This is a genomic window from uncultured Parabacteroides sp. (assembly GCF_902493135.1).
GTDB lineage: Bacteria > Bacteroidota > Bacteroidia > Bacteroidales > Tannerellaceae > Parabacteroides.
Genome location: NZ_CABUOD010000011.1, coordinates 57,672 through 115,342 on the forward strand (window position 1 = coordinate 57,672; position 57,671 = coordinate 115,342).

Genomic DNA, 57,671 nt, shown 5'->3' on the forward strand with positions numbered 1-57,671 from the left:
TGGCCGCTGCTTTGTTGCCGGGTCCAGCCGGCAGCGAGTCCCAGGGTCGGCGAATAGCTGCCCTGTTGTATGCGCAGATTGGCTTTTGCCATAGCGATACGGTCTGCTGCCATCAGTACGGAGTAATTTTGCTTTACGGCTACTTCTATCAGCGAGTCCAGTGTGGGATCGTTGAAGTTTTTCCACCACTGGTCGTCTACCGGTAATGTCTGTTGAAAATCACTGTCGTTTTCCTGCCACGCTTCCGGTAATGCGTGATCCAGGTATTTGTGCTCTTTCTGTGCAGGCAACGTTATCGGCAAGGACAGGCAAAGCACAGCATAACACCATGTACGTATATGCATAACTTTTTTGTTTAGATTTAGCCATTAAAGAACAGACTTGCCGTATAATTGTTTGCCTCTTTTTATTTCTTTCTGTTTATTTTAATAGGTGGGATGCTTTGCTGCTTCGTTCCCTCCGTTCGCTGTCGCGTCTGAAACTCGCTTCGCTTGGGACAGCAGACGCTCCGTTCGCTCGCTGCGGTCTCTGCGCTTGACGCTCACCAGCTTAGGCAGGAGATAGAGCCTGACGGCAAAAGAGAGGCTGAGGGGGCTTCGGGGATTGCCTAATTCCCCTCAAGGCTCTTTTTCAGTTTCCGATAGACATATATGAATGCCGGGACGAGGAACAGGTCGGCTGCTATCCAGGCGGTCGGATCGCCATAGCAAACGGCCAAGAATCCGAATACCGGGACGGCATAGATACTGACCAGCGTGCGTGCGATCATTTCGGAAACTCCGGAAAGCATCGCCAGATTGGTGTACCCTGCGCCTTGTATGGTATAGCGCAGGATGCAGAGCAGTCCTAAGATCGGGAAGAAATAGCAGGAAACATGGAGGAAAAGCACCGTGTTCCCAAGTATTTCCGTTTCCGAAGCGTCGACGAACAACAGCGATATCTTGTCGGAGACCGACATCAGGATCGTAAATGTGAAGACGGCGTAGACCATCATCATCAGCGAGCTGGCCTTGATGCCCTGCCAGATGCGTTCGGGCTTTCCGGCTCCGTAGTTTTGTCCCGTATAGGTCGCCATCGCTATGCCTAAGCTCTCGAAGGCGCAGATAAAGAACATCTTGATTCGCATGGCGGCTGTGAAAGCGGCTACGCAAGCCGTTCCCAAGGCGTTATTGGCACTTTGGAGCAGGATGCTGCCGATCGCCGTAATGGAGAATTGAAGTCCCATAGGTACTCCGATATACAAAAGGTTTTTAGCCAGTGGAAAGCGGAATTTCCGGTCGTCGGCCGTCCCTTTCAGAATGGGGAAATGCTTGTACATATAGAAATAGCACAAAAGCGCCGACACGCCTTGCGAGACGACGGTGGCGATGCCGGCCCCTAACACGCCCCAGCCCAACACGAGGATGCAGAACAGGTCGAGCACGATGTTCAGCACGGTCGAGAACAGCAGGAACCAGAAAGGCGTTTTGCTGTCGCCGAGTGCGCGTATGATGCTGGACAGCAAGTTATAGAAGAACGTGCAGGGTACTCCTATAAACGTTACGAGCAGATAATAGTAAGCTCCGTGGAAAATAGTTTCCGGCGTCTGCATATTTCGCAGGATATCGGCGCAATATAGGCTGGTCAGAACCGCAATGACGACCGACATCAGGGTGGCCAGCTGTAAACTGACCGTCACGTACCGCCGCATTGTCTTGTAGTCCCTTGCCCCGAATTTCTGTGCCACCGGGATCCCGAACCCGCAACAGCACCCGTTGCAAAACCCTAAGATCAGAAACACGACGGAAGTGCTTGCCCCGATCGCCGCCAGATCATTGATCCCTAAGAATTTCCCGACGATGGCGGCATCGACAAGCGAGTAGGTTTGTTGCAATATATTTCCCAGCAACAGGGGAAAAGTGAAACTGAGAATAAGCGGCAGGGGAGCCCCTGCCGTCATTTCTTTGGTAGTAGTTGCCATAAATGTGATACCTAAACAATCCGGGGCGTTATTCCCCTTTCTCGATCTGTTCCTGTACGATCGCATCCACGACAGCGACAGTCGTCAGGTTCAGGATGTCGCGCGTAGAGCTTTCCACGTCGGTGAAGTGGATCGGCTTGTTCAAGCCCATCTGGATCGGGCCGATCGTTTCGCTGATGCCGAGAGTGTCGAGCAACTTGTAGGCACTGTTGGCGGAACTCAGGTTCGGGAAGATCAGCGTGTTGACATCCTTGCCTTTCAGTTTGTTGAACGGATACATCTCGTCGCGCAGCTTCTTGTCCAGAGCGAAGTTGACCTGCATTTCGCCGTCTACCATCATCTCCGGATAGCGCTTGTGCAGATAGTCGATCGCATCGTGGACTTTCAGCGGGCTGCCCTGCTTGTCGGAACCGAAGTTGGAGTATGACAACATCGCCATGACCGGTTCATGCGCGAAGAACTTCACGGCATCCTGGGTCAGGCGGGCGATATCGATCAATACTTCCGTCGACGGGTGGCGGTTGATCAGCGTGTCGGCGATGAAGAACGTGCCTTTCTTGCAAGTCAGGATATTCAGGGCGCCGAAATGCGTGTAAGACGGACGGATGCCGATGATCTGCTCAGCCATCTTGGTCACTTCGGAGTAGCGGCTGTAAACGCCTGTCACGAAAGCGTCGGCATCGCCTGTCGCGACCATCATCATACCGAAGGCGTTGCGGTCGACCATCTTTTCGCAAGCTTCCGAATAGGTGACACCTTCGCGGGCTTTCTTATCGGACAGGATCTTGGCATACCGGTGGCGGCGTTCCGTCTCGCGGTCGTGGCGAAGGTTGACGATTTCGATCCCTTCGAGGCTGATGTTTCCTTCCGCCGCGATCTTTGCCAGGCGTTCTTCGTTGCCTAAGAGGATAGGGATGCAGATACCTTCGGCTTTTGCTTCGGCAGCGGCTTTCAGCATATTGACATGGTTGGCTTCGGCAAATACCACCCGTTTCGGATTGGCCTTGGCCATATCGGTGAACGAGCGGAGCAGCTTGTTGTCATATCCCATCATTTCGCGCAAGTGGTTGGCATAACCTTCCCAGTCGGTGATCGTCCGGCGGGATACGCCCGATTCGATGGCTGCTTTGGCAACGGCACAGGAAACACGGGTCAGGAGGCGCGGGTCGAGCGCTTTCGGCAGGATGTAATCGCGTCCGAAAGTCGTCCGTTTCAGTTTGTAGGCTGCGTTCACCACGTCGGGAACCGGTTCTTTGGCAAGTCCGGCGATCGCGTAGACGGCCGCCAATTTCATCTCTTCGTTGATCGCTTTGGCATGCGTGTCCAATGCGCCGCGGAAGATATAAGGGAATCCCAATACATTGTTGATCTGGTTCGGATAGTCGGAACGGCCTGTGGCGAAAATGATATCGTCGCGTGAAGCCATTGCATCGGCATACGAGATTTCCGGATTCGGGTTGGCCAAAGCGAACACGATCGGGTTCGTGTTCATGGAGCGGACCATCTCCTTTGTCAGCACATTGGCGACCGATAATCCCAAGAACACGTCGGCTCCGACGACGGCTTCCGCCAATGTCTTGATGTCGCGGTCGGTGGCGAAGAATTTCTTGGATTCGTTCAGGTCCGTGCGATGCGTGGAGATAACGCCCTTGCTGTCGCACATGATGATGTTTTCCTTCTTTGCCCCCAACATTATATATAGTTTCGTGCAAGAGATGGAAGCGGCTCCGGCGCCGTTCACCACGATCTTCACGTCCTCGATCTTCTTCCCGGCGATCTCCAGCGCGTTGATCAAGCCTGCACCGGAGATAATGGCGGTCCCGTGCTGGTCGTCATGCATGACCGGAATATCCAGTTCTTCTTTCAGGCGTGTCTCGATCTTGAAACATTCGGGAGCTTTGATATCTTCGAGGTTGATGCCGCCGAAAGTGGGGGCGATGGCCTTTACGGTCTCGATAAACTTGTCGGGGTCTTTCTCGTTCACTTCGATGTCGAACACGTCGATACCGGCAAATATCTTGAACAACAGTCCTTTCCCTTCCATCACCGGTTTGCCGGCCAACGGGCCGATATCTCCTAATCCCAATACGGCTGTGCCGTTTGAAATGACCGCTACCAGGTTTCCTTTAGAAGTATATTTGTAAGCATCCAACGGATTCTTTTCAATTTCCAGGCAGGGTTCGGCAACGCCGGGCGAATAAGCCAGCGACAAATCCATCTGGGTACTATAGGGCTTGGTGGGAACGACTTCTATCTTTCCCGGCTTGCCTTGCGCATGATAGCGGAGTGCTTCTTCTTTCGTGATCTTAGCCATAGACTGTATAGTTTTTAATTTGTTGTTTTGTCTTTCGAAAATTGCGCACAAAAGTAACAAATTATTATGAATATGGCATCAAACGCTTACATTTAGTTGCTTGAATTTTGTGTATTTGCAGGTTTCGGCTATTTGTGTTATCTTCGTACCCTCGATTTGACAAGGACGGAATGTGAAACAGACGATCGCGAAATATATGAAATGGTTGCTGCCTGCACTTTTTATAGTGTACTACAGCAGCGTTTCTTTGTTTATGCACGTCCATGTCGAGCATGGCACGACGATAGTCCATTCGCACCCGTTCAGGAAGGCGGCAGACGGTACTTACCACCGTCACTCGTCTCTTGCGGAAATCCAGCTGTTCCATTTGCTGACGACTGTCCATGTGGAGGATGGGGCGATCCATTCGCTGCTTCTGCAATTTTATGCTACACCGAATTATAAGATAATCGAAAATCCGGTCTTTCCGGATCATCTGCTCCCTGTCTTGGGGAAACTGTTCCTTCGCGCTCCTCCCTTTGTCTGATCAAGATAGCATCTGCCGTTGGTAGGGAATCAAAAAAGTTTCACCTTTTGCGAGAGGGTGAAACAAAAGTTTCAGTTTGTTCCGTGCCGGTGAAAATTTATTTTCACTTGCGGGAAACTTTATTTTCACCGGCGTGAAACAAAAGTTCCATGCAAAGGAAACTGTTATTGCCTGCAAGCCTTTCTTGCGGCGGATGCACAGCCATGTGAATTTTTATGCAAGTCTTTATTTTATCAGAACAAACGAAATGAATAAGATTATTATACTTATACTATGCCTGTGCTGTGCCTTTACGGTCGCGCGGGCGGAGGAGGGTCCTGCCTTGAATCCATCGGACGCGAACATTGTCGGTCATGTGGTGGACCGGAAAACCGGCGAACATTTGTCTTTCATTACCATCTTCTTGAAAGGAACGACTATCGGGACTTCGACCGATGCCACGGGCCATTATTATCTGAAGAACCTGCCGGAAGGGAAGTTCACGGTCGTGATGAAGACGATGGGCTATAAAACCATCGAGACACCCGTAACGCTGAAAAAAGGGAAGACGCTGGAAATCAATTTCGAGGCGGAAGAAGAAGCCTTGTCTTTGGATGGAGTCGTGGTTTCGGCCAACCGGAACGAGACGACCCGGCGTATGGCTCCGTCGCTTGTGAACGTGCTGGATTCGAAAATGTTCGAGACGACGCATGCCACTTCGCTTGCCGACGGGCTGAACTTCCAGCCGGGCGTGCGGGTGGAAAACAATTGCCAGAACTGCGGTTTCCAGCAGGTGCGTATCAACGGGCTGGAAGGTCCGTACACGCAGATACTGGTGGACAGCCGTCCCATATTCAGTGCGCTGACGGGCGTGTACGGCCTCGAACAGATTCCGGCCAATATGATCGAGCGTGTCGAGATCATGCGCGGCGGCGGTTCCGCCCTTTTCGGTTCGTCGGCAATTGCGGGCACGATCAATATCATTACGAAAGAGCCTTTGCGCAACTCGGCCCAGATCGCCCATTCGCTGACGATGATCGGAGGAAGCCGCCCGGACAATAATACGACCTTGAATGCTTCCTTGGTGACGGACGACCACAAGGCCGGCGTCTATCTTTTCGGGCAGAGCCGCCATCGTTCGGCTTACGATCATGACGGGGACGGCTTTTCCGAACTTGGGCAGTTGGAAGCCCGGACGGTCGGTTTCCGTTCCTATCTGAAGACGAGCACCTATTCCAAACTGGGTTTCGAATACCATAATATAAGCGAGTACCGTCGTGGCGGCGACCAGATCCACCGGCCGCCTCATGAAGCGTGGGTGGCGGAACAGACGGACCACAGCATCAATGGCGGCGGCCTGAAGTTCGACCTGTTCTCCAAAGATTATAAACATCGCCTGAACGTCTATACTTCCGCGCAGCATACGAACCGGAAGAGTTATTACGGGACCAACCGGAATCCGGATGCGTACGGGCATACGACGGACATGACGGTTGTCGCCGGTTCGCAGTATTCCTATTCGGCCGATAAATGCTTGTTCATGCCGGCGGAGTTTACCGGCGGCATGGAATATAACTTCGACGAGCTGAAGGACGAGATGCTGGGGTATAACCGTATCGTGGACCAGACGGTCCATATCGGTAGTCTGTTCCTGCAGAACGAGTGGAAGAATGAGAAATGGAGTTTCCTGGTCGGCGGTCGTTTCGACAAGCATAACCTGATCGATCATCTGATCTTCAGTCCGCGTGCGAATGTCCGTTTCAATCCGACCGAAGACATCAATCTCCGTTTGTCCTATTCGAGCGGTTTCCGTGCCCCGCAGGCATTTGACGAGGACCTGCATGTGGCGGCCGTCGGTGGCGAAGTGGCGATCATCCGGCTTGCCGAGGACCTGAAAGAGGAGAAGTCCAGGAGCATCAGCGCTTCGGCGGATTTCTATCATCGTTTCGGTCCGGTCCAGTTGAACTTGTTGGTGGAAGGTTTCTATACGGATCTGAACGATGTGTTCTTCCTGCAAGAGAAAGGGCATGACGATCAGGGCAACCTGATTATGGAACGGCGCAATAAGGACGGCGCCCGCGTGATGGGGGTCAATTTGGAAGGAAAGATGGCGTATGCCTGGCTGCAACTTCAGGCGGGCGCCACCATCCAGCGCAGCCGTTACAAGGAGGCAGTGACCTGGAGCGAGACGAACCCGGATCTGCCGGCACAGAAAAAGATGTTCCGTACGCCGGATGTGTACGGTTATTTTACTTCCACCTTTACACCGGTCAAACGTCTGGCCGTTTCACTGACGGGGACCTATACGGGAACCATGTTGGTGCAACACCTGGCCGGCTATATTCCGGAGGACCGGGAGGTGCAGACGCCTGATTTCTTTGATCTGAACATGAAGGTCGCGTACGACTTCCCTTTGTATAAGTCGGTGACTTTGCAGTTGAACGCCGGCGTGCAAAACATATTCGAGGCTTATCAGAGCGATTTCGATCAGGGCAAGGACCGCGACTCCAAATATATCTACGGTCCCGGAACTCCGCGCAGTTATTTTGTGGGGTGTAAAATCAGCTATTAAGCCGTGGAAAAGGAAAGAAGGTGTGTCAAAATATAAAATAGAGCGCAGATGACACAGATTCAACAGATAACCGCAGATTTTTATTTTATTGATTTGCAATAATCAATCTGTGTGAATCAGTCTCATCTGTGTTATCTGTGCTCTAATATACAGATTAATGACACACCCCCTTTTTTTATTTCAATCGTTTGTCGATGTCTTCCGGGTTTTGGCTGTTTGGCCAGATATCGGCAATGTAGATTGTGTCTTTCTCTACATAATAGATAATCTTATGATTGCGGTGTTCAACGAAGGAACGATAGTTTTTCTTGTATGCCTTAAGTTCTGGTTCCTCTTTTCCCATATAAGGATTCTGTTCCAATAAAGCAACTACATCATTAATGCCTTGCACAAATTTACTTGCGGCAGAAAATCCCATTTTCTTTTTGTACCAGAGTGTAATGCTTTTATATTTTGCTAAGGCTTTGCGTTTCCAGTGTGTTTTCATTTGAGCCATTCTAATGACATTTTTTTCACATCTTCATGCTTATAATAAACTGGATCAGCTTCGGAGACTTTTAATCTTTCCATTTTCTCTTCATGCGTATAAGGGCGCATTGCATCCTCAATTTCTTCATCACTGATGAGATCGACATCTTTAAGATTCTTTTTCTCGATTTTAACTTGATGATGATCGTGGATAACCCTTTTGACATACTTTTTTACCCTGGCAAAGCTTTCATTGTCAAGGCTGGCAATTTGGTTGAACAGTTCGAGCCGTTCTCCTTGCAAATTCAATGTATTCATGTTTTTACTTATTTTGGTTTTTGTAATATTCGCAAATGTAGTTCTTTTCCGGCAGGAAAGAAATTATTTCATGGGAAATTGGCCGGTGGGACCGTTAAAGCGCAAAGATAGTAGTACGGTGGCTGGTCAACTGTACTCGGTGGGGTGTTGCCCCCTCGAAGCCGGTGCAGTCGTGCCGGCTTCGGTAAAGTTGTTGGCGATTCCCATACCACCCGTACCTCTTATCACCCCAAGTTGCGATCGAGCGTTCTGGCTTTTATAGACTTTTATTGATCTCGTCGATGTAATTAAGGATCTCATCCCTTCCTTCTTTCTTCTCGGAGGAGGAGAGGAGGATGGGAGGAAGTTCTTCCCATGATTCCAATAACTTCGCTTGGTAGGCTTTCAGGTTCTCCTGCAAGCGCCCTCTGCTGATTTTGTCGATCTTAATGAAGATGAGGGAAAAGGGGATTCCGTTTTCTCCAAGCCATTCCATAAATTCCAAGTCGATCTTTTGCGGTTCGTGACGGCAGTCGATCAGGACAAACAAGTTCGTGAGCTGTTCACGTTCCAGGATATAGTCTTCGATGATCCGCTGGATATTTTCGCGTCCCTCTTTTCCCCGCTGGGCGAAACCATAGCCGGGGAGATCGACCAGATACCATTGCCCGTTGATAAGGAAATGATTGATAAGCATCGTCTTTCCCGGTTTCTGGGAGGTCATGGCAAGCCCCTTTTTGCCGGTCAGCATATTGATAAGGGAGGATTTGCCAACATTGCTTCGCCCGATAAAAGCGTATTCCGGCAGATCACCTGCGGGACATTTCTTTACGTTTGTGTTACTGATAACAAATTCTGCGCTTTTGATTTCCATTCTATCTGTTGTTTATTGATTTATACTCTTCAAACCGAATCCGGGCCTAAAGATAATTGAAATTTCCCATTTTTAATCGAACAAAGCCATAATCCCCAGAAAGTAATAGCTCCGTTCAGCATCAACATCTCGTAGCCGAAAACATATCCCGTATGCCGTTTCACCAAATAATCGGTCAGGAAACAGATCAAAGGGGACAGGATGCATATATAAGGAACAAATTTGTCACGGGGAAGTTTTTTCGTAAATAACCCGAACACAAAGAGGCCGAGCAGCGGACCGTATGTATAGGACGCGATCATGTAAATAGCATCGATCACACTCCGGCTATTGATGGCCTTGAACGCGAGTATGATGATGGCAAACAGGACGGAGATCATTAAATGGACCGCCAGGCGGGTACGTTTGGCGGATTGTGCCTTTTCTTTTTCGACCCCTAAAATATCGATGCAGAAAGAGGTCGTAAGGGCTGTCAAGGCGGAATCGGCACTGCTGAATGCCGCCGCGATGATGCCGATCGTGAAGAAGAGCAGGATCGAATGTCCCAATATGCCGGAGGTACAGAACATCGGGAGAATATCGTCGCTCAACGCGGGCAGTTCGATATGCTGCTGCGAGGCAAGCGTCAGCAGAAGGACGCCAAGCGAAAGAAACAGGAAATTGACCGGTGTGAAGGCAAAGCCATAGGTGTACATATTCTTTTGGGCGTCTTTCAGACTCTTGCAGGAAAGGTTTTTCTGCATCATGTCCTGATCGAGGCCGGTCATTACGATGGTGATGAAGATTCCGCTGAAGAACTGTTTCACGAAATGTTGCGTGCCGTGCCAGTCGCCGAACTCGAAGATGCGGAAGTGCGGACTGGCCTGCAAAGTCTGTACCATGCCTGCAAAATCCAGTTGCATCTTGTCTTTCACCTGCCAGATAATGACGACCAGCATGGCGACCAGGCATAATGCTTGCAGCGTGTCTGTCCAGATGATGGTTTTGATGCCGCTCCGATAGGTGTAGAGCCAGACCAGGAAAATACTGATAACGACCGTTACGGCGAACGGTATGTCCCAAGCGCTGAATACATAATGTTGCAGGATCAGCACGACCAAATAGAGCCGTGCCGCCGCCCCTACGATCTTGGACAGAAGGAAAAAGGAAGCCCCTGTTTTATAACTGCGCCGTCCGATCCGGTCATCCAGATACGAATAGATGGAGGTTAGCTGCAGCTTGTAATAAAGCGGCAACAACACTTTGGCAATCAGGATATATCCGAAAAAGAACCCTAAGACCGTCTGCATATAAGTCATGTCTATGCTGCGTACCATCCCCGGAACAGAAACGAATGTGACACCGGAAAGCGATGTCCCGACCATTCCGATCGATACGATGTACCAGGGAGATTTACGGTTGCCGAGGAAAAACGCTTCATTGCTCGAACTTTTCCGCCCCGTGATCCAGGCGATCAGCAGAAGGATTCCGAAATAGGCGGCTATGATAAAGAGGATGATATAGCTATTCATGACTTGTCGTTAATTTGCCGTAAAGATAAGGGTGATTTATGATTTGGACAAACGATCGCAATATTCGGAGGGAGTAAGCCCTTCCAGTTTCTTGAACATACGGCTGAGGTGTTGGGGATATTCGAATCCGAGCTCGTCGGCAACCTGCGTGATACTGGCTCCGGATGCGAGTTCGTTTTTCACCCGTTGGATGACATATTGGCGGATATAATTGCTTGCGGTATCACCTGTCGCCTTTTTGATCATATCTCCGAAATAGTTGGACGACATGCATAATTTGTCGGCACAGTATTGTACGGTCGGTATGCCGAGTGTCAACTGCTTCTTTTCTTCGAAATAATCTCTCAGCAAGGAGTCGAACTTCATGAGTATATCCGTGTTTTCCAGCTTTCGGGTAATGAATTGCCGGTTATAGAAGCGTTGGCAGAAGTTCAGAACCAATTCGATATATCCTACTATGATAGTGTCTTGTAGTTCATCGTGCCTTTTCTGAAGTTCATCCCTTATCTGTTGCATCAACGAAACGAATATGTCGTGTTCTTCGTCGGTCATGTGTAGGGCTTCATTGACACGGTAATCGAAAAAGGAATAGTCCTTTATGGTCTTTTCCAAAGGGGTGCCGTGCAGTATGTCGGGATGGAAAAGCAACGCCCACCCCGTCAGCATAACCTGTTCGCCGTTATCTTCCTTTCCTCCAATCTGACCGGGGGCCACGCAGATGACGGTTCCTTTCTTGTAATCGTATTTGCCGCACCCGTATGCCAGATCTATATCCGCTTCATCATGGAAGAAAATGCCATAGACACCATAATTGTTCAGGCTATGGCGGATGGGTGACACCTTTGCATAGTCGATGACACTGACCAGCGGATGCCGGTCTGCGTGTCCGAGATAGTGGCTGTAATCGCTCACGTTTCTTATTTTCAAAATCTTGCTCATAGCATCATGCGGGATTCGATAGATATGTACAAATATATATTATATCAAATGAATAAAATAATATTGATCCATTAAAATCAGTAAAAACGGTACAAACTCCCCACTTATCGTTACATCCGTTTTTTGCGTGGCATGGTAACTTTGCAATACTGAAAAAATAGAAAAAGATGAACGAACTAATAGACATTCCAACAGCATTGTATGACGATGAAGCCGTATGCTTCATTGCAGACCGCTATCATACCACCCCTCAGAAAGTAATGCGATGTTTTCTTGTGCAAGCCGGCTTGGTTCCCGATACGGAAGAGGAAGCCATTGCCTTTCATTTGGAAAACAACGAGATAGAAATATTGCGGGGATTGACTTATTGCAGTCATACATGAAATCAAAAATCGGCCTGGTGGGCTATCGAAAATAGAGGTTTATCCGGAGTATCTTGAAGAATATATAAGCCGAATCAATAATTTTATTCAATAAATGCAACGATTATGAATAGATTCTTTTTATTATTAATGTTCAGTATTTTAACATTCAACGTTATGGCACAGGAAAAAATAGTACAGACGGCAGGACGCGACCAGTTGGGAACGTTCGCCCCTAAATTTGCGGAACTCAACGACGACGTCCTCTTCGGCGAGGTATGGAGCCGCACCGACAAGCTCGGTCTGCGTGACCGCAGTTTAGTGACGATCACCTCTCTTATCAGTCAAGGTATAACGGACAATTCGCTCGTTTACCATCTTCAGTCTGCCAAGAAGAACGGCATCACCCGCACGGAGATTGCCGAGATCATTACCCATATCGCTTTCTATGCCGGTTGGCCTAAGGCGTGGGCTGCATTCAACCTCGCAAAAGGCGTGTGGGCCGAAGATACGGCCGGAGAAGATGCTAAAGCCGCTTTCCAGCGCGAGATGATCTTCTCCATTGGCGAACCTAATACGGCCTATGCGCAGTATTTCACCGGTAACAGTTACCTCGCGCCGGTTTCGCGCGAGCAGGTAAATATCTCCAATGTCACTTTCGAGCCGCGTTGCCGCAACAACTGGCATATCCATCGTGCAACGAGTGGCGGCGGACAAATGCTCATCGGCATAGCCGGTCGCGGCTGGTATCAGGAAGAGGGCAAGCCGGCGGTAGCGATTCTGCCTGGAACAGTCATCCATATCCCGGCAAATGTCAAGCATTGGCATGGTGCTGCCGCCGACAGTTGGTTCGCACATCTTGCGTTCGAGATTTCCGGCGAGAACACCTCCAACGAGTGGCTTGAACCGGTTACGGATGAAGAGTATGGCTTGATTCATCGGTAAAATATTCGTTTTCGTAGGAAAATTTGGGCTTTTTGTCTATTTTGTTTTGCGTATGTTATTAATTTCTTGTTCCTTTGTATCAGCTGGAGCTCGGGAGAGTCAAGGCAACCGGTTCAAAAGACCGGAGACAAATAGGTAAACACAATAAAGAAAAGGCTGCGATCTTCGGATACGCAGCCTTTTTGATTTATGATTTATGCGTCGGTGATAAATCATAAATCCCTCAATACCGTCTATCTACAGAAGCTCCGGGAAAGTAGTGGGAGAGAATCTGCCGGTAATCAAATCCCTCGTCCGCCATCATGGCGGCCCCGATCTGGCACAACCCTACGCCGTGTCCCCAGCCGGCGCCGGTCAGGACGAACCGTCCGGGGATGCCGGATTGCACATCTTCTTTGTTCACGACAAAGGCCGAACTGTACAGATGTGTTTCGGATAAGGTCCGGCGTATCTCCAACTCCTTGCCGATGGTAAAGGTCCGGTGCGTCCCGACAATCTTCAGCGTTTCGATACGGCCGGAAGTGCCGCGGCTGAGCGGTATCAAATCCAGGATCCGGCCGAAATCGATCCCGCTCTTGCGATGGATTAATCTGGCTAATTCTTCCTGCTTGTAGGATACTTTCCACCGATAAAAGTCTGTCGTTTCCTGATCATAGTTGTTCAGCACCTGGCTGAGAACCTCTTTGTCGGATGTATTGCAAAAAGCGTCGGGAGCGGAGCGAATCCATTTCCGGGCCTCTTCTTCCTGGGTGAGGTCAGGGAAAGTCTTCTCCCGGCTGTCCCGTAGTGCGGTCAGATAGGAGTGAGGGACCGGTTCCCAGCAATGTTCGAACTGTTCCGTCACGCCTCCGCAGCATTTGGAGAAACGGGCATCGCAGATGTTTTCGCCATCTGTCAGTATCTCGCCTCTTGTCTCGTGGATCACTTTTTGGACGACCGGGTTGGAGGCGCGGGTGATTCCCTGGTAACGCTGGCAATGGTCGTCGGCACAGACATCGAAGATATCATGGTCTTCGCGGTCGTACCAGCGCACCAGTTGTTCGTTGTCACGGTAACAGCTTTGCTGCTTCTCCTCTTTGCCGTCCAGACGGAAGTTCTTTTCGATCTGCGCGAGCAGCCAGCTGCGGGAGATGACGGCATGTGCCTTCAGCAGCTCCTTCGAAGCCTGTGCGCTCATTTCCGAAGAGATGACGCTGGTCAGGTATTCTTCGACGTCCACCTGGTTGATGACAACAATGCCATTTCCGCCCGCCACCAGGTTGAACGCTCCTTTGAAGCATTGGTCTTCCTGCCGTTGCCAGTGGAAGTCATGACCTATGGTGACTGCCTTCAATTCGAAGGACGAGGCGGGGGAGGCGGGTTCAAAGAAGATCTCTTTGAACAACTTGCCATTGAAAACGATATTGCCGTTTACAAATAAGGCGCGTTGTTCCCCCGTCAGGAACTTTCCGGTTTCCGTATGTACATATTCTCCGTGAAAGACAAACGAAACGGCCTTTTCCGTCATAATGCCGACATTCACTACAGGTGCTTCCATGGTTTAAATTAAAAATTAAGAATTAAAAATTAAAAAATAAGAAGTGATGATCCTTTTCATTCTTTCTTGGTTTTCAATGAACTTATCGCCAGATAAGCGATTAGCAGGATGTACATCACGACGGCCAGTGCTCCGGCTAAATTGCTTTCCATCCATTCGATGTCGACCAGGTTGATACCGGCGAAACGCATGGCTGCGCTGACGACTCCCATCAAGGCTCCGCCTGCGATGAAACCGGATGCTAACAAAGTCCCTTTTTCCAGACGTGCACTGTTCAGGGCCTGGTCCTTGCTGCGGCTGCCTACATACCAGCTGATGGCTCCACCGATCAAGAGCGGCGTGTTCAGCTCCAGCGGAATGAACATGCCCAATGCAAATGCCAGCGCCGGAATCTTGCAGAAGTTCAGGACGATGGCTAATACGGCTCCGATGGCATACAGCGCCCAGGGAGCACCCGAACCGCTCATCAACGGCTCGATGACGGCCGCCATCGCATTGGCTTGAGGAGCGGCCAGTTGTCCGCTCGTGAAACCGTATGTCTGGTTCAGGATCAGGATCACGCCGCCTACGGTTGCTGCCGACACCAATGTCCCGAGGAACTTCCAGCTTTCCTGCTTGGCGGGTGTGCTGCCGATCCAATATCCGATCTTCAGGTCCGTGATAAAACCGCCGGCCATGGAAAGCGCCGTGCAGACCACCCCCCCGATGATCAGTGCCGATACCATGCCGGCTGTCCCTTTCAACCCGACGGCAACCAGAATGATGGAGGCCAGGATCAAGGTCATCAGCGTCATCCCGGATACGGGGTTGGTCCCGACGATGGCAATCGCGTTGGCGGCAACGGTTGTGAAGAGGAAAGCGATTATCCCGACGATCAACAATCCGATCAGCGCGTAATACCAGTTATCCAGCACGCCGAAGTGGAAGAACAGATACGTCACGATCAGCGTCGCAAAGATGCCGATGGCGATCACTTTCATCGAAAGGTCTTTCTGCGTACGGATCTCTTCCGTCTGCGCAGCCCCCGTTTTCCCTTTCAGCTCTTTGGCGGCCAATTCCACGGCTCCTTTGATGATTCCCCACGACTTGATGATGCCGATCACGCCGGCGGTCGCAATGCCTCCGATGCCGATATGGCGGGCGTAGGTGGTGAAGATCTGTTCCGCGCTCATGCTTCCTACCGTCTGCGTAATGGCGTCATTGCCGAATGTCAGGACATCGGCGCCGAAAACGGCAGACATCAACGGAATGATTACCAACCACACTAAGAATGATCCGGCACAGATGATGGCCGAATATTTTAATCCGATGATATATCCCAAACCCAACACGGCGGCGCCGGTATTCACCTTGAATACGACTTTCGCCTTGTCGGCCAGCATCTCGCCGACACCGACGATGCGCGTGCTGACCGTCTCGCTCCACCAGCCGAAGGTCGCGATGATGAAGTCGTACAGACCTCCGACCAGGCCCGCATAGATAAGCGGCTTCGCCTGGTTGCCTCCCTTCTCGCCGGACACCAATACCTGCGTGGTGGCAGTCGCTTCCGGGAACGGATATTTACCGTGCATGGTCGATACGAAATACTTCCGGAACGGGATCAGGAGCAGGATGCCGAGGATACCGCCCAGGAGGGAGCTCATGAATACTTCGAAGAAGTTGATCGTGATCTCCGGATACTTATCCTGCAAGATGTAAAGGGCGGGCAGCGTAAATATGGCGCCTGCCACGATAACGCCGCTGTTCGCCCCGATAGACTGGATAATGACGTTTTCGCCTAACGCGTTTTTACGTTTGAACCCGCTGGACAATCCTACAGCTATGATCGCGATCGGGATGGCGGCCTCGAATACCTGTCCGACTTTCAGCCCGAGGAAAGCTGCCGCCGCACTGAACAGGACGGCCATGACAAGTCCCCAGAATACGGACCAGGGAGTTACTTCCCGATACTGTTTGTCGGGCGACAGGATGGGTTTATATTCCTCACCTTCTTTCAGTTCTCTGTAGGCGTTTTCCGGTAGCCCGCTCACCTTTTCTTCATCTTCTTTTTTCACGGTGTTTATTTATTTAGTTAGATTTAATCAGAATCTGCTTGTCGTATGTCGGCTAAGCATCGCAAAGCTACATTATTTCTCTTTAAGAAACAAATGAACCTGATCGTAGCATCTATTCTTGGCTGTATGCCTTATTATTTTGGAATCGGCAAGTTTTGTTTGCCTAAAGGCAGGAGAAATCTTCGCCTCTTTCCGGCTTTTATGATTTAGTTGTCCCTGATCGCTCCTGAATTTCATTTTTATATTACCTTTGTACTTAAAGAAGATCAGATTGCGAATGAATCAAAAATATCCATCAGTCTTATTGGAAAACGCCGTGAACGAATTGTCGTCATTGCCGGGAGTGGGGCGGAAGACGGCGCTCAGGCTGGCGCTCTATATGCTTCGCCGGGATGCCGGCTACACGGAAGGGTTTGCGTCCGCGCTGTTGGCGCTTCGGCGGGATGTCAAATATTGTAAGGTCTGCCATAATATATGCGACGACGACGTGTGCTCTATTTGCGCCGACTGCCAGCGTGACCATTCGACGGTCTGCGTGGTCGAGAATATCAAGGAAGTGATGGCGATCGAAAACACGGGACAGTTCCGTGGCGTTTATCATGTCCTGGGCGGCATTATCTCGCCGATGGACGGGATCGGTCCGGGCGACTTGCAGATCGACAGCCTGGTACAACGGATTGCCGAAGGGGAAGTGAAGGAAGTGGTCCTGGCGCTCAGTACGACGATGGAGGGCGACACGACGAACTTTTTCATCTACCGCAAGCTCTCCTCATACGATGTGAAGATCTCGGTCATCGCCCGTGGTGTCTCCATTGGCGACGAAATCGAATATGCCGATGAAATAACGTTGGGGCGTTCCATCGTGAACCGCACCAGCTTCAACGACTCCATCAAACTATAAATCATAAATCCCCATGAAACTCTCAATCATAATTGTCAACTACAACGTAAAGTATTTTCTCGAACAGTGCCTCTGTTCCGTCCGTGCCGCCATCCAGGGGATGGAAGCGGAAGTGCTGGTTGTCGATAATCATTCGACCGACGGCTCGGTCGAATACCTTCGCCCGCGTTTCCCGGAAGTCACTTTCATCGAGAATGAAGATAATCCGGGATTTGCCAAAGCGAACAACCAGGCGATCCGGATCAGCAGCGGAGAGTATGTCCTCCTGCTGAACCCCGACACCCTGATAGGCGAAGATAGCATGCGCTCCCTTTGTTTCTTTATGGACGAACATCCGCAGGCGGGCGGAATCGGGGTGAAGATGCTGGACGGGCACGGCGCTTTCCTGGCGGAGAGCAAGCGGAGTTTCCCTTCTCCCTGGGTCTCTTTCTGCAAGCTGTTCGGGTTGTCGAAGCTGTTCCCTTCTTCCCGCCTGTTTGCCCGCTACAGCCTGCCGTACTTGGATAAGAAGAGGCAGCATAAGGTCGAGGTATTGGCGGGCGCTTTCATGTTCCTTCGCCGTGAAGCGCTGGATAAAGTGGGGCTGTTGGACGAGTCTTTCTTTATGTACGGCGAAGACATCGACCTGTCTTACCGGATTGTGCAAGGAGGCTATGCGAATTATTATATCCCTGAACGTATCCTTCATTATAAAGGAGAAAGCACGAAGCATGGTGATATCAAATATGTAAAAGCCTTTTATGGAGCTATGCTGATATTCTACCGGAAATATTATCCGCATTCCGGTTGGCTGATGGGCATGCTGATCCGTTTGGCCGTTCTGCTGAAAGCATCCCTTTCCGCCGTCGCCGGTATGTTGGGACTGAAACGGAAACCCCGGACGAAACATCGCCGCCTGCTGGTGCTTTGCCGGGAGGAAGAGTTTGAGGAGGTGAAAGCAGCCTGTGTGGAACGGATGCCGGATCTGGAATATGTCAATCTCTGGAATCTGAGTGAAGAGCGTGTGATGGATGCTATCTGCCGCCGTAACCAGATGAAGCGCTTTACCGATTTGGCATTCTGCTACCCGGATGCCCGTTTCGAACAGATGCTTTTGTTGATGGACAAGATGGTCGATAAAAAGATCAGCTATCATATATATAATAAAGGAAGCAAGCAACTGATCTGATGAAAATGGAATTACTTCAAAACGAAACCGTCCGCCTTCGCGCCCCGGAACCGGAAGATTTGGAACTGCTCTATGCCTGGGAAAACAATCCCGAATGGTGGGAGCTCGGGAACACGTTGGCGCCTTATTCCCGCTACCTTTTGAAAGAATATATAGCGGAATCTCACCGGGATATATTCGATTTGAAGCAATTGCGCCTGATGATCGACCTTTGTTTCACGGGCGCAACGGTCGGCATGCTGGATTTGTACGATTTCGACCCGCATCATCGCAGGGCAGGAGTCGGCATACTGGTCGATCCGCTTTACCAGAAGAACGGACTGGCGACAGAAGCGTTGAACCTATTGATCGAATATGCTTTTTCTTATTTGAAACTACACCAGCTCTTCGTACATATCCCGATAGGGAACGAACCCAGTAAAGCCCTTTTTACCCGTTGCGGCTTTACCGTGACAGGCATACTGACGGACTGGATAACGACTAAAGACGGTTATTCGGATGTCTTGACGATGCAGAAAATCAATGGTTAAATTAAAAATTAAGAATTAAGAATTAAAAAATGAGAGTCAAGTATTATTTTTTAATTTTTAATTCTTAATTTTTAATTTCAATTAAGCGATGGCTCTTTCGGATACTTCGTCCATGTTTCATATTGGCTGCCGAGCGATTCGAGCGATTTTTTCCAGAAGTCTTCCCCTTCGGCGAGCAACACGTTCCGGTTGGAGGCATGGCTTACGACCCATGAATTTTGGTCTATTTCATTGTGCAGTTGTCCTTTTTGCCATCCGGAGTAACCTAAGAAGAATTTTACTTTTCCGTCGACAGGATGCCCGTTCTGGATATAACGTATCAGTGCGTTGAAATCGCCGTCGAAATAGAGGTGATCGTTTATCTTGAGAGAGTTCGGGATAATCAGCTCTCCTAAGGAATGAATAAAGAACAGGCGGTTGGCGCTGACCGGGCCGCCTAAATAGATCGGCATTTCCGGAAATTCCTGCAAATCGGCAAAGAAAGTGTTGACCGCTAACTCTGTTTTCTTGTTTAATACAAAGCCCATCGAACCCTCTTGCGTGTGTTCTACCAATAGTACGACGGAACGTTGGAAGTAGGCATCTTGTAAGAAAGGTTCTGATATCAGGATGCTTCCTTGGGCCGGAAGCACGTCATTATGAGTTATTTTGAATATGTTGTTATACATTGCCATGACAGAGTTATGCTTGCTGATTAATAAAACAGCGACAATATATAGCTTTTGGTTTAAAGAAACAAACGAAAAGCCGGACTTTCATGTTAATGAACCATAAATAAAAGCCCGGCCCGTGTTAATTATGCGGTGTGATTCTCTTTGAACAGCTTCAGACGTTCTTCGAGCAAGGCATATTGATGCGGTTTGATAAAAGAAGTACAAGCACGGAGGCCTTCCTGGTTGCTGCCTGTCGTGCTTAGTGAGATGGCGCTTACGCCATAATAAATAAGCTCTTCCATCAGTTCTCCTCCGGTCATTCCCGGATAGGCGATCGTGAAATAGAACCCGTCCGCGATCGGTTGGTCCAGGTCATGGTCGTAGACGATCCGGAAACCGTAATCGGTAAAGATCTTTTTCAGTTTTTCCGCCCGGCGTCCGTATTCTTTTACTTCCGAAATAAAATCGAACGTCCCGTCTGCCGCAGCTTTGAACATCGCCGCCAATGCGAACTGCCCCGAATGGCTTGTGCCGGACGACAGGGCATACAACACGCGGTGGATGTACACGGTTCCGAACGTTCCGCCTCCGTAGCGCTGTGTCAGTCCGGGATAGGCCCGGTGGTACAACTTGTCGGAGATTGCCGTGACGCCGATGCGCTGGCCGGCATAGCTGAATGCTTTTGAACCTGAAATCTGCAAGATGTAATTATCCGTATAGCGGGCAACGGTTGCCTGGAAAGGCGCTTCAAACGGCTTGCCCAGCGGTTTGCGGAAGTCCATGGCGAAATAGGCGAGGTCTTCGATCACGATCGTGTCGTATTTGTTTGCCATGTCTCCGATGATCTTCAGCTCTTCTTCCGTCAGGCAGAACCAGGCCGGATTGTTGGGGTTGGAGTAGATCATGGCGGCAATGTTTCCTTTGGAGAGATATTGTTCCAATATGTCCCGTAGTTTTTCGCCCCGGTATTCGTACACGTCGAACGATTCGTATTTATAGCCCATGACCGTGATCTGCTGCTTCTGTACAGGGAATCCCGGATCGATAAAGAGGATCGTGTCCTTTCCCGGCGTACATTGTCCGCAGACGAGGAACGAAGCGTATGTCCCCTGCATGGAGCCTGTTACGGGGACGCAACCTTCCGGCGCTACATCGATATCGATAAATGCCTTGATGAAACGGGATGCTTCCGCTTTTACGTCGGGTGTGCCGTTGATATTCGGATAGATGGAGGCGACGCCTTCCTGAAGGGCCTTGATCTCGGCATCGATACCGACCTGAGCCGCTTTCAGTCCGGGAACCCCCATTTCCATATGGATAAATTCTGTTTTAGTCTCTTGTTCGAGTTGTGTGGATATGGCAACGACCTCGCGGATCGTCGCTTTCCCGAAATCGGGAAGTCCGTAGCCATCTATGATCTTTCTGGCTGTCTGATAATCTACCGGAGTATTCTTCATGATTGTTATTGTTTATATGAGGGGCAAAAGTAGAAAAATAATCCATCCGACCTAAATTTTCGCCACGAAACTATTGCAAGATTCGAAATAATCTCTACCTTTGCACCGCAATCGATAGAGATTGCAATACAAAAGTTCCGGTTCGGTAGTTCAGCTGGTTAGAATACATGCCTGTCACGCATGGGGTCGCGGGTTCGAGTCCCGTCCGCACCGCGAAAGCAAATAGCAAATTAAAGCAAAGCTCTGAAATTCAAGGATTTCAGAGCTTTTTCTTTTTCTCCGCTTCGGCAAAAAATAGTGGTTTTAGGCAGTTCTCACGTGGCTTATTCGTGGGACTTTTTGAAAACCGTTTTTGCTCCCACGAATTGACGCATTTGTCTTTGATTGTCAGCTTTTTGCGTAGCTGGTTTTTGAGTGTAGCGAACTAATTTTGTACCACTTAAAAATCAAAGAATTATGGGAGCAGTGAAAAGAAACACACTAAGCGTATTGTTCATCATCAAGAAAGCGAAACTTCTGAAAAACGGTGAAGCTCCTATTTGTATGCGCATCACCGTAAACAAACGAGTAGCCGAAGTTATGATTAAACGGAGTATTCCCGTAGATTTATGGAATCAGAAAAAGGAATGTTCCAAAGGAAAAGACCGTGTAGCCATCGAACTGAACCACTATATTAATACAGTTCGTGCCAAAGTATTGCAGATACACCGCGAACTGGAGATAGACAACAAACCGATAACAGCCGATATAATAAAGGAGCGTTTTTACGGACGGGACAAGGTTCAGCGCAGTTTGCTGGAAGTGTATGCGGAGCATAACGAAAAATGTCGTGCCCTGATTGGCAAAGAATATACGGAAAGCACCGTTACCAAGTTTGAGACTTCTATAAACCGCCTGAAAGAATATATCCGCAGTTGTTACCATCGTGATGATATAATGTTAGCAGAACTGGACGGGCAATTTATCCGTGACTTTGATTTTTGGCTGAAAACAGAGAAGCATTGCCAAAATAATTCCGCATTGAAACATTTGAAGAACTTGAAAAAAATTATTCGTATTGCTTTGGCTAACGACTGGATAAAGAAAGACCCGTTTTACGGCATCCATTTCAAGCAGGAAGAAGTAAATGTAGAATTTCTCTCACGTGAGGAACTGGATATTTTAATGAATAAGGATTTTGCTATCAAGCGTTTGGAACAGGTAAGGGATATTTTTGTCTTTTGCTGTTTCACCGCACTTGCTTTCGTTGATGTGCAGCAGTTAAACCGTGAACACCTGATAAAAGACAATAGTGGTGCTTTATGGATACGCAAGGCACGACAGAAAACTAATCAAATGTGTAATATTCCTGTTTTATCTATTCCTCAAAGGATATTGAGGAAATATGAAGATAATGCAGAGTGTATAAAGAAAGGTGTACTTTTGCCTGTAATCAGTAATCAGCGCATGAATGCCTATCTAAAGGAAATCGCTGATTTGTGCGGCATTACCAAACGTCTAACTACGCATGTTGCACGCCATACTGCGGCTACCGTAGTTTTTCTCGCCAATGATGTATCAATGGAAAATGTATCTAAGATTTTGGGACATTCCAATATCAGAATGACACAGCATTATGCAAAAGTTTTAGATAGCTCCATTATGCGTGATATGGTGAATGTAGAACAAAGTTTTATAGGAAAATAGTTTTTTATTATTAACTTTGTCTCAAAAGAAGTAATATGAAGTGTTTTGTTATTATGCCTATATCCGATGCAGAGGGTTATTCTATTGGACATTTCAATAGAGTTTATCAGTATCTTCTAAGACCTGCAATTGAAAAAGCTGGATTCGAAGCAATACGAGCAGATGAAATTGAGGAGACTAATTTTATTGTATTAGATATAGTTCAACATCTTTTAAGTGCTGAAATGTGTATTTGTGATTTGAGTTCCAAAAACCCGAACGTGTTATATGAATTAGGGATAAGACAGGCATTCAATTTACCCGTTTGCTTAATCAAGGATGATTTAACCAGTCGTATTTTTGATATACAAGGATTTAGAGATTGTGAATATTCTAGTTCTTTAAGAATAGACGAAGTTCAAGATGGGATAGATATTATAGCTGCAAATATAAAATCAACATACTCTGCTAAAGAAACCAATATTAATTCTTTAGTATCTTTATTAGGAGTTTCTGCTGCTACATTAGAGGCTAATTTACATTTATCTCCTGAAATTACCTATGTGACAGAAATGTTAAAAGACCTAACCTCAAAAATAACCAATTTGCAAGAAAGACTTCCCAATACAGCCTCTAATATGTCTTACAGAAATCAAGAGTGTATATTAACTATTGGTGATTATGTAATACATGAAAAATTTGGAAGAGGATTAATTAAAGACATCTCAAAATCAGGCAGAGAAGAGATAGTAAAAGTTGAGTTTGAAAACTTTGGTGAGAAAGCCTTAATGACAAAGTTTGCAAAGTTGCAGAAAGAATTATAATACTTTTTCCAAAGCTGAATAAAACATTAACAAAGGTAAGCTCCGTATTCCGTCCGTTCAAGCCCAAGCCCTACGGGTTTGAAAGAAAATCTCCACACCTGCGCTACGCTCCGGGTAGTATTTTCTTCCAAAGGCTTGCACAGACTGAATACTACACTGATAGAGTTAATGTTCTTAGTCAGTTTCGGAAAAAAATGTGTTTTTTAGGACGGTAGGTTATTCCTGCCGTTCCTTGTTGTAGTAGGTCTGCAAAAGCCGTTCTATATCGCTTTGACGGTAGATTATTTTACCTTTTATCTGAATGTAAGGGATAACACCGGTATCTCTCCACTCTTGCAGCGTGCGGATGCTTACTTTCAAATATTTGGATGCTTCCCGGTTGCTTAGAAACTTTTCGCCGTTCAGGTGTGGTTTGCTTTCTTTTGCCAGTTTGCCGATACCCTCTAACATTCTTTCCATAGACTGAAAGAAATCCTTAATTATCTCACTGTTGCCGTTTATCAGTTCCATACTGTTATATCGTTTTATTGGTTTATAATTGGTTTGAATGATGACAGGCATACACCTGTCAGTTACGCAGATACTCGCCATAGTAAGATATGGAAAGGCTATCTTTTACCTTGTCATAGCCGATATAAAGCCGTTTAAAGGCTTCAACGATGAAATAACGGCTATCTTCTTTTTGTATCTCGTAAACGGCTGGTTTCGCCTGTCCGTTATCCGATACATGAAGCATCGAAAGGAGATGCTTTTTCCCACTTTGGTATATCATCACAGTAGGATGAAGATTTACACTTTCCCATATTCCGACAATGGCAGACAAGTTGAATGACTGCTTTACTTCCGTATTATTTTTTTCTTTCTTTTCCATAAGACCATCTTTATTTATTGTTTGATATAAAATTTGTTTTCTTGTTTTCCGTACATTCTGCAATCAATTTTTCTATGTCGGCAGATTTATAGTACAGTTTGTTACCGATTTGGGAATAGCCCAGTTTACCGCCGTCCCGGTAGTTCTGCAAACTTCGGATGCTGACACCGAGCAGGGCGCACACTTCACGACCTGACAGCCATTTGTCAGGCTGACGCGTATTCTCTTTGCAAATCCTTTCCACTTGACTGACGAACCCGTAAAACCGTCCGCACACCTGTTTAAAGGTCTGTTCCTTAATAGTTATGATATTCATACATTTTTCTCTTTTGGCTGGTTGAATATTCCTTTTTGCATTTCTTCCCGGTAGAGAGCCGAAAGAACATCATTGTGCGCACCTAAATGTTCTTCCAGTACGTTATCAATGAAATTTCCGATGCTTACTTGTTTGTTTGTAATCACGCCTACAATCTGAACGATACGTTTTTGTATCTCTCCGCTTATGTACACGCTTTGACGGTTGCAAACCGACCGTTTTTTAAGGAACACCGATTTATAACTTTCCCGTTCCTTGCTTGCTGTTTCCTGTAATGATTGTTTTACTTCTTCCATACATTTAGTTTTTAATGATTTATAAATAAGTTGATTGATTCCCGATACTGATTGAAAAAATGCAAGCCAGTTTTATAACTATGTCCCTTTATCTTTAAATAGCTTTCAAACATGGTTTAAAACTATATTCAGACCTTGTTTTACTGTCTTATATATTGCCACCATTCAATCATTTTTCAGCAAAGAAAGGGGTAAAAACAGACGCTTTTAAAAATGGGGTTACTTTGTCCGTTTGTGTCGTGATTTGGCGCAACATCTTATATTTCAGGGGAAAATTGCTGTCTGTAATTTTGCAACTGATAAACAGACATAGGATAAAGCCAAACCGCTTGCTTTGGCAATCTGACCGTAGGGAAGATGTTTATGTTCATTAGAACATAGCAAGTTGTGTTTTGAGGCACGCACTTCGTTTTTTGTGCCTCAAAACCTTGCCACCTTAAAAGGTGGTTAGTTTTACTCCGAAGTCGTAAAACCAGTAAATAATTATAATTATGGAACAGAAAAAGAAGTCATTTTACAAAGGTGGGCGCAAGCCTAAACTTGACCCACGAACACACCGTTATTCACTAAATTTAGACGATGTGGAGAACGCCAAGTTCTTAGCCTTTTACGACCAGTCAGGCTACAAGGTAAAGGCGCATTTTATTAAAAACTGCATCTTTGGCAAATCGTTTAAGGTGCTTAGGATTGATAAAAGCAAGGTTGATTATTATATTCAACTCTCCCAACTGTTTTCACAATTCAGGAGCATAGGCATACTGTATAATCAAACAGTGAAAGAGATTCATTCTAATTTTACGGAGAAGAAAGCGTTTGCCCTGCTTTACAAACTGGAACAATACACTGTTGAACTGGTAAAGACGAACCAGCAAATTATTGCGCTTACCAAACAGTTTGAAGCATCTTATAAGGAGGAGGGAATAATATCGGCAGAGAAGTAAACGCAGACTTGCCAAAAGAAAAACATCCCGAAACTGCCACGTGTACAGCTTCGGGATGAATTTCACTCTTACTTATTCGCTCCGTGTTCTTTCTCGAACTTTCGGAGCGTACCCACATCAAAGCGTTCCTTTATGAACTTACGCACATCGGAAGCCCGATAGTAGGCTTTTCCGCTAATCATCATAAAGGGCAGCAGTTTTTTGCTTCTCAATCGTTGCAATGTCCGGGTGCTGACCTTAAACAACAGGCATAAATCCTGATTGTCCAGTAGTTTATCACCCGGCATTACTTCGGGATTGGTTTGTAAATTCTTTACATCTTTGCCTACTTCATCCAGTTTATCAAGTAGTTTTTGCATCCAGTCTTTGAACTCGTAATTATCTATATACATAATTTGCTTCATTTTTCAGGTTATACACTAATGATTACCAATCGATTGATGAAGCAAAGTTCGGAAAAGGGAAGCAAACAAACTGTAGGGTAGCATACGCTACCCCGTATAAATTGATGCTAAATGCCTGATTATCTATACCCTTTATTTTCGTGTTCTTTTCGGATAAGGGTTGCCAATTCGTTAAGGAACTCTGTTAGCTTTGTTGGCTTTCGCTTGATGACATCCATGTACTTTTGGTGATAATCACCCAATTTGATATTAAAGAGCCATTCAAAGGCTTTGCCTAAGTTCGTCAGGTGAACAGGTTTTCCATTTTGATATATTATACGTTTGGAGAGGAATAAGCCACTGACAATTTCCATGATATTGATAAGGCTTGTTTTGTCAGATAAATGGAGAGGGGAAAGGAATAGCTTATTTGCGTGTTGCTGAAACTGTTCCGGATATTTTATGCGCAGTTTGATAATACGTATTTCATTATTTAGTAATCCTATTACTTCATCAATTAAATGCAAATAGGGCATTTTTTTCTTGCTCAAACCGTACACGATACGATTTAAGTCGATGCAAACCAAAGGAGAAATAACGAAGTAAAACGCTATAATCCTGTTCTTTGAAACTGGAATCAGCTAAATGTGTAGCCAATTCCTCAATAGCCTCTGTAAACTCTGTTACAGAAACTTTACGCTGCGAGCATTCCAATAATAATCGGAAAAATCTCTCTTGTAATATATCTTTCATGTACTTATATTTAATAGCTATCGAATTGATAGCCTTATTCACTTACTTTGATTAGCTTGATTAGAAGATATATAACTTTTTAATTGTGCCAGATTAGAAGTTGCAACAGCATATTTTACACCACTATTTATTATATCATCTATCATTTGCCTTATTTCAGTAGGAGAATGATTTATATGTCCCTCAAACATAAGTTGCAGAGCATCATTACTATAAATTTTCTTTGCTATTGGCACACTGATAAATAGAGGTAAAAGATATAATCTGTTTGCTTTTTCTGTTTTAGGATTGATACCCATTCTTTTGCAAATAGCTAAGCCTTCCCGAATAGCTTTCATTGTAGTTTTAATAATAGCTGTATTTTGTATAAAATTAGAGGCACTTCCGGCACTCATTATTCCCGCTGAAAGACCGGCAGCGACAGCATAATGTGTGATTAGCCATACTAATATTTGATTAGAAATGGCAGGCTTCAAATTTGCTTTATCCAGTATTATAGAAAGTTTTTCTACTCGTGGAGTTATCCGCCCGTCTTTTTCCCCTAACGGGGTATTGGAATATTTTAAACCTGAAATGGCACAATGTATGCTTTTATCTTCTTTTCCGCCTCCAACCATAAAGGGAAAGGCAAAAAAGTATTGTTCAGGTTTTAAATATTTATCTATTTCTGTAAAAACATCCCAGTTATTTTGGAAAAATACAACATTTGCTTTTCCTGCTGACTTTGAAAGACTTGGTAATATAGTTGATAATTGCAATTTATTGGTGGAGACAATAATGTATTCAAAATCATTGTTTGACGAAAGTTCGTCTATTACTGTAGGCTTAAAGATTATATCTGTATCTTTTCTTGTTTTCTCTCTAAAGTCAGAACAGATAATGCGAATACCATCTTTTTGTACAAGTTCTTTTTGCTCCTTACGCACCAATACAGCAACGTCACATCCTGCTTTGGATAATTGCCAGCCATAAGTACAACCCACTACGCCAGCACCGTATATCAATATTTTCATAAAGCGATGTTATTAAGTTTTTTTGTCGTTGATAAATACAGAGTTGAATACCGATAGGTTTTCGGTATAAGTATCACAAATTTCAAGTAGTTGTTTAGGGGTATAGCCCGTGAACATTTTAAACTCTTTTATTAAATGTGATTTATCATAATATCCACAATCATAAGCAACTTTACTTATGCTGATTTGTGGAGTTGATTGCAAAATATGGAATGTCTTCCTAAATCGTGTGATTTGGATAAAATCTTTTGGATTTAGTCCTACATATTCAGCGAATATCCGTTTAAATTGCTTATATCCTAAACAAGCCGTTTGAGATAAAACGGATATATTCCCTTCTCCTTCATTGATATTTTGAACAGTAGTTATAATCCTATTGGCGTTGCATGGAATATTTTTGCATAATCTATTTAATAAATATTCTTCTATCAATCTGACTATTTGATAATTATCTGATGTTTCATTTATTTTCTCTTCCAATTCTACTAAACAGGTGTTATCTAACAAATCAATACCTATATTCTGATTAGTAAACTCTTCCATAGGATATGGAAAAAACATCCTGCATCCGATAGGCTGGAATAAAATAATGACCATATCCAAGAAAGAAAATTCTATGTCTGAATAAGTACTGATTTGCCCGCTTATATAGGATTGTGGTTGCGTTCCCTTATGAAAAGAAGAAATAATTTTGTTTCCTTTATGAAAAACAATTCCTACACAACCTGCTGGGATAGAACGTTGAAAGCCTTGCTTTACATCATCTATCCTTAAAAACCAATATTGCTTTATATAAGGAGCAAGCAATTTAGTAGGTTGTATTACTTGAATTTTCTCCATTTTGCCTTAATTATCAGGCAAAAGTAAGATTTCTTAGATTGATAATAGGTGTAAAAAAGGGACATTCTAATAAAAAAGTAATAAATGTGATAGGACTAAAGCTTAGTCTATGTTCTTCATAGGGTTATTAAAAGCAAAATAGTAAAAAGCAATTCCTTGCCATCTTAAAAAAATATTTTTCAACAATCTTCTTTTCAGCAAAATGTATTATATCGAATCGTATTTACGAAAGTAAGTTTATACTATGGTCTTTTGTTCTTATATCTAAAAGCTTTTATTTAATATAACTAAGTTTGTATTAGTCCATTTTAAAGGTCAAAGCCAATTGCGGATTCTTCGGTGGATAAAATGTTCCAATAATAATAAAAGGATTAGTACCTACATTATGAAATTTCTTGGTTGTTCCTAAGAAAAAATATATATCTTTTTTACACCATTCTGTGAAATATTTCTCTTTCACTTTTTCACATGCGACTTGTTCATTTCCATTAGCAGCAGCAAGGCAATTCCAATAAAGCATCCCTAATTCCCAATCTTCAATCATGAGTTTTCGTTCTTTACCATCTTCTGATATAAACTTATATGAGAACTCATAAGGCAATTTTTTAGCTACTTTGAATATTCTTTTAGTTTCTTCTACATCAAATAAACTATGTTGGGCTTGATTGGCATATACAACATCTAATTTCTGCTTATTCCATTCTCTTGTAGATTCTTCCCAAACAAAATCAATAATTCTTTGAGGTTTAAATACGGCTAATGATGTTCCTATTTGAGGATTTTTGGCTTCTTCAATAAGCTCAGCCATATTATAACGGACATGTTTTAAAACAATAGACTTTCTTTTTGCCCAGCCATTTTTTGTACCAATTTCTCCTACTATTTTTATTTCATTATCTATATTTGCAGGACGAAAACTTTCTTTCCTAAAATCACTTGTGTTTTTAACCAAATCAAGTTCTATCCACTGCCATTTACTATATCTCTTATCATAACTTAATTTACGAAAAGGAATAGGATATATTCTTATCCAAGTGCCATCTTCCAAGAAACCAGCAGTACAAACTAATTCATCGTATTTTTCCGATAAAGTAGGGTATGTTTTTACAGCAATTAGAACTCGAGTTGTAGGCATGTTTTATAGATGTTTAAGGGTGTAAGTTATATCAGGTAGTTGCATTAAATATTTCGCAACTCTTCCTCTATGGCATTGTTTGTGACTTTCTTCAAAGCAAGTTAAAGCTACACGTTTCTCTGTATCAATCAATTCTCGGACATATAAAAGATAATCCCAATTTTCTTTTAGGGTAGATTTTTCATATGACTCAAAAAGAATTTCATAATCTTTTTGTGATTTTAAATCTTGTCTTTGTTCTGATTCTATTCCCAGTTGCGGTATATGGATATATTTTATACCTACTCCTGTACATGCTTTCTCTAATTGACTTTTTGAAAATCCATATTTTTGACTATAGGCATTTTTACGGACATCACAGAGAATATGTACATCATTCACGAGGAGAATATTAATGTATTTTTCTAAAGAGCGTCCTTCATATCCTATAGTGAATAATTGAGGCTCTGTAAAGGTTCTTTTTTGCTTATCTATTACAGCTAATTCTTCCTCATTTAGCAAATTAATTGCTATTGTACTTTTTGTTGCGTAATAAGGATAATTAATATAAGTGTAACGAATTAACTCGTTTTGAGATAGACAACCAAATTTTTCTTTTATTTCTTTTATAGCTTGCTGTTCAAACATATCAAGCATCATCAAATAATTATTGGGTTGACAAATTTGTATTCTACGACCATTCTCGCTTTTTATAATACTTAAGTAGCCCAATTTAGCTAATGTCATTATATCCTGATTTGCTTGGAATGAAAAACAACCATAGTAATAAGGAATAAAATCAAATGCTTTTTCCTCTTGTTTCCTTGTAAAAAGAAACAAATATTTCTGAAGTTGTTTGGCAGTCAAATGACCGCCAAATGCTTCAATCAATGCTAATAATATTTTTCTTCTATAATATAACATATTGCAAAAGTAAGAAAACTCTCTGCATTTTCGTGTTAAATATGGCTCTTTTATTTTATTACTCTATAATAAACACCTATCTTTGCATCAACTCAAACAACCACCGCAACACCAAGCAATCTAAAGAATTACACACGTGGGGTTATTAGTGGGAGAAAGAATTAAGAGCTTGCTAAGATATTGAGTACGTGAGGAATAGAATTAAGGTTCATCTTCCGTACGGACCGCCAGAAATAAAAAAGCCTTTGGTTCATTGCGAATCAAAGGCTTTTTTATTTTTCATCCGAGAATCTGTGATTTTGTTGAAAATGGCCCACATCTGCCCGACGATAAACTTTTCCAAATGGCGATTGGCTGGTGTATCACATATTGCCGAACGAAAAGGAAAGGTATTGTCTCCAATACATATCGGGTGAGACGGAATAAAGATTATAGGGCAGTGAGGCGGGTATAAAATAAAAAAGACCTGAAAGAAAAATCTTCCAAGTCTTTTTTAGTGGGCAGTGATGGATTCGAACCACCGAAGGCGAAAGCCAGCTGAGTTACAGTCAGCCCCATTTGGCCACTCTGGTAACTGCCCTTTAGAGCCTCTTGTCGGATTCGAACCAACGACCCCGAGATTACAAATCACGTGCTCTGGCCAACTGAGCTAAAGAGGCATTCATTTTTTATCAGTGTCAATCTCTCTCTCGATTGCGGGTGCAAAGGTACGCATTATTTTTAATTATGCAACAGTTTGGTGACATAATGTGTGATATTTTTACAGAAAAAACTCTCCGAGCTCTGTTGGGGACTCGGAGAGGACTTCTTATTTACGTAGGGATGTTGTCATTATTTCTTCAAAAGTACCTCATCTATAGCCTTTTTGAAATCAGCCTTTCCCATTGCGCCTTTTGCCATCTGCGGTTGCCCTTCCATCGGGCAGAAAAGAAGGGAAGGAATGCTTCTGATGCCGAAAGAGGCGGCCAGTTCCTCTTCTTTTTCCGTGTCGACCTTATAGATATCGATTTTTCCGGCATACTCTTCCGCTAATTCTTCCAGGATAGGAGCGACCATCTTGCAAGGTCCGCACCAGGTTGCATAGAAATCCACGATGCAAGGCTTGTCGCCCTCATATACCCATTTGTCGGGGCTGGCTTCGTAGTTCGCTACTTTTTTCAGGAATTCCGCTTTTGTCAATTCTTGTACTTTCATATTTATTCTCCTTATTAATTGAGGTTTATATTCTGTTTATTAATTATATAACAAAGTTACGCTATTTATTCCGTTCCATTGTCGGATATTTTTCCCTTATAATTGTCAATATTGCTATATCTGTCGGATATCGGTCATATTGCAAATAAAAAAGCCGTCCGGTAGTTTGCCCGACGGCTTTGGTCTGGAGTTTAAAGGACCTGACTATTAAAATCTTTTGCTAACGGCATCCCAATCAACGATCTTCCACAAAGCATTCAAATGATCGGGACGGCGATTCTGGTAATCGAGGTAGTAGGCATGTTCCCAGACGTCGAATCCCAGGATCGGCTTCAATCCGTGAGCAGCCGGGTTGCTACCGTTAGCTTCTTTGGTAATTGAAAGTTTTCCGTCTTTATCTTTGGCCAGCCATACCCAGCCTGAGCCGAACAAGCCTGTTCCGGCCGTCACGAATTCTTTCTGGAAGTTCTCGAACGACCCCCAAGTCGCGTCGATCGCCTTGGCAAGAGCGCCGGTCGGTCTGCCGCCGCCATACGGTGAGAATTGGGTGAAATAGAGATTATGATTGAGCGTCTGTCCGGCATTGTTGAAAATAGCGCCGTCGGATTCTGCCACGATCTGTTCCAGCGTCGCGTTTTCGAACTTGGTCCCCTGAATCAGGTTGTTCAGGTTATTTACATACGTCTGTAAATGTTTGCCATGATGAAACTCTATCGTTTCTTTACTTATGACCGGTTCCAGCGCATTGGCTGCATAGGGTAACTGGATTAATTCAAATTTCATAACTTTTTCTTTTTTATCTGTTATTTGACTATCATTACTATTATTTGTTATCAACAATAATAAACTGAGACATAATGTAAGCATGATCCATCTGTTTTATGTTGTTTCTACTATTCTAACATTCCCTGCTTGAAATTTGTTCATTGAATGAAATGCATATTATTATTGCGGGATAGACTTTATCTATGAACGGAATGTACTATCTTCGCCAACCAATTAAAATAAACATAAGAATGACAAAAATTCAGGAGACACTGGCGGCATTGCCGGAAGAAAAAAAAGCTTTATTCGTCCCGGTATTCGGGGATATGGAGATGTTTTATACGACGGTTTATCTGATTGCCCGCAACGAGCATGTGACGGAGCAGGAGAAACCCGACCGTTATGAAGACCGCCTGCAGGTGATCCGCCGGATCCGCAGCAAGGTGGAGAAATTGGTGAGTTCTTTCGGGTTGGACGGCTCGGAGATCGTGGCGGATATCGCCAGCGATTATTTTGAAGATTACGTGAATTACAAGGAACCGGATATCCGGATGACGAATGAGGAGTTTATCAGGATTATTAAGAAGTTGTGATTTATGATGGAGGTTGTCAAAAGAAAATCCTGCTTACAATAGACATAATTTAGGCACGGATTTCACGGATTTACACGGATAAATTTATTATCTTTCCGTGTAATCCGTGTAATCCGTGCCTTAAAGATCGTGATAAAGGAGTTTTGACACACCTTCATTACAAATTATTTCAGTTTTTCTTCCAGCAGTTTCATATAGTAGCCGCCGACGACCGAACGGGCCTGGAATCCGCGTTGCGTACCGTCGGAAGTGTAATGCCAGTCGCTCAACGGGACGCGTGAGGTCGTTTCGTTGGCGTACTTCCAGACCGGAAGCACAAGCGCTTCGAAATCGGCCGCATTGCCGGTCAGGCAGGCGCTCCACAGAATCCAATCGGATTTGGTATAATCCTCGCGATTGTCCAGCGGCAGGCCGTATTTGTTTTGTTTGGTCTTATAATAAGCAGTTTCCGCTTCGGCTATTTCCGCAGGGAAAATATTCAGCCCTAACAGGCGGTCCCAAACCAAGTTGTACTTCTGGCTCCATGTGCCGGACTTGTCGAAGGTCAGCTTATAGTGATCTCCGTCTTTTGCCATCGAGATCCATTTTCCGGCCATTTCACGGGCTGTCGCCAGGTAGGAATCCGCTATCTCCTTCTTTCCCAACATCCCGGCCATCTTGCCGTAGCCGGCTATCCCCATGATCGCCTTGATGGACAGGTTGGTGTTGTGGGCGAAATGGCCGGCGAAATCGTCCGTGCATAACTGGTTGTCCGGGTCGAGACCTTCTTTCTTCAGATAATCGGCCCAGGTCGTCAACACATCCCAATGTTTGGCTGCATAATCCGCATTCCCTTCGATTGTCGCGATGGCCGTTGCGAGGATCAGCATATTGCCGGATTCTTCGACCGGCATGTCGCCGCCGTAGGTCTGTCCGTTAGCCTGCGGATAGGTCCCGACATCGTGCGAGGGGAACGGCTTGTTCCATTTGCCGCTTTCGCTGTAGTAGAAGATCGGGTTCATCATGCCTTTCAGGAGTTCGGGGTTATAGCATAAGAAGAGCGGCGCCGAAGGGTAGGTGATATCGACCGTCCCGATCGAGCCGTTGCTGAAATTCTCTTTCGACAGGAATAGCAGGTTGCCTTCCTTGTCTGTCACCAACTTATGTGCTGAGACAGCTTGACGATAGGCCAGGGCGCACAGCTCGGCATATTTTTGTCCGCCGGCGGCCGCCGTTTCCTGCATCAGGCGTCCGTCGAAGTCCGCACACCGTTTCATCATTCCGGCATACTCTTTCTGGCCTTTGGCGAAGGCATCGAAAATGTCCGTCTGCCCGTCGTGCTTCCAGTATGCCATCCGGTTGTCATTGAAATACTGGATCGCATACAGATCGTCATATCCGATCAACAAGTGCCCTGACACGGTCTTTTCGTTTACCTTGCCCAGGTTGTCGGAGTAGGCGAGGACCGTCATCTGTTTTTCCATATCCGGAGACACATTCTCCGCTTTGCCGGACAGTCTGCCGTCGGCCATGAATGCTTTCTTGGCAGCATAGTATTCGTCGATGGCGACTGTCACGTCCGGAGATTGCGCGGCTGAAAGATAGAAATAGCCCCAGTCGATGCGAAGGTCGTCTCCCTTCTTGCCCAAAACTTCCTGGTCGACAGAGCCGGTCTTCAGATAGACATACCCGTCTTTTTCGATCTTTTCGAAGGTGACAGGCTGGTCTGTCGTGTTGACGGCCCATTGCGGGGTCGCTTCGAGGTATAACCGGACATCATGTGCCCGGCCATCCAACGAACGGGCCTGATACGTGATATAATTGTACGGGGCGGTCATGGCCTCCAAGTCGTCCATCAGCATCGGGGCCGTGAAGATCAGATCCAGCTCGACAGGGCCGCATTCGAACGTATAGTACGTTTGTGTCGGCATGACGGTGGTCGACTTCTGGACCGCTTTGTCGTCAAACGTATCCCCGCGTTTTACCTTCTTCATGATTCCCATGTCCACATAGGCGCCCCCGCCGTTGTTGCGGCAGTGGGCGGCCAGGATGTTCCCCGTCGGTTTTAACGTGCTGGCCACTTCCTGCGGGATTTCCTTCAGCAGGTCGTAATCCAGCCCGTTGCCGGTCACTGCAACCTGCCTGCCGTTGATGTACAGTTCGATATTGTCGTCGTGCGAATATTGCAGGAACAGATCTTCTTTGTCCGTCCCTTCGGGCCAGTCGAACGAGCGGCGTACCCAGATGTCGCCTTCCTGCCAGGGAGTGGAGCGATACGGATTGTCGTCCGTCCCGAATGCTGCCTTGCCCGTTTTCCAACCTTTCGCCTCGTAATCGACGGCGGTCCATTCCCCTTCCGGCCGGCCGAATGTGTAGGTCGCCTCCCATAAGCCGGAAGCCGCCGTGCCGATAACCGGCGTCACCTCTACTTTGTCCGCTCCCATGAACCGGTATGAAACGCCGTCGACGCGCAGGCTTCCCAACAGCGGGAAGTTGCGGCCGGTCCAGTGGCGCACGCTTTCTTCGTTCAGGCGGTCGGCAAACGACCAGGCGCTGGTGTACGGGTCGATGGTCACCAGCGGTGTTGCCGGCGCCCGTAATTCGTTTTTGGCTGCAGGGGCATATACTTCGCTTGCGATACGCGTGTTCGACGAACAAGCGCTCAACAAAGCGGCCGTACAAGCCGACAGCAGCATGATTTGTCTTTTCATTTTGTCTTTTTATTATTGTTGATGATTCTGAATAATTCCCCTTCGGCCGCCCGAAGTTAAAGAGAAAAAACGACAGCCGGAAATTGCAGGGCCCTGCTACCGGCATATTGCAAGATTATTGAAAGCAATTGCATGATTTTTGAAATATCAAAATGTCAATGTCCCCCCGTGTAAATCGGATTAGTACCCCATGTTTTTGGAATTAGTAGCAAGGGTAATATTTTTTAACATATCTAATAGGAGGCAATAACGCCTGTTTTTGTGTCGAAATGATATCCGGCTTGTTTTAATGGGATTGAAATAAAATTGAAATAACTTTTTTTGTGCTTCTACTCTATGTATATATGGTAGATAACGCCTACATTTGCCGATTGCAGCAGTGCTGCGGTAAAAAGGGATAAGATTAGTGGATAAAATTAGGCTTTTTAGGCAAAAATCGATGAGGTACTTTACTAATATTTTGCGTTGGATATCTTCACAGGAACACTTATATTTCTTGTTCGGCTTGCTTTTCATCATTCCGAACTGCGTCTTCCTGTTCACCGAGCCTCTGCCTGTCTCGGTGGGCCTTGCTTCCATCGTCATGCCGTTGGCGTTCTGGATGGGAGTTCTGCTGCTGGCGCGTAAACCCGGAGTGGTGGTCTGGTGTCTGTTGCCGAAGATCATACTGGACGGAGGCCAGCTGGTCTTGTTGTATCTTTTCGGCGAGTCGGTGATAGCGGTGGATATGTTCCTGAACCTGACAAGTTCGAATGCTTCCGAGGCAAGCGAATTATTAGGAAATATTTTTCTTGTCATCGTTTGCGTCTTTTTCTTTTATACGCTTCCTACCTTGTGGCTGGCCACGCGTTCGATCCGCATGAAAGACCGGCTGACCGCCGTGTTCCGCAAGCGGTGGGCGTCCAGAAGCTTGGGGCTTTTCGGAGTGGGGGTGCTGCTCTGTTTCCTGCCTTCTTGGCAAAAGCACAGTTTCTCGCTCAAGAACGATGTCTATCCGGTCAATGCGCTTTATAACCTCTATTTCGCGATTACCAAATCGAACAAGAATGCCAACTATTCCGTTTCTTCCGCCGATTTCAAGTTCAACTCGGTCCGGACGGGACAGGCGGATGGCAAACGGGAGATTTACGTGCTTGTGGTGGGAGAGACTTCGCGGGCAATGGAATGGAGCCTGTACGGATATGAACGCAATACGACCCCGCGGATGAAAGGGCTCGACGGCCTGGTCCATTTTGCGGATGTCGTGACGCAATCCAACAATACGCACAAGAGCGTTCCGATCATCCTGTCTGCCGCCAGCGCGGAGAACTATGGCGTGATTTACGACGAGAAAAGCATCGTCACCGCTTTCAAGGAAGCCGGTTTCCGCACGCTCGTCATCGCCAACCAGAAACTGACCACTTCGATGATCGGGGCTTTCTACCGCGAGGCCGATACGTTTATCGATATGAGCACGTTCAACACCGGGTCGTATCTGACCTCGCTGCACGATGCCGCCCTTTTGCCGTATCTGGAAAAGGAACTGGACAAATCGGACGAGGATATGTTTATCGTCCTCCACACCTACGGGTCGCATTTCAATTATCACGAACGTTATCCGGACGAATTCCGGATTTATACGCCGGATAAGGCCGAAGGCATCCGCCAATCCTATAAGAAGGAACTGCGCAATGCCTACGACAACTCGATCTATTATACGGATTATGTCTTGGGAGAAATCGTCGACATGCTGAAAAAGAAGCAGGTCTGTTCGTCGATGCTCTATCTGAGCGATCACGGAGAAGATATTTTCGATGATTCGCGTGCCCGCTACCTGCATGCTTCGCCGATACCGACTTACTATCAGCTCCATATCCCGTACATCATCTGGTTTTCGGACGATTACCGGGAGGTTTTCCCGGAGAAATACCGGACGGCGATGTCTCACGGCGCTTATCCGGTCAGCACGAACAGCGTGTTCCATACGGTCTTGGACATCGCCGGTGTCCGGACTTCGGTATCCGATTCCACGCTGGCCCTGACCCATCCCGCTTTTGCCGTGCGCGACCGTATGTTCCTCGGCGACCATGACGAACCGGTCCCGTTCTGGAAGGTCGGGTTGAAGAAAGCGGATTTCATTATGTTGGACAAATGGGAAATGGACTATAAGAAAGACTGATGAGCGCACAGAACGGGCATATTACAAGTAAAGTCATATTGGGGTACTTGTTATTGATCCTGATAGCCGTGTGCTCGGTCGTTTACATCTATAACATCATCGAACGGTTTGCCGGCGAAGACGACCCGAACAACAAATCGAGCGAGAAAGTCTATCTCGTGACCAACACCTTGTCTTTGTTGTATGAAAGCGAGGCGCTCGGACAAGTGATCGGACGTCCGCAAGGAGAGATCAACCATTTCAACCGCACGCTGAACAAGGCTTTGCAGAATATGGATTCCCTGCGTTCGCTGGTATCGAATCCGGCGTTGTATCCCAAGATCGACACGATCGACATGCTGATCGAACAGAAGCGACGGAACACGCGCCGCCTGCTGGAAACCTGGCGCGAGACGAACGCGGAGCATCTGTACACCCAAAACATCGAGAAAGTGATCGCCCGGCAAGATACGATGATCCGGCAGGTCGAGATACAGGAACGCGTGATCGTGCACCAGGATTCCGTAAAGACTCCTCAGACCCATAAGCCCCGCGGTTTTTTCCGTCGCCTTGCCGATGTGTTTTCGCCGCCCAAAGCAGATTCGGCCGTTGTCGTGAATACGACCCGCCAGATCGTGACCGACACGCTGGTGAACGCCTTCAACCCGGCAGACACGATCGTGACGGTCCTGAAAAACTTGCAGGACAGCGTGGCCGACCAGCGCAAACAGCTTGTCGACCAGCTCTTGGAACGCGCTGCCAACCTGCGTTATGATAACAGCATCATCACGAGCCGGATCAACCAGATGTTGCGTGATATAGAAGAAGAGGAGATGAACGCGTCGATGGAGCGTGTCGTGAAGAAACAGGAGGTGCTGCGCGAAACCTCTTATCTCATTGGCGGCATCGCCGTCCTGTCGCTGATCATCGTGGTAGTCTTCATCATCCTGATCACGCGCGATATCTCCAGGAGCCAGTATTACCGGCAGCAATTGGAGAAAGCCAAGCAATATGCCGAAGACCTGCTCCATAGCCGGGAGAAGCTGATGCTGACGATCAGCCACGATATACGGGCGCCGCTCTCGTCCATAATCGGCTATATCGAACTGCTGCTGCGCCGCCATCCGGACGAAAGGCAACGGTATTATTTGGAAAACATGACCGGGTCGGCCGACCATATCCTTTCGTTGGTGAACGGTTTGCTCGATTTTCACCGGTTGGAATCGGGACAGATGGAGATACAGGACGTGCCTTTCAGCGTGCGTACGCTTTTTAACGAAATATACGGGAGCTTCCGTCCGATAGCCGAGGCGAAGGGGCTGGCATTTGTCCTGAATATGAAGGAGGAGGGGATGGATCGCATCTATTCCGGTGATCCGATACGCCTCCGCCAGGTGGTCGGCAACCTATTGTCCAACGCCATCAAGTTCACGCATGAAGGCCGCGTCGTGCTGGTGGTCAAATTGTCAACTGCCGATTCTCGATTGTCAATTGTCGTTTCCGATTCCGGCACGGGGATTCCGGAAGAAGAGCAGGAAAGGATTTTCGGCGAGTTCGCCCGCTTGTCGGGAACCGAAAAGGAAGAAGGTTTCGGGCTCGGACTTTCCATCACCCGCAAGCTGATCGAGCTGATGGGAGGGACCTTGTCGCTAAAGAGTGTTCCGGGGAAGGGAAGCGATTTTACGATTGTCATGCCGTTGCAGGAGTCGGAAGTGCAGACATTGCCTGCCCCGCCATCCGTAGAGGAAGACGAAACGGAGGACGGGAGCTTCGGAGGTCGCGAAATCTTTTGTTTGCTGGTCGACGACGATCCGTTGCAGCTGGCGCTGACGGAAGAGTTTTTGAAACGGAATCATGTGGAGGTCGCCAGTTGCTCGAATCCGTTTGCCGTGGTCGATATTTTGCGCAATAGCTCTTTCGACGCGATCATAACCGATATACAGATGCCGGGCATGGATGGCTACGGCCTGCTCGACGCCATTCGTTCGTCGGGTGTCCCCGGAACGGACACCGTGCCCGTCATCGCACTTTCGGCCAGTGTGGAAAACGAGCATACCCACTACTTGGAAGCCGGTTTTACCGGCTTCCTGAACAAGCCTTTCACGGCTAAGCAGTTGATCGCCTTGTTGAATAACCTGTTGCAGGCCGATATACAAGCCGAGGTGTCGCCTGAATTCGATTTTGATTCGCTCACCGCTTTTGCCGGCGAAGACAAAGAAGCCTCCGCCTCCATCATCCGGACCTTTGCCGAGGAGACGAACAAGAGCATTTCGTTGCTGCAACAAGCCCTGGAGAAGACCGAACGGGGTCCGGCTGCCAAAATCTCCCATAAGATGATCCCTCTTTTCACCATGTTGGGAGCTTCCGACTTGGTGGCCCAGCTGAGAATCCTTGAGAAGAACGACGAAGCGCTGACAGACGACGGTTGGAAACGGATCTTATCCGAGGTGATCCGGCTGGCGGGCGTCGTCGTGGGCCGGGCTGTGGAACGGTATCTGTAGAAAAATTCCCCATATATGTCCACGATTCCCCATTCGTGATGTTGCAATAATTAGCCTTCGTAAAACATTATGGTTGACTTATCTGTTAGAATAGAGTGGGTTATAAAAACAGGCCGTGTACCGGACTGGGTTTGGCACGATATTCGCTTCTTCCATAAGTGAGAAGCGGAAGTGGACGTTTCTACATTAAAAAACCGTTTTAAAGTTACTATGTTCGAGTATCTATTTTAAGTCTGCAAACAAAAAGAGCGCCTATAAGGGCGCTTTTTTTGTTTTATATGACTTCTTTGCCTACTTTTGCCCCCGTAAATCATAAATCATAAATTAAAAATCATAAATCATTATCATGGAGCACGGACTTTTGGCTAAGTCGCCTCGTATCGAGGTGGTGGATGCACTACGCGGTTTTGCCGTTATGGCTATTATGTTACTGCACAACATCGAACATTTTAATTTTTATGACTTCCCGCCAGCTTCTTCGGCCTTTATGGAGGCGATGGATAAAGGAATATGGGAAACCTTGTTTTTCCTTTTTTCCGGAAAGGCTTACGCGATTTTCTCCCTGCTGTTCGGGTTCAGTTTCTTCATCCAATATAACAACCAGGCGAAGAAAGGCAAAGACTTCCGTCTGCGTTTCCTGTGGCGGCTTTTCCTTTTGTTCATTATCGGATGTTTCAACGGGGCGTTTTTCCCCGGCGACATATTAGTCCTTTATTCCATAATCGGTGTGGTGCTCGTGATAGTCTGCAAATGGGGCGACCGTGCGGTCCTCATAGCCGCTATTATCCTGATGCTCCAACCGATTGAACTCGGCAAGTTTTTCTATGCGATGATGAATCCCGACTATGTGCCGGCAGCCGGCGTATGGTATGTTCACAGCCAACGCATGTATCCGTTCCTGGCGCAGCCGGATTTCTGGGCGATGGTCAAGTCCAACCTCTGGGACGGCCAGCTGTTCAGCCTGTTGTGGGCGTGGGGGTACGGACGTTTCTTCCAGACTGCCTCTTTGTTCCTGTTGGGGATGCTGATCGGGCGCAGGCAGTTGTTTGTCAACCTGTCCGAACATCGTGTTTTCTGGATGCGGACGCTGGTTATCGGTGCGGTCTGCTTTGTCCCGTTGTATTTCATTACGGCTTCTCTTCCGGATATGATCCCCAATAAGGCGATGCTCACTCCGATGAGCACGGTTGTGTCGTCTTTCCGCAATTTCTCTTTCATGTGCGTGTTAGTTGCTTGTTTCGTCTTTCTGTGGCAACAAGTTTCGCCTCATAAAGTGCTGCACGGCTTGGTTCCGTACGGAAAGATGAGTTTGACCAACTACCTGACACAATCCATTATCGGATCGTTCGTTTATTTCGGCTACGGTTTGTCGCTCTACAATGTTTTAGGAACGACAGCCAGCTTCGGAGTGGGTGTCCTGCTGTTCGTCCTCCAGTTGGGCTTCTGCCATTGGTGGTTGAAGAGATTCAAGCAGGGTCCGTTCGAAGGGGCATGGAAAAGGGCGACGTGGGCTTTTTCGAAGTAAGAATTAAAAATTAAGAATTAAAAAATGCGGCAAGCGGGATTTCTTAGTTATCTTTGTGTACGAAACAAAAAAGAACGATATGCCGTCTATTCTGATTTTAGAAGATGATATAACATTCTCGTTGATGCTGAAAACCTGGCTGGGGAAGAAAGGGTTCGAGGTCAGTTCGGTATCATCGGTTTCAGATGCACGAAGCCGGATAGAGGATGCCTCTTTCGATTTGATCCTGTCTGATTTGCGTTTGCCGGACGGGGATGGGATCGATCTGTTGAAATGGATAAAAGAAAACAATTTTGCAATTCCCCTGATTATGATGACCAGCTATGCGGAGATACAAACCGCCGTGCAAGCAATCAAGTCGGGGGCGTCCGATTATATCGCCAAACCGTTGAACCCGGAAGAGCTTTTAGGCAAGATCAGGGATGTGATAAAGCCGGAACGCCTTGTGCCTTCGGCCAAACGTCCCGAACCGTCGGGAGGAACGCATGGCCGGTATGTGGAGGGACAAAGCCCGGCAGCCCGCCAGCTCTACGAGCATGTGCGCCTGGTCGCTCCGACGGATATGTCCGTATTGATTACCGGTTCGAGCGGTACGGGGAAAGAGTATGTCGCCCGCCGCATCCACGAACAGAGCAACCGCAAGAAAGCTCCTTTTATAGCCGTTGACTGCGGGGCTATCCCGAAAGACTTGGCCGCATCCGAATTTTTCGGGCATGTGAAAGGTTCGTTTACCGGAGCTATCGATAATAAAGAAGGGGCTTTTGTCGCCGCCCAGGGTGGTACGATCTTTCTGGACGAGATCGGTAACTTGTCCTATGAAGTGCAGGTGCAGCTTCTACGTGCCTTGCAGGAGCGGAAGGTAAAACCGGTCGGCAGCAATCAGGAGATCGCGATCAATGTCCGTCTTATCTCCGCGACAAACGAGAACCTGCGTTCTGCGATCGATAAGGGGGATTTCCGTGAAGATTTATATCATCGTATCAACGAGTTCACAGTCCGCATCCCCGACTTGAAAGAGCGGAAAGAAGACCTTTTGCTGTTTGCCGACAACTTCCTGGACCAGGCCAATATGGAATTGCAGAAAGATATTATCGGTTTTGACAATGAAGTGATCCGGATTTTCCAGTCTTATCCGTGGCCGGGCAACTTGCGCCAGATGAAGAACGCCATTAAGTATGCCACTCTGTTGGCGACCGGCCGCTATATTACCCGCAACGAACTTCCTGAAGAACTGACTGCCGGCCCGGTTTCGGCTCCGGTCAATATCCAGCTGAAAAACGAATCGCACGAATGCGAAATGATCAAACGCGCCCTGCAGGAAGCCGGCAACAATAAGACCAAGGCCGCCCGGTTGTTGGGAATTGACCGTAAAACGCTTTACAATAAGTTGAAGGCGTATGGGATCGCTTGATCGATCTTTCTTACAAGACGGTGTGCGCCGGGTTTTATTAAATAAATATGATTTCTTTTGTTTTTATGGAAAAATGTCTATATTTGCTGCAATCATACACTTAATACCGAGTGCTGATTTTAAATTATTACGATATGTTCGTTAAATCTTATAGACGACTGTTCAATTGCCTGATTTCTTGACAGGCGGTTTTTCCTTTCCCTTTTGCCGTTCCCAGGCAAGAGTTCTTTCGGTTTGTATGGGTATCTGAAGTCATTGGCTTGCGCCGATGGTTTTATCTCTGTATCATTTTGTCCGGAATTTATCAGATTAAAATAATCGAATAAAAAATTGTCTTTTATATAATATGACTACAATCACAGCTCAACGAGCACCGCACAGTGCATCCAATTTCGCCCCCGCAGTAGAGGCAAATGCTTATGGAATGAATGACCGGATCAAACGTCTTCGCCAAGAAACGTTCGATGCCGAGCCCTCCCTGTCTATTGAACGCGCTTTGATAGAAACTCGTTTCTACAAGGAAAACTACGGAAAATATCCGATTCCGATTCTTCGGGCCATGAATTTTTATGAGATCTGCAAGCAGAAGACGATCTATATCGGCAAAGACGAACTGATCGTGGGCGAACGCGGACCGAAACCGAAATGTGTGCCGACCTTCCCGGAACTGACCTGCCATAGTGTGGAGGACTTGCATGTCCTGAACACGCGTGAATTGCAGCGTTATACGATCAGCCAGGAAGACATCGACACTTATGAACGCGAAGTGATCCCTTACTGGAAAGGGCGCACGCAGCGGGAACGTATCTTCAGCCATGTGCCCCAGGAATGGAAAGATGCCTATGAGGTGGGGATGTTCACCGAATTTATGGAACAACGCGCTCCGGGACATACCGCTTTGGACGGAAAGGTGTATAAGTACGGATTGTTGGATTTGAAGGAACGTATCCGGAAAGAACTGGACGGCCTTGATTTCATGAACGATCCCGAAGCGACCGACAAGCAGGAGGAACTGACCGCCATGTCTATCTCGTGCGACGCCGCCATCCTGTTAGCCGAACGGCATGCGGATCTTGCCGATGAAATGTCGCTGACGGAGAAAGACCCGAAACGGGCGGCCGAGCTGCGCCGTATCGCCGAAGTTTGCCGTTGGGTTCCGGCCCATGTTCCCCGCAACTATTGGGAGGCGATCCAGATGTATTGGTTCGTCCACTTGGGGACGATCACCGAACTGAACGGCTGGGACGCGATGAATCCCGGACATTTCGACCAGCATCTGGCTCCTTTCTACGAAAAGGGGATTGCCGACGGCACACTGACCCGCGACGAGGCAAAGGAACTGATGTCGTGCTTCTTCATCAAGGTGAACAACCATACGGCTCCTCCCAAAGTCGGCATCACGGCTAAGGAAAGCGGTACATATAACGATTTTACGAACCTGAATATCGGCGGGGTGAAGGCCGATGGCAGCGACGGGGTGAGCGAAGTCTCCTATATCATGCTCGAAACGATCGAGGAACTGCATATCCTGCAACCCGGCAGTGCCATCCATATCAGTGCCCGTACGCCGGAACGTTTCCTGCGGGCCGGTTGCAAGGTGATCCGCCAGGGGCATGGCTATCCCTCTGTTTTCAATCCGGATGTGTATATACAGGAGTTGATGCGCCAGGGAAAATCGTTGCATGATGCACGTGAAGGCGGTTGCAGCGGTTGCATCGAGGTCGGGGCGTTCGGCAAGGAGGCGTATGTGCTGACCGGTTACCTGAATGTGCCGAAGATTTTGGAAGTGACGCTCAACAACGGCGTCGATCCGGTTTCAGGACGTAAGGTCGGACTGGAAACGGGCGATCCGCGCGGTTTCGGCAGCTATGACGAACTGTATGCCGCTTTCATGAAGCAGGTCCGCTATTTTGTGGATATGAAGGTGCGTGTGAGCAACTATATCGACCGCATGTTTGCCAAATATGCGCCGGCCACTTTCCTGTCTCTTTTCATCGACGATTGCATAGCGAAAGGACGGGATTACTACAACTGCGGCCCGCGCTATAACACAACCTATATCCAGTGCACGGGGCTCGGCACGATCACCGACAGCCTGGCGACGCTGAAAAGACATATATTTGAAGATAAACGCTGGTCGATGGATGAACTGCTGAAAGCAATGGCTGATAATTTCGAAGGGGCCGAGGCGATGAGACAGACGATCCTGAACCGCACGCCGTTCTTCGGCAACGATGACGAGTATGCCGACAGCATCGCAGTGAAGGTGTTCGATGATTTGTATGATACGATCGAAGGAAAGCCGAACACGAAAGGCGAATGTTTCCATCTGAATATGCTGTCTACCACCTGTCACGTATATTTCGGCAAGGTGATGGGGGCGACTCCTAACGGACGTTTGGCCGGACGTGCCATCTCGGACGGTACGTCTCCGTCTCATGGCGCCGACACGCACGGACCGTCTGCCGTTATCAAGTCTCTCGGCAAGCTCGACCAGGTGAAGAGTGGCGGAACGTTGCTGAACCAGCGTTTCCTGCCGAGCCTGCTGAAGCGGGAGGAAGACATCTCCAAGTTGTCTTCGTTGATCCGTAGCTATTTTGCTTTGGGCGGACATCACATCCAGTTCAATATCGTCGATACGGAGACGCTTTATGCCGCCCAGAAATGCCCGGAAGATTATCGTGACCTTCTGGTTCGAGTAGCCGGCTACAGCGATTATTTCAACGACATGAATGCCGATCTGCAGGCGGATGTGATCATGCGGACGGAACAGGAAACGTTTTAACGAATGGACTATTGTCCATTGTCCATTGAAAAAAATGCTGATATTTGATATAAAACGATACGCCATCAACGACGGACCGGGTATCCGGATCACGATCTTCATGAAAGGATGTCCCCTGTCGTGCGTATGGTGTCATAATCCGGAAGGGGTGTCCAGCCGGAAGCAAAAACTCTATACGAAAAAGAAATGCATCGGTTGCCGGACGTGCGTTGAGGCTTGTCCGCAGCAGGCATTGACGCTCACGCCGGAGGGGATCGTGACGGACGGGGAACGTTGTACCCTGTGCGGAACCTGTGCAGAGGTGTGTCCGGCTTTGGCGATGGAGATATCCGGCACGGAGTATTCGGCCGATGCCTTGATGAAGGAGATTGAGAAGGAGACCGTTTTCATGGACCGTTCGGAGGGGGGCGTGACGTTTTGCGGAGGAGAACCGTTGTTGCATCCCGGACCCTTGCTGGACTTGTTGCGCCGTTGCGGGGAACAGGGGATCCACCGGGCTGTCGATACGACGCTTTTCGCCCGGCCGGAGATCGTACGCGACGTGATGGACAACTGCGAACTTCTCCTTGTCGATTTGAAGCATATGGATTCGGCCAAGCATACGGAATATTGCGGTGTCCCGAACGAATTGATCTTGTCCAATCTTCGGATGGTTGCGGAAGCCGGGCACGATTTCTATCTTCGTATTCCCTTGATCGAAGGCGTGAATGCCGATGAAGAAAATATAACACGCAGTGCTGCTTTCCTGGCTTCGCTGCCGTGGAAGCACCGGACTGTAAACCTGCTTTTATATCATGACATTGGCAAAGGCAAGCATGAAAAGTTGGGTACGGTCTACAATCCGGATCAATATGCTTTCGCTGCCCCTTCGGACGAGACGGTCGGACGTTGCCGGAAGATATTCGCCGGTTACGGGATCGAAACGACGATCGGGGGATAGCCTTCTTCAGATCATATAATCTATGGGAAGCTGTCGCAGAGTAGGATCTGCGGCAGCTTTTTTATTTTGGTTTAACACAACAACTCTTTCCCCTGTCGTGTTTCATTATCAATTTTATTAACGCCAAAAAAAATAGATATATGGAATGGTTTGCCAATTTGCTCCGGCATTACCCGGAGCTTGCCATCTTTCTCACGCTGGCTTTCGGCTTCTGGATCGGTAAGTTCAAAATTAAAAAGTTTACGTTAGGGACAGTGACCAGCGTCTTGCTGGTCGGTGTGTTGATCGGGCAATTGCATATCGATATCGGAGCCCCGCTGAAATCGGTGTTTTTCCTGATGTTCTTGTTTGCCGTAGGGTATAGTGTCGGTCCGCAATTCTTCCGGGGATTGAAAAAGGAGGGATTGCCACAGGTTTTGTTTGCCGTCGTGATGTGCCTGTTCTGTTTGCTGGCCCCGTTTGTGCTGGCGAAGATCATGGGCTATTCTGCCGGAGAGGCTGCCGGCCTGCTGGCGGGTTCACAGACGATATCCGCCGTGCTCGGTGTGGCCGAAGATACGATCAACCAGTTGGGCATACCGGCGGCAGATAAAACGGACATGATCAATGTCATGCCGGTTGCCTATGCCGTCTCTTATATTTTCGGTACGGCCGGTTCCGCCTGGATCATGAGCGACATCGCTCCCCGTCTGTTGGGAGGGATCGAATCGGTCAAGAAAGCCTGTCGCGAGCTGGAAGCCAAAATGGGTTCGGATGACGAAAGCGAACAACCGGGCTTCATGCCTGCCGCCCGTCCGATCACGTTCCGCGCCTACAAGATCAGCAACGACTGGTTCGGGGCGGGAAAGACCGTGAAGGAGTTGGAAGATTATCTGGAGGGACAGGGAAGACGCCTCTTCGTCGAGCGGGTCCGTATCGATGGTGTGATCCGGGATGCGAAACCCGACCGGATGCTCTTGAAAGGAAACGAAGTCGTGCTCAGCGGCCGACGTGAATTTGTGATCGGAGAGGAGGACTGGATCGGCGATGAAGTCAATGATATCGAGTTGCTGGACTTTCCGGCCGAAACTCTGCCCGTATTGATTTCCCGCAAGAAATATGCAGGCATGACAGTCGCCAAACTGCGTAAACTGCCGGTTATGCACGGTGTCAGTATCAAGAGCATCAAACGTGCCGGCATCAACATACCGGTTTTGGCCGCCACGGTGATCGATCCCGGCGATATGCTGGAACTGGTCGGTACGAAATTGGAGGTGAATGCGGCAGCCGATACGTTAGGCTATGCCGACCGCCCGACCAACCAGACGGATATGATTTTCGTCGGCCTCGGAATTTTCCTCGGAGGTGTCGTGGGTTCTTTGGCAATCCATTTCGGTGGTGTTCCCATCAGTCTGAGTACGAGCGGCGGCGCCTTGATCGCCGGGTTGGTCTTCGGATGGTTGCGTTCCAAGCATCCTACTTTCGGACGAATCCCGGAGCCTTCCCTTTGGGTGCTGAATAACGTCGGGCTGAACATGTTCATCGCCGTTGTCGGCATTACAGCCGGGCCGAGTTTTGTCACCGGGTTGAAGGAGGTCGGCGTCAGCCTCTTCTTTATCGGTGCGTTGGCTACCGCTATCCCGCTGATCGTCGGTGTGCTGTTGGGAAGATATGTCTTTAAGTTCCATCCGGCCATTACGTTGGGCTGTACATCCGGAGCGCGTACGACCACAGCTGCCTTGGGTGCTGTGGAAGATGCCGTGGAGAGCCAGACGCCGGCATTGGGCTATACGGTGACATACGCGGTCGGCAATACCCTGTTGATCATCTGGGGAGTCGTGATCGTCCTTTTGATGACCTGAAATTCAGGTGGCATGCCACCCCTTGCCTTAGGTGGGGTATCACCTGTTAGCTTAGGTGGGGTATCACCTATTAGCTTAAGTGGCATATCACCTATTACCGTAGGTGGCATACCACCTAAGAAAAGGCCTCGCAATTTATATATTCTATTCAATAAACAAGTTATTTCTTTATGGAACACAAAATCACTCGTGAATACGAAAAGAAAATGTCAGAGATCAGTCCCTTCGAACTGAAAAATATCCTGATAGACCTTGCGGACGAAAGCGCCCGCAAGAGTACGCATATCATGCTGAACGCAGGACGCGGCAATCCGAATTGGATCAGCACCGTACCCCGCGAAGCCTTTTTCCTGCTCGGCCAGTTCGGACTGGAAGAATGTGCCCGTTCTTCCGAATATGCCGAGGAGATGGTCGGACTGGCCGGCATCCCCGAAAAGAAACGTGTCGCCACCCGTTTCACGCAATTCCTGACGAAACACGCCGGTTCTCCCGGCATGGCGTTGCTGAAGGATACCTACGATTACCTTGTGAACGAGAAAGGCGTCGATGAGAACGACCTCGTACACGAATGGGCGGAAGGCGTCATCGGAGACCAGTATCCCGTTCCGGACCGCATCCTGAAATATACGGAAGTACTGGTCGAAGACTACCTGAAGCAGGAGTTGTGCGACAACCGCCCGCCCAAAGGGAAGTTCGATCTCTTCGCCACCGAAGGGGGAACAGCCGCGATGTGCTATATATTCGATTCCCTGCAACAAAATTTCCTTCTCGACAAAGGCGACAAGATCGTCCTGTTTGCCCCGGTGTTCACTCCTTATATAGAGATACCGGAACAAGCCCGCTACTTATTCGATGTAACCGAAATCCACGCTTGTAAAATGACAAAAGACGGCTACCACACCTGGCAGTACAAGGAAAAAGACCTGGACATCCTGAAAGACCCGTCTGTCAAGGCCGCCTTTATCGTCAATCCGAGCAATCCGCCATCGTACGGCCTGACAGACGGTCTGATGGAGCGTATCGTAGATATCGTGCGCAATGACAATCCGAACCTGATGATCATTACCGACGATGTTTATGCGACTTACATTCCCCATTTCCGTTCGATCATGGCGGAATTGCCGGAGAACACCCTCTGCGTCTATTCCTTCTCCAAATATTTCGGAGCGACCGGCTGGCGCCTGGCTGTTGTCGCGCTGCACGAAGATAATATATACGACCGGATGCTGAAGGAACTGCCGGACGGGCAGAAAGAGCAGTTGGACAAACGCTATAGCAGTATTTCGCTCCATCCGGAGGAAATCCGTTTCATCGACCGCATGGTTGCCGACAGCCGCCAGGTCGCCCTGAACCATACCGCCGGTCTTTCGTTGCCGCAACAGACGCAAATGGCGCTCTTTGCCTCCTTCTCCCTGCTGGACCGCGAGAATACTTATAAGACGAAGATGCAGCAGATCATTCACGACCGCCTCCATACGCTTTGGGAAAGTACCGGTTTCACATTGCTCGACGATCCGTTGCGTGCCGGCTACTACAGCGAAATCGATATGCTGGTCTGGGCAAAGAAGTTTTACGGGGATGATTTCGTTGCCTACCTGCAGGAAAACTACGAGCCGGTAGACGTCGTGTTCCGCCTGGCGCAGGAAACTTCGCTGGTATTGCTCAACGGCGGCGGGTTCGATGCGCCGGAGTGGTCCATCCGCTGTTCGCTTGCCAATCTGAAACGTGAAGATTATGTCCGTATCGGGGAGGGGATCGCCTCCATCCTGCACAGCTATGCGGACAAATGGAAAGAATCGTTGAAGAAATAAATAAAGCCTTTGAACAAAACGGGCTCCCGCTACGTTCTATTATTGGACGCAGTGGGAGCCCGTTCTCATAGATACCCTTTATCAATCAATAGAAATTATTGAATAAAAGGTGTTTATATAAACACTACTTTTGTTAAAAGTAAGAAATGAGATAACAAATAGTATGGTGTCTTAAATATTACACGATGGGTGGTTACGAACCGGTATATTTGTATGAAACATGAATGAAATTGCTAACTAATAAAAAGAATAGATATGGTGTACGACATTGACATGCTGAGAAGCTTTTATTCTAATTTCCCGAAGCGGGTGGATGCAGCCCGCAAACACGTCGGCCGTCCGTTGACCCTGGCCGAAAAAATCTTATATGCACATTTGTATGACGAATCGGACATCCGTCCTTTCCGCCGTGGCGAAGATTATGTGAATTTCCGCCCCGACCGTGTCGCGATGCAGGATGCGACCGCTCAGATGGCGTTGCTCCAGTTCATGAACGCAGGAAAAAACAAATCGGCCGTTCCCGCCACCGTGCACTGCGATCACCTGATCCAGGCGAATATGGGAGCCAAGACAGATATCGCAACGGCTACGCAGAGCAACAGCGAGGTCTACGATTTCCTGAAATCCGTTTCCGACAAGTACGGTATCGGCTTCTGGAAACCGGGAGCCGGCATTATCCATCAGGTGGTGCTTGAGAACTACGCTTTTCCCGGCGGCATGATGGTCGGCACGGACTCGCATACGCCAAATGCGGGCGGTCTGGGTATGATCGCCATCGGTGTAGGCGGCGCTGACGCTGTCGATGTGATGACCGGCATGGAATGGGAACTGAAGATGCCGAAACTGATCGGTGTGAAACTGACCGGCAGCCTGAGCGGATGGGCCTCCCCGAAGGACGTGATCCTGAAACTGGCCGGAATCCTCACCGTGAAGGGAGGAACGAATGCCATCATCGAATATTTCGGCCCGGGGGCCGCGTCCTTGTCGGCGACGGGGAAAGCGACGATCTGTAACATGGGAGCCGAAGTAGGCGCCACGACTTCCCTTTTCCCGTTCGATCTGAACATGGCCGCTTACCTGCGTGCCACCGGACGCGATAGTGTTGCCGAGTGGGCGACAGCCATCTCCGATTATCTGGAAGCCGATATGGACGTACGGGCACAGCCGGATTCTTTCTACGACCGCGTGATCGTCATCAACCTGTCCGAACTGGAACCGCATATCAACGGCCCGTTCACACCGGATGCGGCAACGCCTATTTCCGAATTTGCCGCCAAAGTGAAGGAGAACGGTTGGCCTCGTAAGATGGAAGTCGGACTGATCGGTTCCTGCACGAACTCGTCCTACCAGGACTTGAGCCGTGCCGCTTCGATCGCCCGCCAGGCAGCCGAAGACAAGATACCGGTGGAAGCCCCGCTGATTATCAACCCCGGCTCCGAACAGATACGCTATACGGCCGAACGGGACGGTATCCTCGGCGATTTCGAGAAAATCGGCGCGACGATTATGGCCAATGCCTGCGGTCCGTGTATCGGGCAGTGGAAACGGCATACCGACGACAATACGCGCAAAAACTCCATCGTCACCTCCTTTAACCGTAATTTCGCCAAACGGGCAGACGGCAACCCGAACACGCATGCCTTTGTCGCTTCCCCGGAACTGACGCTGGCGTTGACCATTGCCGGAGACCTCTGTTTCAACCCGCTGACCGATACGCTGAAGACCGCCGACGGCCGCGAAGTGAAACTGAAAGAACCGGAAGGCACCGACTTCCCGCCGAAAGGATTCGAAGTGAAAGACAACGGGTACGTAGCCCCGACAGGCAAAGATGCCGGGGTAGTGATCGATCCCGGATCCAACCGCTTGCAGGAGCTGAAACCTTTTGCTCCCTGGGACGGCAAAGACCTGATCGAAATGCCGCTGTTGCTGAAGGCCGAAGGCAAATGCACGACCGACCATATCTCGATGGCTGGTCCCTGGCTCCGTTTCCGCGGCCATCTGGAGAATATTTCGGACAATATGCTGATGGGCGCCGTGAATGCTTTCAACGGTAAGACAAACAGCGTGCTGAACCAGCTGAACGGCGAGTATGAGGCAGTGTCGGCCGTCGCTAAACAGTATAAGGCAAAGGGTATTTCATCTATCGTCGTAGCGGAAGAAAACTACGGCGAAGGATCGTCCCGCGAACATGCCGCTATGGAACCCCGTTTCCTGAATGTGAAAGTGATCCTGGCCAAGAGTTTCGCCCGCATCCATGAAACGAACCTGAAAAAGCAGGGTATGCTTGCCCTCACTTTCGCCGATAAGGATGATTATAAGAAAGTGCGTGAAGAAGACAAGATCTCGATCATCGGCCTGAAGGAGTTCGCCCCCGGAAAGCCGCTAACGGCAATCCTTTACCATGCCGACGGCACGGAAGAATCGTTCGCCGTGAATCATACCTATAATGAGTTGCAGATAAAATGGTTTAAAGCGGGCGCGGCGTTGAATACTTTATTACTTTTCCCTTGATGGAAAAGTAACCAAAAGATCAAGGCTGAACCGTCCGGTCTACTCCGGGCAAAGGCTCCGCTGTCGCCTGCGAAACTCGCTTCGCTCAGACAGCGCAGGCTCCGGACGCTTCACCTTTGTCCTCCGCTTGACGCCCGTCCGCTTAGGCCTTTCCAAGAAAGCTCCGCTTTCTCTTGGGATGGCCGATACTGACACCTATATGGCAGGCGGTATCGGCCATCCCCAAAGAGCCGTCAGGCTCTATTTCCGGCCTAAGCTGGTGAGCGTTAAGCGCAGAGACCGGAGTGAGCGTCCGGAGCGTCTGCTGTCTGAGCGAAGCGAGTTTCAGACGCGACAGCGAACGGAGGGAACGGAGTAGCGAAGCAGGTTCGGCCTTGAACTTTTGGTTACTTTTCTTTCAAGAGAAAAGTAATAGAATTAATTTATAAAAATAAGAAATGAAGATTATGAATAAGATTATAAAACAAAACGGAATCCTCCATGTCCCCGATAAAGTAGTGATCCCGTTTATCGAAGGTGACGGGGTAGGTGCGGAGATCACGCCGGTCTGCCAGCGCATTGTCAATGAAGCGGTCGGTAGGGCGTATGGCGGCAAACGGGCGATCGAATGGAAGGAAGTGCTGGCAGGCGGGAAAGCCTTCAAGCAGACCGGCAGTTGGCTGCCCGACGAGACGATGGAGGCTTTCCGCCAATATATGATCGGGATCAAAGGGCCGTTGACCACCCCTATCGGCGGTGGCATCCGTTCGCTGAACGTCGCCCTCAGGCAAACCCTCGACCTCTATGTCTGCCTCCGTCCGGTGCGCTGGTTCCGCGGGGTCGTGACTCCCATCAAAGAACCGGAAAAAGTCGATATGTATATCTTCCGCGAGAATACCGAAGATATCTACGCCGGAATCGAATGGCTGCAAGGAACGCCCGAAGCCCGCAAATTCCTCCGATTCCTGACGGAAGAGATGGGAGTGACGAAGGTGCGTTTTCCCGAAACTTCCTCCTTCGGCGTGAAACCTGTTTCGATCGAGGGCACGGAACGTCTCGTACGCGCCGCCATCGAATTTGCCCTGGCCAACCGCCTGCCCAGCGTCACGTTGGTGCATAAAGGAAACATCATGAAGTTTACGGAAGGCGGCTTCAAACTGTGGGGATATGCGTTGGCCGAACGCGAATTCCCCGACAGGACTTTTACATGGCCCCAGTATGAGAAGATCAAAAAGGAAAAAGGAGAGGATGCCGCCGCTACCGCCCTGTTGGATGCCGAAGCAGCCGGAAAGGTCGTCATCAAGGATGTGATTGCCGACGCCTTCCTCCAGAACACCCTTCTCGTGCCGGAAGAATATTCGGTGATTGCCACGCTGAACCTCAATGGCGATTACGTCTCCGACCAGTTGGCGGCGATGGTCGGCGGCATCGGCATCGCGCCGGGAGCCAACATCAACTACGACAGCGGCTATGCGATCTTCGAAGCGACACACGGGACGGCGCCCGACATCGCCGGCAAAAACGTCGTCAATCCCTGCTCGCTCCTGCTCTCTTCCGTCATGATGCTCGAATATATGGGATGGAACGAGGCCGGGCGACTGATAACCGCCGCGCTCGAACACGCCTTCACCGAAGGGAAGGCCACCCACGATCTCGCCCGCTTCATGCCGAACGGGCAATCTCTCGGAACCAAAGAGTTTGGTGAATATATCATGTCTATTTTATAGTTGCGACAAGAGACGAATTAAACCGATTAAAATTTATTACGATGAAAAAGGAATATATCATTTACAAATTGTCCGATGCATCCAAGGATGCGTGCAAGATCGACAACGAACTGTTCCCGATGTACAATGTGAAGCGCGGCCTTCGTAACGAAGACGGTACGGGCGTGCTGGTCGGACTGACGAAAGTCGGTAACGTGGTGGGCTACGAACGCCTGCCTGAAGGCGGCCTGAAAGCGATCCCCGGAAAACTGTTTTACCGCGGATACGATGTGGAAGACATCGCGCACGGGCTGATCAAGGAGAAACGTTTCGGCTTCGAAGAAGTTGCCTACCTGCTCCTGTCCGGTAAACTGCCCGACAAGGAAGAACTGGCAGGCTTCAAGGAACTGATCTGCGACAACATGCCGCTCGAACAGAAGACGAAGATGAATATCTTGGACTTGGAGGGGCAGAACATCATGAACATCCTGGCCCGCAGCGTCCTCGAAATGTACACGTTCGACCCGAATCCCGACGATACCTCGCGCGACAACCTGATGCGCCAGTCGATCGAACTGATCTCCCGTTTCCCGACCATCATCGCCTATGCCTACAATATTTACCGGCATAGCCAGCAAGGCCGTTCGCTGCATATCCGCCACCCGCATGAAAACCTTTCGATTGCGGAGAACTTCCTTCACATGCTGAAAAAAGATTTCACCGACCTGGAAGCCCGTACGCTCGATCTGCTGCTTGTCCTGCAGGCCGAACATGGCGGAGGTAACAACTCCACGTTTACCGTCCGTGTGACCAGCTCGACCGGCACGGACACCTATTCTTCCATCGCCGCCGGCATCGGTTCGCTGAAAGGCCCGTTGCACGGGGGAGCCAATATCCAGGTTGTCGATATGTTCCATCATCTGAAAGAAAACATTGCCGACTGGAAGAACGTGGACGAGATAGACACCTATTTCATGCGGATGCTGAACAAGGAGGCGTATAACAAGACCGGCCTGATCTACGGTATCGGACATGCCGTCTATACGATTTCCGATCCCCGTGCCGTCGTATTGAAAGAGCTGGCACGCGATCTCGCGAAGGAAAAAGGGCGTGAAGAAGAGTTTGCTTTCCTCGAATTGCTCGAATCGCGTGCCATCGAATGTTTCGCCAAACATAAAGGAACGAAGAAACGCGTCTCCTCGAACGTCGATTTCTATTCCGGCTTCGTGTATGAAATGATCGGATTGCCGCAGGAAATCTACACGCCTCTGTTCGCCATGGCACGTATCGTCGGATGGACCGCCCACCGCATCGAAGAGTTGAACTTCGAAGGCAAGCGCATCATCCGCCCGGCCTACAAGAACGTCCTCGAAGAACTGAAGTACGTCCCTGTTGCCGAACGCTGATCCCTTTCCTGATCCCAGTGCCTACGCAGGGCGGACGGACCTGCGGCGCACTATGACGATACTCCCGATTACGGCGATGATCCCAGCTGCCCATTTGCAAATGGAAAGCGGGTCTCGCCGTTTTTTGGTTATTTCGGCTGAGTGGTTTTCCTTTTTGAGCCTGGTCGTCCCGACGATGTTCCGCTGCAGGCTGTCCTGCGTGTAGGAACGCCGGTTACGGGCTGTCCGGCTGCGGACGACCGCCGAGACATATTGCCTGCCTGCGCTGTCGGGAGGAGAGAGGCGGATCATTTCATAGAGGCGGAGGTCCTCGCACTCCGTTTGCCGTCCACGGGTGAAGGAGAGGCTGTCCGTATACAGGCGGACACTTTCCACCTGCCGCCGTACTGATTTTTCCTGCTGTTTCCGTACCGAGCAGGCTGTCGGGAGCAGGATGAGTCCCGTCAGCAGGCATCCGGCCATGAACCGAAGCCATTCATTCCCTATCATCCCGTTTCCCATATCTGTATTTATATGTATAGTCGACTCCGAACAACGCGCCGGCGAAAGTGGATATTTCGCCGAACCCGACCAATACGGAATTATGTATCTCGCCTGCCGGTGAGCACCAGAATCCCATGAACAGCAACGTGACCCCTGCCAGCGACAGCGCGATGGCTACGGCCAGCTGGCAGGTGAACGGATGGTGCATTTTCCTACAGTCCCGCATATTCTTCCTCCGCATTAAAACAAGGGCAGGCTTTCCGGGCCCCTAAATCACGGTGTCCGCATATCCTGCTCATCGGAAACCTTATTTTCAAGATTTTCAGCAAAATTTTGAGCGATTCCTTTTGCTCGTCCGTCCGGGTGTCTTCAGGATTGCCGGCGGCATCCAGACCGCCTTCGTAGC

At 48.2% G+C, this 57,671-nt stretch carries 51 protein-coding genes and 3 tRNA genes (2 of these 54 cut by a window edge); 23 read left to right on the top strand and 31 right to left on the bottom strand.

Features of this window, described 5'->3' with window-relative positions:
* From RDN79_RS07080 to RDN79_RS07090, 3 genes are all read right to left on the bottom strand, one after another.
* Nucleotides 1-344: the 5' portion of an efflux transporter outer membrane subunit gene (locus RDN79_RS07080; RefSeq protein WP_298548445.1), read on the bottom strand. The gene continues 1,060 nt to the left of window position 1, outside the view; the window shows 344 of its 1,404 coding nt (coding positions 1-344); it begins with the start codon at nucleotides 342-344; its stop codon lies beyond the left edge, outside the window.
* 263 nt (nucleotides 345-607) lie between these two features.
* Nucleotides 608-1,960 (bottom strand): MATE family efflux transporter, encoded by a 1,353-nt coding sequence (locus RDN79_RS07085; RefSeq protein WP_298548444.1) that lies wholly within the window; start codon nucleotides 1,958-1,960, stop codon nucleotides 608-610.
* A gap of 28 nt (nucleotides 1,961-1,988) precedes the next feature.
* Nucleotides 1,989-4,274 carry an NADP-dependent malic enzyme gene (locus RDN79_RS07090; protein WP_298548441.1) on the bottom strand — a complete coding sequence of 762 codons (2,286 nt, stop codon included), beginning with the start codon at nucleotides 4,272-4,274 and terminating at the stop codon, nucleotides 1,989-1,991.
* A 172-nt stretch (nucleotides 4,275-4,446) separates the two neighbouring features.
* On the opposite strand from RDN79_RS07090, the gene RDN79_RS07095 reads away from it, so the two are divergent.
* Together RDN79_RS07095 and RDN79_RS07100 are read left to right on the top strand one after the other, a co-directional pair.
* Nucleotides 4,447-4,800 (top strand): hypothetical protein, encoded by a 354-nt coding sequence (locus RDN79_RS07095; RefSeq protein WP_298548438.1) that lies wholly within the window; start codon nucleotides 4,447-4,449, stop codon nucleotides 4,798-4,800.
* A 247-nt stretch (nucleotides 4,801-5,047) separates the two neighbouring features.
* Nucleotides 5,048-7,351 carry a TonB-dependent receptor gene (locus tag RDN79_RS07100; protein WP_298548437.1) on the top strand — a complete coding sequence of 768 codons (2,304 nt, stop codon included), beginning with the start codon at nucleotides 5,048-5,050 and terminating at the stop codon, nucleotides 7,349-7,351.
* A 175-nt stretch (nucleotides 7,352-7,526) separates the two neighbouring features.
* Here RDN79_RS07100 and RDN79_RS07105 read toward each other — a convergent pair whose 3' ends face one another.
* From RDN79_RS07105 to RDN79_RS07125, 5 genes are all read right to left on the bottom strand, one after another.
* On the bottom strand, nucleotides 7,527-7,847 hold the full coding sequence (locus tag RDN79_RS07105) for a type II toxin-antitoxin system RelE/ParE family toxin (protein WP_298548435.1): 321 nt from the start codon (nucleotides 7,845-7,847) through the stop codon (nucleotides 7,527-7,529).
* Nucleotides 7,835-8,137, bottom strand: a complete 303-nt coding sequence (locus RDN79_RS07110) for a hypothetical protein (RefSeq protein WP_298548433.1) — start codon at nucleotides 8,135-8,137, stop codon at nucleotides 7,835-7,837. Before RDN79_RS07110 ends, RDN79_RS07105 begins: the two co-directional genes overlap by 13 nt.
* A 256-nt stretch (nucleotides 8,138-8,393) precedes the next feature.
* Nucleotides 8,394-8,990 carry a ribosome biogenesis GTP-binding protein YihA/YsxC gene (yihA, locus tag RDN79_RS07115; protein WP_298548431.1) on the bottom strand — a complete coding sequence of 199 codons (597 nt, stop codon included), beginning with the start codon at nucleotides 8,988-8,990 and terminating at the stop codon, nucleotides 8,394-8,396.
* Between the two features lie 29 nt (nucleotides 8,991-9,019).
* Nucleotides 9,020-10,501: a sodium:solute symporter gene (locus RDN79_RS07120; RefSeq protein ID WP_298548429.1), complete on the bottom strand. Its 1,482-nt coding sequence runs from the start codon at nucleotides 10,499-10,501 to the stop codon at nucleotides 9,020-9,022.
* Between the two features lie 36 nt (nucleotides 10,502-10,537).
* Complete coding sequence (locus RDN79_RS07125) at nucleotides 10,538-11,440, bottom strand: AraC family transcriptional regulator (protein WP_298548427.1); 903 nt, start codon at nucleotides 11,438-11,440, stop codon at nucleotides 10,538-10,540.
* 167 nt (nucleotides 11,441-11,607) lie between these two features.
* Here RDN79_RS07125 and RDN79_RS07130 point away from each other — a divergent pair, with 167 nt between their 5' ends.
* Both RDN79_RS07130 and RDN79_RS07135 read left to right on the top strand, forming a co-directional pair.
* Complete coding sequence (locus tag RDN79_RS07130) at nucleotides 11,608-11,823, top strand: hypothetical protein (protein ID WP_298548424.1); 216 nt, start codon at nucleotides 11,608-11,610, stop codon at nucleotides 11,821-11,823.
* 105 nt (nucleotides 11,824-11,928) lie between these two features.
* Nucleotides 11,929-12,747, top strand: a complete 819-nt coding sequence (locus RDN79_RS07135) for a carboxymuconolactone decarboxylase family protein (protein WP_298548421.1) — start codon at nucleotides 11,929-11,931, stop codon at nucleotides 12,745-12,747.
* Nucleotides 12,748-12,970: 223 nt separating this feature from the next.
* Here the strand turns inward: RDN79_RS07135 and RDN79_RS07140 are convergent, their stop codons facing one another.
* Nucleotides 12,971-14,284 (bottom strand): SpoIID/LytB domain-containing protein, encoded by a 1,314-nt coding sequence (locus RDN79_RS07140; protein WP_298548419.1) that lies wholly within the window; start codon nucleotides 14,282-14,284, stop codon nucleotides 12,971-12,973.
* Nucleotides 14,285-14,340: 56 nt separating this feature from the next.
* On the bottom strand, nucleotides 14,341-16,338 hold the full coding sequence (locus tag RDN79_RS07145) for an OPT family oligopeptide transporter (RefSeq protein WP_298548416.1): 1,998 nt from the start codon (nucleotides 16,336-16,338) through the stop codon (nucleotides 14,341-14,343).
* Between the two features lie 277 nt (nucleotides 16,339-16,615).
* On the opposite strand from RDN79_RS07145, the gene recR reads away from it, so the two are divergent.
* Genes recR through RDN79_RS07160 form a run of 3 tightly spaced genes read left to right on the top strand, consistent with a single transcriptional unit; the run spans nucleotide 16,616 to nucleotide 18,937 of the window.
* Complete coding sequence (gene recR, locus RDN79_RS07150) at nucleotides 16,616-17,239, top strand: recombination mediator RecR (protein ID WP_298548413.1); 624 nt, start codon at nucleotides 16,616-16,618, stop codon at nucleotides 17,237-17,239.
* A gap of 13 nt (nucleotides 17,240-17,252) precedes the next feature.
* Nucleotides 17,253-18,407 carry a glycosyltransferase family 2 protein gene (locus RDN79_RS07155; RefSeq protein WP_298548410.1) on the top strand — a complete coding sequence of 385 codons (1,155 nt, stop codon included), beginning with the start codon at nucleotides 17,253-17,255 and terminating at the stop codon, nucleotides 18,405-18,407.
* Between the two features lie 5 nt (nucleotides 18,408-18,412).
* Nucleotides 18,413-18,937, top strand: a complete 525-nt coding sequence (locus RDN79_RS07160; protein WP_298548407.1) for a GNAT family N-acetyltransferase — start codon at nucleotides 18,413-18,415, stop codon at nucleotides 18,935-18,937.
* 77 nt (nucleotides 18,938-19,014) lie between these two features.
* Here the strand turns inward: RDN79_RS07160 and RDN79_RS07165 are convergent, their stop codons facing one another.
* A complete protein-coding gene (locus RDN79_RS07165; RefSeq protein WP_308573056.1) occupies nucleotides 19,015-19,611 on the bottom strand; it encodes a YqgE/AlgH family protein in 597 nt (198 codons plus the stop codon).
* A 122-nt stretch (nucleotides 19,612-19,733) separates the two neighbouring features.
* Complete coding sequence (locus tag RDN79_RS07170; protein WP_298548403.1) at nucleotides 19,734-21,047, bottom strand: pyridoxal phosphate-dependent aminotransferase; 1,314 nt, start codon at nucleotides 21,045-21,047, stop codon at nucleotides 19,734-19,736.
* A gap of 139 nt (nucleotides 21,048-21,186) precedes the next feature.
* Here RDN79_RS07170 and RDN79_RS07175 point away from each other — a divergent pair.
* The 3 genes from RDN79_RS07175 (at nucleotide 21,187) to RDN79_RS07185 (ending at nucleotide 23,536) form a co-directional block, all read left to right on the top strand.
* A tRNA-Asp gene (locus RDN79_RS07175) sits at nucleotides 21,187-21,260 on the top strand.
* A gap of 243 nt (nucleotides 21,261-21,503) precedes the next feature.
* Nucleotides 21,504-22,733 (top strand): site-specific integrase, encoded by a 1,230-nt coding sequence (locus RDN79_RS07180; protein ID WP_298548400.1) that lies wholly within the window; start codon nucleotides 21,504-21,506, stop codon nucleotides 22,731-22,733.
* 35 nt (nucleotides 22,734-22,768) lie between these two features.
* Nucleotides 22,769-23,536 (top strand): hypothetical protein, encoded by a 768-nt coding sequence (locus RDN79_RS07185; protein ID WP_298548398.1) that lies wholly within the window; start codon nucleotides 22,769-22,771, stop codon nucleotides 23,534-23,536.
* Between the two features lie 216 nt (nucleotides 23,537-23,752).
* Here RDN79_RS07185 and RDN79_RS07190 read toward each other — a convergent pair whose 3' ends face one another.
* Genes RDN79_RS07190 through RDN79_RS07205 form a run of 4 tightly spaced genes read right to left on the bottom strand, consistent with a single transcriptional unit; the run spans nucleotide 23,753 to nucleotide 25,019 of the window.
* Nucleotides 23,753-24,046, bottom strand: coding sequence for a helix-turn-helix domain-containing protein (locus RDN79_RS07190; protein WP_298548396.1), 294 nt, complete (start codon nucleotides 24,044-24,046; stop codon nucleotides 23,753-23,755).
* Between the two features lie 58 nt (nucleotides 24,047-24,104).
* Nucleotides 24,105-24,407, bottom strand: a complete 303-nt coding sequence (locus RDN79_RS07195) for a DUF3876 domain-containing protein (RefSeq protein ID WP_298548394.1) — start codon at nucleotides 24,405-24,407, stop codon at nucleotides 24,105-24,107.
* Nucleotides 24,408-24,417: 10 nt separating this feature from the next.
* Complete coding sequence (locus RDN79_RS07200) at nucleotides 24,418-24,723, bottom strand: helix-turn-helix domain-containing protein (protein ID WP_298548392.1); 306 nt, start codon at nucleotides 24,721-24,723, stop codon at nucleotides 24,418-24,420.
* Nucleotides 24,720-25,019, bottom strand: coding sequence for a DUF3408 domain-containing protein (locus RDN79_RS07205; RefSeq protein ID WP_298548391.1), 300 nt, complete (start codon nucleotides 25,017-25,019; stop codon nucleotides 24,720-24,722). Before RDN79_RS07205 ends, RDN79_RS07200 begins: the two co-directional genes overlap by 4 nt.
* Before the next feature lie 491 nt (nucleotides 25,020-25,510).
* Here RDN79_RS07205 and mobA point away from each other — a divergent pair, with 491 nt between their 5' ends.
* Complete coding sequence (gene mobA, locus RDN79_RS07210; RefSeq protein WP_298548390.1) at nucleotides 25,511-25,960, top strand: conjugal transfer protein MobA; 450 nt, start codon at nucleotides 25,511-25,513, stop codon at nucleotides 25,958-25,960.
* A 68-nt stretch (nucleotides 25,961-26,028) separates the two neighbouring features.
* Here the strand turns inward: mobA and RDN79_RS07215 are convergent, their stop codons facing one another.
* The 11 genes from RDN79_RS07215 to RDN79_RS07265 form a co-directional block, all read right to left on the bottom strand.
* Nucleotides 26,029-26,352 (bottom strand): helix-turn-helix domain-containing protein, encoded by a 324-nt coding sequence (locus RDN79_RS07215; RefSeq protein WP_298548388.1) that lies wholly within the window; start codon nucleotides 26,350-26,352, stop codon nucleotides 26,029-26,031.
* A 131-nt stretch (nucleotides 26,353-26,483) separates the two neighbouring features.
* On the bottom strand, nucleotides 26,484-26,903 hold the full coding sequence (locus RDN79_RS07220) for an RteC domain-containing protein (RefSeq protein ID WP_298548385.1): 420 nt from the start codon (nucleotides 26,901-26,903) through the stop codon (nucleotides 26,484-26,486).
* Complete coding sequence (locus RDN79_RS07225; RefSeq protein WP_298548382.1) at nucleotides 26,857-27,096, bottom strand: hypothetical protein; 240 nt, start codon at nucleotides 27,094-27,096, stop codon at nucleotides 26,857-26,859. Before RDN79_RS07225 ends, RDN79_RS07220 begins: the two co-directional genes overlap by 47 nt.
* Nucleotides 27,097-27,134: 38 nt before the next feature.
* Nucleotides 27,135-28,109, bottom strand: a complete 975-nt coding sequence (locus RDN79_RS07230; protein ID WP_308573062.1) for a 2-dehydropantoate 2-reductase N-terminal domain-containing protein — start codon at nucleotides 28,107-28,109, stop codon at nucleotides 27,135-27,137.
* A 12-nt stretch (nucleotides 28,110-28,121) separates the two neighbouring features.
* Nucleotides 28,122-28,949, bottom strand: a complete 828-nt coding sequence (locus tag RDN79_RS07235) for a helix-turn-helix domain-containing protein (RefSeq protein WP_117959259.1) — start codon at nucleotides 28,947-28,949, stop codon at nucleotides 28,122-28,124.
* Between the two features lie 298 nt (nucleotides 28,950-29,247).
* Nucleotides 29,248-30,084, bottom strand: coding sequence for a hypothetical protein (locus RDN79_RS07240; RefSeq protein WP_008150965.1), 837 nt, complete (start codon nucleotides 30,082-30,084; stop codon nucleotides 29,248-29,250).
* Nucleotides 30,085-30,087: 3 nt separating this feature from the next.
* Nucleotides 30,088-30,954, bottom strand: coding sequence for a DUF488 family protein (locus RDN79_RS07245; RefSeq protein WP_229094952.1), 867 nt, complete (start codon nucleotides 30,952-30,954; stop codon nucleotides 30,088-30,090).
* A 530-nt stretch (nucleotides 30,955-31,484) separates the two neighbouring features.
* A tRNA-Tyr gene (locus RDN79_RS07250) sits at nucleotides 31,485-31,567 on the bottom strand.
* Between the two features lie 5 nt (nucleotides 31,568-31,572).
* A tRNA-Thr gene (locus RDN79_RS07255) sits at nucleotides 31,573-31,646 on the bottom strand.
* 172 nt (nucleotides 31,647-31,818) lie between these two features.
* On the bottom strand, nucleotides 31,819-32,181 hold the full coding sequence (trxA, locus tag RDN79_RS07260; protein WP_298548374.1) for a thioredoxin: 363 nt from the start codon (nucleotides 32,179-32,181) through the stop codon (nucleotides 31,819-31,821).
* 207 nt (nucleotides 32,182-32,388) lie between these two features.
* Complete coding sequence (locus RDN79_RS07265; RefSeq protein WP_298548372.1) at nucleotides 32,389-32,964, bottom strand: superoxide dismutase; 576 nt, start codon at nucleotides 32,962-32,964, stop codon at nucleotides 32,389-32,391.
* Nucleotides 32,965-33,197: 233 nt separating this feature from the next.
* Between RDN79_RS07265 and RDN79_RS07270 the strand changes: the two genes are divergently transcribed.
* Nucleotides 33,198-33,539, top strand: a complete 342-nt coding sequence (locus RDN79_RS07270) for a hypothetical protein (RefSeq protein ID WP_298548369.1) — start codon at nucleotides 33,198-33,200, stop codon at nucleotides 33,537-33,539.
* A 164-nt stretch (nucleotides 33,540-33,703) separates the two neighbouring features.
* On the opposite strand, the gene RDN79_RS07275 is transcribed toward RDN79_RS07270, so the two are convergent.
* Complete coding sequence (locus RDN79_RS07275) at nucleotides 33,704-36,229, bottom strand: glutaminase domain-containing protein (protein WP_298548367.1); 2,526 nt, start codon at nucleotides 36,227-36,229, stop codon at nucleotides 33,704-33,706.
* Between the two features lie 439 nt (nucleotides 36,230-36,668).
* Here RDN79_RS07275 and RDN79_RS07280 point away from each other — a divergent pair, with 439 nt between their 5' ends.
* The 11 genes from RDN79_RS07280 (at nucleotide 36,669) to RDN79_RS07330 (ending at nucleotide 56,782) form a co-directional block, all read left to right on the top strand.
* A complete protein-coding gene (locus tag RDN79_RS07280; protein ID WP_298548364.1) occupies nucleotides 36,669-38,387 on the top strand; it encodes a phosphoethanolamine transferase in 1,719 nt (572 codons plus the stop codon).
* The gene (locus RDN79_RS07285; RefSeq protein ID WP_298548363.1) at nucleotides 38,387-40,867 is read left to right on the top strand and encodes an ATP-binding protein; all 2,481 of its coding nucleotides are present in this window, start codon (nucleotides 38,387-38,389) and stop codon (nucleotides 40,865-40,867) included. The genes RDN79_RS07280 and RDN79_RS07285 overlap by 1 nt, the downstream gene beginning before the upstream one ends.
* Nucleotides 40,868-41,213: 346 nt before the next feature.
* Nucleotides 41,214-42,392, top strand: coding sequence for a DUF418 domain-containing protein (locus RDN79_RS07290; protein ID WP_298548360.1), 1,179 nt, complete (start codon nucleotides 41,214-41,216; stop codon nucleotides 42,390-42,392).
* A 79-nt stretch (nucleotides 42,393-42,471) separates the two neighbouring features.
* Nucleotides 42,472-43,803: a sigma-54 dependent transcriptional regulator gene (locus RDN79_RS07295; RefSeq protein WP_298548358.1), complete on the top strand. Its 1,332-nt coding sequence runs from the start codon at nucleotides 42,472-42,474 to the stop codon at nucleotides 43,801-43,803.
* A 346-nt stretch (nucleotides 43,804-44,149) separates the two neighbouring features.
* The gene (hypD, locus tag RDN79_RS07300; protein ID WP_298548356.1) at nucleotides 44,150-46,588 is read left to right on the top strand and encodes a trans-4-hydroxy-L-proline dehydratase; all 2,439 of its coding nucleotides are present in this window, start codon (nucleotides 44,150-44,152) and stop codon (nucleotides 46,586-46,588) included.
* Between the two features lie 34 nt (nucleotides 46,589-46,622).
* Nucleotides 46,623-47,528 carry a glycyl-radical enzyme activating protein gene (locus RDN79_RS07305; protein WP_298548354.1) on the top strand — a complete coding sequence of 302 codons (906 nt, stop codon included), beginning with the start codon at nucleotides 46,623-46,625 and terminating at the stop codon, nucleotides 47,526-47,528.
* A gap of 140 nt (nucleotides 47,529-47,668) precedes the next feature.
* Nucleotides 47,669-49,369, top strand: a complete 1,701-nt coding sequence (aspT, locus tag RDN79_RS07310) for an aspartate-alanine antiporter (RefSeq protein ID WP_298548352.1) — start codon at nucleotides 47,669-47,671, stop codon at nucleotides 49,367-49,369.
* A gap of 170 nt (nucleotides 49,370-49,539) precedes the next feature.
* On the top strand, nucleotides 49,540-51,180 hold the full coding sequence (locus RDN79_RS07315) for a bifunctional aspartate transaminase/aspartate 4-decarboxylase (RefSeq protein WP_298548350.1): 1,641 nt from the start codon (nucleotides 49,540-49,542) through the stop codon (nucleotides 51,178-51,180).
* A 255-nt stretch (nucleotides 51,181-51,435) separates the two neighbouring features.
* Entirely contained in the window at nucleotides 51,436-53,691 is a 2,256-nt protein-coding gene (locus RDN79_RS07320) for an aconitate hydratase (protein WP_298548348.1), read from the top strand.
* A 446-nt stretch (nucleotides 53,692-54,137) separates the two neighbouring features.
* Nucleotides 54,138-55,397, top strand: a complete 1,260-nt coding sequence (gene icd / locus RDN79_RS07325; protein ID WP_298548344.1) for an NADP-dependent isocitrate dehydrogenase — start codon at nucleotides 54,138-54,140, stop codon at nucleotides 55,395-55,397.
* A 41-nt stretch (nucleotides 55,398-55,438) separates the two neighbouring features.
* Complete coding sequence (locus RDN79_RS07330; RefSeq protein ID WP_298548341.1) at nucleotides 55,439-56,782, top strand: citrate/2-methylcitrate synthase; 1,344 nt, start codon at nucleotides 55,439-55,441, stop codon at nucleotides 56,780-56,782.
* A gap of 21 nt (nucleotides 56,783-56,803) precedes the next feature.
* Here RDN79_RS07330 and RDN79_RS07335 read toward each other — a convergent pair whose 3' ends face one another.
* The 3 genes in view from RDN79_RS07335 to RDN79_RS07345 are tightly spaced (each overlapping or abutting the next) and all read right to left on the bottom strand, a layout consistent with a single transcriptional unit that may run on beyond the window.
* Nucleotides 56,804-57,283, bottom strand: a complete 480-nt coding sequence (locus RDN79_RS07335) for a hypothetical protein (RefSeq protein WP_298548338.1) — start codon at nucleotides 57,281-57,283, stop codon at nucleotides 56,804-56,806.
* On the bottom strand, nucleotides 57,258-57,491 hold the full coding sequence (locus RDN79_RS07340; RefSeq protein WP_255489033.1) for a hypothetical protein: 234 nt from the start codon (nucleotides 57,489-57,491) through the stop codon (nucleotides 57,258-57,260). The genes RDN79_RS07335 and RDN79_RS07340 overlap by 26 nt, the downstream gene beginning before the upstream one ends.
* Nucleotides 57,478-57,671, bottom strand: the 3' end of a protein-coding gene (locus RDN79_RS07345) for an N-acetylmuramoyl-L-alanine amidase (protein ID WP_298548333.1). It continues 217 nt past the right edge of the window; only the last 194 of its 411 coding nucleotides appear in the window; its start codon lies beyond the right edge, outside the window; the stop codon is at nucleotides 57,478-57,480. Before RDN79_RS07345 ends, RDN79_RS07340 begins: the two co-directional genes overlap by 14 nt.

Coding starts and splice junctions, on each gene's coding strand:
- RDN79_RS07160 (WP_298548407.1), top strand. CDS start 18,413: ATGGAATTACTTCAAAACGAAACCGTCCGCCTTCGCGCCCCGGAACCG.
- trxA (WP_298548374.1), bottom strand. CDS start 32,181: ATGAAAGTACAAGAATTGACAAAAGCGGAATTCCTGAAAAAAGTAGCG.
- RDN79_RS07090 (WP_298548441.1), bottom strand. CDS start 4,274: ATGGCTAAGATCACGAAAGAAGAAGCACTCCGCTATCATGCGCAAGGC.
- RDN79_RS07305 (WP_298548354.1), top strand. CDS start 46,623: ATGCTGATATTTGATATAAAACGATACGCCATCAACGACGGACCGGGT.
- RDN79_RS07180 (WP_298548400.1), top strand. CDS start 21,504: ATGGGAGCAGTGAAAAGAAACACACTAAGCGTATTGTTCATCATCAAG.
- mobA (WP_298548390.1), top strand. CDS start 25,511: ATGGAACAGAAAAAGAAGTCATTTTACAAAGGTGGGCGCAAGCCTAAA.
- RDN79_RS07185 (WP_298548398.1), top strand. CDS start 22,769: ATGAAGTGTTTTGTTATTATGCCTATATCCGATGCAGAGGGTTATTCT.
- RDN79_RS07105 (WP_298548435.1), bottom strand. CDS start 7,847: ATGGCTCAAATGAAAACACACTGGAAACGCAAAGCCTTAGCAAAATAT.
- RDN79_RS07275 (WP_298548367.1), bottom strand. CDS start 36,229: ATGAAAAGACAAATCATGCTGCTGTCGGCTTGTACGGCCGCTTTGTTG.
- RDN79_RS07110 (WP_298548433.1), bottom strand. CDS start 8,137: ATGAATACATTGAATTTGCAAGGAGAACGGCTCGAACTGTTCAACCAA.
- RDN79_RS07135 (WP_298548421.1), top strand. CDS start 11,929: ATGAATAGATTCTTTTTATTATTAATGTTCAGTATTTTAACATTCAAC.
- RDN79_RS07190 (WP_298548396.1), bottom strand. CDS start 24,046: ATGGAACTGATAAACGGCAACAGTGAGATAATTAAGGATTTCTTTCAG.
- RDN79_RS07240 (WP_008150965.1), bottom strand. CDS start 30,084: ATGCCTACAACTCGAGTTCTAATTGCTGTAAAAACATACCCTACTTTA.
- RDN79_RS07225 (WP_298548382.1), bottom strand. CDS start 27,096: ATGAAAGATATATTACAAGAGAGATTTTTCCGATTATTATTGGAATGC.
- hypD (WP_298548356.1), top strand. CDS start 44,150: ATGACTACAATCACAGCTCAACGAGCACCGCACAGTGCATCCAATTTC.
- RDN79_RS07125 (WP_298548427.1), bottom strand. CDS start 11,440: ATGAGCAAGATTTTGAAAATAAGAAACGTGAGCGATTACAGCCACTAT.
- RDN79_RS07265 (WP_298548372.1), bottom strand. CDS start 32,964: ATGAAATTTGAATTAATCCAGTTACCCTATGCAGCCAATGCGCTGGAA.
- RDN79_RS07170 (WP_298548403.1), bottom strand. CDS start 21,047: ATGAAGAATACTCCGGTAGATTATCAGACAGCCAGAAAGATCATAGAT.
- RDN79_RS07285 (WP_298548363.1), top strand. CDS start 38,387: ATGAGCGCACAGAACGGGCATATTACAAGTAAAGTCATATTGGGGTAC.
- RDN79_RS07330 (WP_298548341.1), top strand. CDS start 55,439: ATGAAAAAGGAATATATCATTTACAAATTGTCCGATGCATCCAAGGAT.
- RDN79_RS07215 (WP_298548388.1), bottom strand. CDS start 26,352: ATGTATATAGATAATTACGAGTTCAAAGACTGGATGCAAAAACTACTT.
- yihA (WP_298548431.1), bottom strand. CDS start 8,990: ATGGAAATCAAAAGCGCAGAATTTGTTATCAGTAACACAAACGTAAAG.
- RDN79_RS07140 (WP_298548419.1), bottom strand. CDS start 14,284: ATGGAAGCACCTGTAGTGAATGTCGGCATTATGACGGAAAAGGCCGTT.
- RDN79_RS07290 (WP_298548360.1), top strand. CDS start 41,214: ATGGAGCACGGACTTTTGGCTAAGTCGCCTCGTATCGAGGTGGTGGAT.
- RDN79_RS07340 (WP_255489033.1), bottom strand. CDS start 57,491: ATGCGGGACTGTAGGAAAATGCACCATCCGTTCACCTGCCAGCTGGCC.
- RDN79_RS07230 (WP_308573062.1), bottom strand. CDS start 28,109: ATGAAAATATTGATATACGGTGCTGGCGTAGTGGGTTGTACTTATGGC.
- RDN79_RS07320 (WP_298548348.1), top strand. CDS start 51,436: ATGGTGTACGACATTGACATGCTGAGAAGCTTTTATTCTAATTTCCCG.
- RDN79_RS07165 (WP_308573056.1), bottom strand. CDS start 19,611: ATGGCAATGTATAACAACATATTCAAAATAACTCATAATGACGTGCTT.
- RDN79_RS07280 (WP_298548364.1), top strand. CDS start 36,669: ATGAGGTACTTTACTAATATTTTGCGTTGGATATCTTCACAGGAACAC.
- RDN79_RS07155 (WP_298548410.1), top strand. CDS start 17,253: ATGAAACTCTCAATCATAATTGTCAACTACAACGTAAAGTATTTTCTC.
- RDN79_RS07200 (WP_298548392.1), bottom strand. CDS start 24,723: ATGAATATCATAACTATTAAGGAACAGACCTTTAAACAGGTGTGCGGA.
- RDN79_RS07315 (WP_298548350.1), top strand. CDS start 49,540: ATGGAACACAAAATCACTCGTGAATACGAAAAGAAAATGTCAGAGATC.
- RDN79_RS07195 (WP_298548394.1), bottom strand. CDS start 24,407: ATGGAAAAGAAAGAAAAAAATAATACGGAAGTAAAGCAGTCATTCAAC.
- recR (WP_298548413.1), top strand. CDS start 16,616: ATGAATCAAAAATATCCATCAGTCTTATTGGAAAACGCCGTGAACGAA.
- RDN79_RS07130 (WP_298548424.1), top strand. CDS start 11,608: ATGAACGAACTAATAGACATTCCAACAGCATTGTATGACGATGAAGCC.
- icd (WP_298548344.1), top strand. CDS start 54,138: ATGAATAAGATTATAAAACAAAACGGAATCCTCCATGTCCCCGATAAA.
- RDN79_RS07205 (WP_298548391.1), bottom strand. CDS start 25,019: ATGGAAGAAGTAAAACAATCATTACAGGAAACAGCAAGCAAGGAACGG.
- RDN79_RS07100 (WP_298548437.1), top strand. CDS start 5,048: ATGAATAAGATTATTATACTTATACTATGCCTGTGCTGTGCCTTTACG.
- aspT (WP_298548352.1), top strand. CDS start 47,669: ATGGAATGGTTTGCCAATTTGCTCCGGCATTACCCGGAGCTTGCCATC.
- RDN79_RS07270 (WP_298548369.1), top strand. CDS start 33,198: ATGACAAAAATTCAGGAGACACTGGCGGCATTGCCGGAAGAAAAAAAA.
- RDN79_RS07235 (WP_117959259.1), bottom strand. CDS start 28,949: ATGGAGAAAATTCAAGTAATACAACCTACTAAATTGCTTGCTCCTTAT.
- RDN79_RS07335 (WP_298548338.1), bottom strand. CDS start 57,283: ATGGGAAACGGGATGATAGGGAATGAATGGCTTCGGTTCATGGCCGGA.
- RDN79_RS07085 (WP_298548444.1), bottom strand. CDS start 1,960: ATGGCAACTACTACCAAAGAAATGACGGCAGGGGCTCCCCTGCCGCTT.
- RDN79_RS07295 (WP_298548358.1), top strand. CDS start 42,472: ATGCCGTCTATTCTGATTTTAGAAGATGATATAACATTCTCGTTGATG.
- RDN79_RS07120 (WP_298548429.1), bottom strand. CDS start 10,501: ATGAATAGCTATATCATCCTCTTTATCATAGCCGCCTATTTCGGAATC.